This window comes from Aeromonas sp. SG16, assembly GCF_024436135.1.
Classification (GTDB): domain Bacteria; phylum Pseudomonadota; class Gammaproteobacteria; order Enterobacterales; family Aeromonadaceae; genus Aeromonas; species Aeromonas jandaei.
In genome coordinates this window covers 1-55,652 of record NZ_JANFNW010000013.1, presented here as the reverse complement: position 1 = coordinate 55,652, position 55,652 = coordinate 1, and the positions used below count along the sequence as shown (strand labels likewise).

Below are 55,652 nucleotides of genomic sequence, written 5' to 3'. Positions count from 1 at the left end.
GACCTCCAGCTCGGCGGTGAAGCAGGAGCCTTCACCCGGCTCGCTATCCACGTAGAGCTGGCCGCCCATGGCCTGTACCAGCTGACGGGAGACCGCGAGGCCGATACCGGTACCGGTAGCGTGTTTTTTGCCCTGCACCTGATAGTACATGGCGAAGATCTTCTCCTGCTGGGCGCGGGGAATGCCGACGCCGGTGTCTTCCACCTCGAAGTGGAGCGCCAGCTTGCCCGGCTCGTCGGCAGGATGGGAGAGGCAGCGCACGGTGACGCCGCCCTCATCGGTAAACTTGACCGCATTGCCCACCAGATTCCACAACACCTGACGCAGTCGGGTGCCATCCGCCATCACGAACTGCGGCATGTCGCCATCGCGATCAAAGTGCAGATAGAGCCCCTTCTGCTCTGCCTGAATGCGCGACAGCGTCTCCAGCTCATCGAGGAAGGCAGGCAGGTCGATCCGGGTTGGCGCAATTTCAAGCCGGCGCCGATCGAGTTTGTCGAGATCGATGATGTCGTTGAAGATGTTGCCGAGGGTGACCGCACTTAAGTGAATGGTCTTGAGCTGCTGGCGCTGGCTCGGGTCGAGCGGGGTATCCATCAGCATCCGGCTCAACCCCACAATGCCGTTGAGCGGGGTACGCAGCTCGTGGCTGATGGTGGAGATGAAGGTGGTCTTGTCGCGGCTCGCCTTCTCCAGCTTGTCCTGATACTGCTTGCGTTCGGTGATGTCACGGCCAAAACCGAGCAGACCGAGTCGCTTGCCGAAGCGGTCGAAGAAGGGCACCTTGCGCAGCTCGAAGTAGGCCTTGCGACCATCGGGGTACTCCAGCCACTGCTCATAGGTGAGCGGCTCGTTGCTGGCAAAGACCTGGCGGTCGGTCTCCACCACCTTGTTGGCGATCTCCTGCTTGTAGACATCGAACGGGGTAAGGCCAATCAGCTCGCTCTCTGCCTTGCCGGTCAGCTCCTCCATGGCGCGGTTGCAGCCGGAGAACTGCTCATCCTCGTTGCGGTAGTAAACCAGATCGGGGGAGCAGTCGATAAAGGAGCGCAGCAGAGCGGTGCGCTCTCCCAGATGAAGCTGGGCCTTTTCCCGCTGGAACACCTCGTTCTCCAGATCCTCGATGGCCTGCAGACGCAGACTCTCGGCCCGGTTGGTCTCGGCGATCTGGCTGTTGAGGCGGCTGATGTTCTCCTGCAGCTGGTTGTTGAGCTCCAGATCCCGCTCGCGCATATCCTGCAGCTTGCGCACCATCCGGCTCAGCCGCTGGCGGGAATCCTCCAGCTGATCCACCACGATGGAGAGAAAATAGACCGCCCAGGGGGTGACCAGCAGACCAAAAAACACCGAGCGCACGAAATCGATGACATCGATACTGCCCCGCAAAAACAGGGTGACCCCCATCTGGATGGCGACCGCCAGCACTATGATGCCGGTGGCCAGAAACATGCTGAAACGCACCAGACCCAGCTTGGTCATCAGATCGACGTAGTATTGCGCCCAGGATTTAATCTGCTTCATCTTGTTGTTTTCTCCCCGATATTCGCCGGACAGAATACCAGCACAACGCGCTTAACTCTTGTGTGATAAGCCAATAATTGGATATTCCTGTATCATATGTGACCATTGCACTCGCCCGGGCAATACCAAGGTGACATCAGCAGCACGAACATCCCGGGCTTTACACCTCAACAGTTTGATATATCAGGAGTCTTTTGATGCGCAATCTCACCTTGCTGGGCCTCGGCCTGCTTGCGAGCCACGCTGCATACGCCGATCTGGGCGAAATTCCGCGCCAGTCCGGTTGGTCCGGCTTCCTGCTGGGCGGCGTCAGCGCCACCAGCTACAAGTCCAACTTCTATGCAGGTGACGACAACCACAGTCGCATCAACGATCTGGGCTCACCGGATAGCGAGAACAAGCTGACTCCGCTGATCAACGCCGACATCCGCTACACCTTTGCCGATACCCGCACCCAGATCTTCCTCGGTAACCTCATTCAGGATGCCATCCGCTTCGACTTTACCCAGCAGTTCGGTCTGCGTCAGGAGATGGGCGACAAGGGGATCGTCGCTACCTCGCTGGTATTCAACGCCATGCCGGTCGAGCTGTGGAGCGATCCTTTTGCCACCGGCATGGATCGCAGCTCCACCGACCTGAAATCCAAAGGGGCGCGTTTCGCCTGGGACAAGATCTGGGGCAGCAACTTCAACGGCAGCATCACCGCCCGCAGCATCGACATGGATGATGAGCAGAGCGGCCAGCAGTATGACCGGGTTCATGGCACTCACTACGCATCCATGCTGGATCGCAATGGCAAGATGTATGACATGCAGCTCTCCTACAAGTGGACCTTCGCCGACGGTCAGGCTCTGGAACCTGCGCTGATCTACAAGCAAGCCAACCTCGATGGCAGTGCCGAGAGCTTCGAAAACACCGGCCTGCAACTGACCTATGCCAAGCGTGGCCCCCAGTGGTCCATCGTCAGCAACGTCTATGCCGGCAAGCGCAAGTATGACGAAGCCAACCCCATCTTCGGCCAGCGCGCCGATGCGGACGAATTCGCCATCAACGGCACCTTCTTCTGGCACAGCCTGTTCGGGGTGAAACCGCTCAGCGCGACCTTTACCCTCTCCTATGCCAACGCCAGCTCCGATATCGGCTTCTACGATACCGAAGCGAGTCGCGTCAGCACCGGCCTGCTCTACAACTTCTGACAGCAGCGAAGCCGCGATAAAAAAGGCCACCCCATGGGTGGCCTTCTCATTGCAGCCGTAAACCGGCTTCAGATACCGAGCGAGTCGAGCAGATCATCGTGGTCGTTGCTCGCGGCTGGCGCTGCTGCAGGCGCCGGTTTGGCTGCGTCTTGCTTGGCCTGAGCGATCAGGGCATCGGGATCCAGCTCCTCGTGCTCCATCCCCTCATTGTGGATGCGAATGAACTCGGTCTTGTCCATCGCCAGCTCCAGATAGAAGATGTTGTTGCGAGCGGTGAAGAAGGTGACGCGGCGGGATTCCGGGCTGTCGAGATTGGTATCGACGCTCAGCATCACCTGCTTGTTGAGGGCCAGCATCTTCGGCTGGTTCTGGGTGATGTGAGTCTGCAGATCGCGGCCCACCTTGACGGTGAAGCTGCCGACGATCTGGTTCATCAGCTCGCCCATCACGTTGCTCACCTCGTCAGAGGTGTGGGAGATGGCGAGATCCTCCTTGGAGAGCCCCATGCTCAGCATGTAGCTCTCATAGAGCTCCATGGCGGCAGCGGCGGAGAAGTTTATCACCACCAGACCGGAGAAACCGCCATCGAACAGCACGAAGCAGCCGATATCGGGTTTGAGGCAGGTCTTGCTGATCCGCTGCACCATACCGGAAAAACGTACCTGACTCATGGTCGCGGCACTCAATACGTCGGTTACCGAGTTGCACAGACTGAGCAGTACATCCTCAGTCGTCAACACGACGTCATCATCGGATCTTGTAACTATCATGTGTCCTTCCTGAACATCGAGAATGGGCTTATCTATACCATAACTCTAACAGATGGCGCGGCCAGAAGACTGAAATAGCGACACGCCTCTCAGTTGACTCCGTTATCAGCAGCCACAGGGGTGAAACCGCTCAGCTTGGCGAGCCGGGCACGCCATGTATCGGCATGCTGCGCCAAAACTTGTGGCTCATAAGGAACGACCGGATGAGCACCCCAAATGGGGCCAGGCCAGGCAGCATCGGTAGCAAAGCGGGCAACATGATGAATGTGCAGCTGCGGCACCAGATTGCCGAGCGCACCGATGTTGATCTTGTCCGGACTGAGGGCCTGCTCCATCAGCGCCGCGACGGCGCAGGACTCCTGCATCAGCTGTTGCTGCTGTTCCGGTGCCAGATGGTGGATCTCGCGCAGGTTGGCCACTCGCGGCACCAGAATCAGCCAGGGGTATTGACTGTCTTTGGCCAGCAGGACGCGGCAGAGCGGCAGATCGCCAAGCCAGCAGGTATCGGCCTGCAGGCGGGAATGCAATTCAAACATGAACACCTCGTTGAGTACGATGAAGAGGGCATCCGACAGGGATGCCCACGTTACTGCAACGGGCGGCAAACTTAAAGCTGCGGCACGGCCCAACTGATAAAGCGCTTGCGCAGGGCCGGGTCTGCCTTGAGGAACAGCTGCTGCAACTGCCCTTCCAGCTCGCTGGCAGCCACAACAGGTTGAGAGCCACCAGAAACTGCATTGATTGACGGAGCCGCAACCGCTCCCGCCGTCAGGGCCGCCTTGCCACCACTGCGGTTGTATTCAGCCAGTTTCCCGTTCCAATCCACCCCAAGCAGCATGCCGCTGGTCACCAGTGCATCCTGCTGGATGGCAAGTGCCCGGCCACTCTCCTGCAACGCCACTGCGGGCGATTTGGCATAGGCCTGCACCCCCTGCTCATCGGCCGGTACGCTCGCCACCAGTTGCAACCGCTGGTTGCTCGCCTGATAGCGCACTACCTGCGGCTCGGAGCGAACCTGCCGATCATTCTCGCTGCTGCTGCGGCTGGGGATGAGCCCCTCGAAACGCACCAGCAGTTGCTGCTCCCCATTGCTCAGGGTGGCGTGCTGCTCATCCTGCAGCGTGCCACTGCTCACCGCGAGGATGCGAAAATTCTCCGGCACGCTCACCCCGACCGCCGCCTGCACGCTGGCGGTGCCGCACAGCAACGCCAATCCCGCCCATCTCCAATGCTTGTTCATCGCTTCTCGCTTCCTGATGCCGACAATGGGCGCAGGGTAGCAGCCGAAGATGACAGAAAAATAACGCAGTCGGGCCCCATTCTGGGCGACCGGTGGGATGTGCCCTCTTACAGCAGATAACAGGGATGATCGGCAAACCACTGGGCCAGCACCTGTTTGAACAAGCGGATCTTGCGTGGCACCCGCCGCTGCTGGGCATGCAGCACATGAAGCTGGTGCAGACCGCTCTGCCACTCGTCGAGCACGGTCACCAGCTCTCCCGCCGCCAGCAGGGCATCCACCGCCACCAGCGGGCATTTGGCATAGCCCATGCCTGCCCGGGCCAGCTCAATGACGGTGCTGTATTGATTGGCCCGCACCCTGCCCTGCACCAGAATGTGGGCCTCTTCGCCCTTGCGGCTGAAGTACCACTGCTCCCAGGCCGGATTGCTCCCCATGGGCAGGCAGGATAGCCCCCCCAACTCATAGGGGGTTGCCGGTTTCCCCTCTCTGGCCACCAGCGCTGGGCTGGCCACCACCACATCCTTAAGCCGGCCAAGGGGGAGCGCGACCAGATTGTCCGGCACCTCATTGATGGCGCGCAGGGCGATGTCATTCTCCCCCTGGCTCATGTCGACCACCTGATTGGTGAAGTTGAGCTCGACCGCCACCCCGGGACAGAGCACAGCAAAGCGAGCGATCAGTTCGCTCACCATGCGATCGCCGGTGCTGATAGGGCAGGTGAAGCGCAGTCGTCCGCTATCCTCTTCGGTCAGCGCCTGAATATCCTGCTCCGCCTGCCGTGCCAGCGCGAAGATCTCGCCCGCCTGCAGATAGAGGGTCGACCCCGCCTCGGTCAGACTGAGCCGGCGGGTGGTGCGTTGCAGCAACTGGGCGTTGAGGGAGGACTCCAGCGCGCTGACGTGGCGACTCAGCATCCCCTTGCTGACCCCCAGTGCATCGGCGGCGGCAGAGAAACTACCCCGCAAAACCACCTCGTAAAAGCTGGCCAGATGGGCGATATCCATCATTAACTCCAATATGGAAACAATTGGTTTATTTTACGCGCTTTTTCTCTTTTTTTGTTGCACTAGAATCAACACATCCCAACCGAGGAGTGACAGAGATGAAGATTGTGATTGTGGGTGCGTCCGGCACCATAGGTTCTGCCGTCAGCGAATTGCTTGCCAAAGATCATCAGGTGATCCGGGTCGGCCACAGCCAGGGGGATGCCACGGTCGACATGCGCGATCCCGCCTCCATCAAGGCGCTGTTCGCCGGGCTGGGCCAATTTGATGCGCTGGTGGTGGCCAGTGGCAACGTGGCCTTCAACGCCCTGACCGAGATGACCGACGAGCAGTGGCAGGTGGGGCTTCAGAGCAAGCTGATGGGCCAGATCAACCTGACCCGTGCCGCTATCCCCCACCTGAGCGACAAAGGTTCCATCACCCTGATCAGCGGCATCCTGAGCGAAGAGCCCATCAACTGGGGGGTGAGTGCGACCACCATCAATGGCGCCGTCGAGCACTTCGTCAAAGCGGCCGCCTGTGAGCTGCCAAGGGGCCTGCGCATCAACGTGGTAAGCCCGACCGTGTTGGCGGAGTCGATGGACAAATACGCCGACTTCTTCCCCGGTTTCGTGCCGGTGCCCGCAGCCAAGGTAGCGCAGGCCTACAAGAAGTCGGTGCTGGGCATCCAGACCGGCCAGGTGTTCAAGGTCAACAGCTGATCGCCGTGCGCCGGATACAAAAAACGGGCCCCGCAATGGGGCCCGTCTGTTTCTCTGCGTCTCTTCTTCATCATCAGCAAACGTTTGTTTCCTGATGACAAAAAAGAGCGAAACCCTTAGTCGATCAGACCGTACTGCGCGCGCAGGATATCGATGACCTCCTGCTTCGGGTTGGCCGACAGTTCCAGCTTGTGGCCGATGATCTTCTCGGCGATCCCGACGTAGGTGCTGGAGATGTCCATCATCACTTCGGTCGGCAGCTTGTTGTCGCGGGCCAGGGCGAAGCGTTCCGGCATGCGGTTCTTGTTGAGCAGGATGTCCGGATCCGGGAAGTGGTTGAGCAGCCACTGACGGAAACCCTCTTTCGACTTCTCGACGATCTGGCCGTCGCGCAGGGCGGCGCCATCCCAGATGCGGGAGCTGTCGGGAGTACCCACTTCATCCATGTAGATGAGCTTTTCGTTGCCGGCGGCATCGTGGACGTAGCCAAACTCGAACTTGGTATCGACGAACACCTGATCCAGCTCGGCCAGCGCGTCGCTGATGACGTTGAAGCCCTCTTTGAGCAGCACTTCGTAGCGGTCGATATCGGCCGGCTTGCTGAAGTTGAAGCCCTTGTAGTGGCGTTCGATATCGGCACGGGAGACGTTGACGTCATCGGCTTCCGGCACGCCATCCAGTCCTTTCAGCACGCCCTTGGTGGAAGGGGTGATGAGGATCTCCGGCAGCTTCTGATCCTTCTTGAGCCCTTCCGGCAGGGTGATGCCGCAGAACTCGCGCTCGCCATCCTTGTAGGCACGCCACATGGAACCTGTGATGTACTGGCGGGCGATCGCCTCGATCATCACCGGACGGGCTTTTTGCACGATCCAGACAAAGGGGTGCGGGATGTCGAGAATGTGGCTGTCGGCCAGCCCCTTCTCCTTGAACAGCTTGAACCAGTGGCTGGAGATGGCGTTGAGCGCCGCCCCTTTGCCCGGTACGCCGTTCAGCCCGTTCACACCTTGCCAGATGCAGTCGAAGGCAGAGATCCTGTCGCTGATCACCATGATGGCGAGCGGCGCATCCGCTGGCACGTCATAACCCTTCTCGCGAATGAGACGGGCGCTATCTGCGGCGGTCAGCCAGTAGACGCTGCGCACTTTACCGGAATGGACAGGCTTATCGGTACGGATCGGCAAATCGTCATTCACCGCCAATACTTGGTCTGCAAGACTCATGGCTAATAACACTTCCTGTTTGTGGGGGGTAATAAGAGAGAAGCCGCAAGCTCCGCTCTCGTTGGGGGTAATCAATCCATGCCCTGCACGCCGGTATCCACATTGCGTGGCTCGCCAGCCGTGCAGAGATAAAAAAACAGGGGCACAAGGCCCCTGTATTTATTCTGATTTTGCTGCCTGTGCAGCCAGTCCTTTGGCAAACGCCTCGGACATGCTGATATACATCTGGGAGATAACCCCGGACGACACCGGCTTCTTGTCCTTGTCGAACAGGGTGATGGAGGTCTTGCCTCCTGCCATTTCACCCAGCTGGAAGCGGTACTTCTCCTCTTCCAGTTTGAACGGCTCGCTCCCTTTCGCCTTCCAGAACTCGGCGGACGGCGCTTCATACTCGACATCGATCCAGCCCAGCGACTGCTGGGTATCCTTGATGACGAAGCCGTAACCCGGCAGCACCTGATTGAGACGGCGCCACACCTGTTCGAAAGAGCCATCGGCAATCCAAGCGCTCAGCTCGTTGTTGTCCAGACCCAGTTCCAGCCCCATGCCCTCGTTGGACTTGTGCTGTTCGCGGGACTTGAGCTGGCTGTCGTAATAGAGAGAGAACTGGTTGAGCACCCGCACGGCATAACGCTGCGCTTCAGCCGGGCTCAGCTGGGTAGTGGTCTCGCCATCGAAGCTCTCTTCGTGATCCAGTACCCGTACCGACATGTTGACGGCATGGCGCGCAGCATCGTTGCGCACGGTGAACTGATAACGCTGACGGATTTTGAAATCGTCGTCATCTTCACCCCAGCCATCGAGGGCGACCGTGTTGTCAAACCAGCCGGTCTGCAGCACGCCGGCCTGCTGGTCCAGCTTCTCGGTGGTGACCTTGTACTTGGCCAGGAAGTTCATCAGGAACGACCAGGTGTCGCGCTCCACACTCTGGCTGGTGCTCAGGGCATAGTAGGCGATGGTCGGTTCACTGGCATTCTGGACGACCTGGCTACCCGGCACCACGGTCAGCAGCTGGGCGGGAGGACGCACGTCGATCTTGGCGCCGAGGGCACCGTCACGGCTGCTCTCGGGCAACGGCGGAATATCGAACTGGCTGTTGAATGCGGGGGCGCTCAATCCTGACGGGATCAGGAATGCACGGCCCTCGAGGCGGGCATCTTCATAACCGAAGTCGCGGTTGGCCATTTTGCGATCCTGGGGCGTGCTGCACGCGGCCAGCACGGCGGCGGTCGCAACAGTCAGCACCAGACGGGCACTATTTCCCTTTCCATTTGATTTAAACACTCGCCATCAACTCCGCAGTGGTCAGTGCTCGCGCCATCTGCTGCTCACCCTCGGGAGAGAGTTCAACCAGCGGCAGACGCAAGGTTGCTGTTGCAATCAATCCCAGCTGGGCACAGGCCCATTTCACCGGGGTAGGGCTCGGTTCGCAGAACAGAGTCTTGTGCAACGGCATCAAGAGATTGTTGATGTCGTGGGCCAGACCGGCATCACCGGCCAGCGCAGCACGACACATGTCGGCCATCTGGGCCGCTGCAATATTGGTGGTGACCGAAATGACACCATCACCGCCTTGCAGCATAAAATCACAGCCAGTGGCATCGTCGCCACTGTAGAGCGCAAAATCCGGCCCGCACAGCTCGCGCAGCAGCGGGGTGCGACTCAAATCGCCGGTTGCCTCTTTCAGGCCGATAATACCGGGCACCTTGGCCAGACGGACCACGGTCTCCGGTTTCAGATCGCAGCAGGTGCGACCGGGCACATTATAAAGAATTTGGGGCAGACCACTAGCCTCGGCGATCGCACAATAGTGGCGATAGAGACCTTCCTGAGTGGGTTTGTTGTAGTAAGGGGTCACCGAGAGACCAGCAACCACGCCGGTTTTGGCCAGACGTTTGCTAAGTTCGATGGCGTGGGCAGTATTGTTGGAGCCACTGCCTGCAATGACAGGAATGCGACCGGCAGCATATTCAACGGTCTTTTCAACGACGGCAATGTGCTCTTGCTCGCTCAGGGTCACCGACTCCCCTGTGGTACCAACCGCGACAATGGCGCTGGTTCCGGCGCTGACATGATACTCGACCAGCTTGGCCAGACTGGCCCAATCGACTTCACCTGAAGCCAGCATAGGGGTAACGAGGGCAACAATACTACCGCGCAACATGGATATTTCTCCCGATTTTCAGGGCCGTAATGGTAAAGCTGCCCCCTTTGAAAAACAAGGGAGAGAGGGGACAAGCCGTGATACCATCGGCCACAAAAAGCAATAAATGAGAGTCGGGAGAGCACCTCGCTGCGGGTCATCAACAGCCCGAAAATCGGCAATCCTGTGCGGCTTTCAAGATACATAACGGACGAGAGAAGATTTATGACTCACTATCTGGTCGTAACGGCCATCGGCACGGACAGGCCTGGCATCGTCAATGAAGTGACCCGTCACGTCAGTAGCTGTGGTTGCAACATTGTGGACAGCCGTCTTGGCATCTTCGGCAATGAATTCACCTTTATCATGCTGCTCTCGGGCGACTGGAACAGCATGATGCAACTCGAGATCAGCCTCCCCCTGCGCAGCCAGGAGTGGGATCTCATCACCATGATGAAGCGCACCGAGCGCCACCAGTCGCTCCAGTATGACGTGAGCGCCAGCGTCGGGATCCTGATCCGTGACGAGCCGGGCATCGTAAGCCAGTGCACCCAGTTCTTCAGCGAACATGGCTGGAACATTCAGGCGATGCAATCCATGACCCTGGAACAGCAGCCGTTCAACCTGCTCAAGATGAGTTTCCAGCTCAATCTGGCTAAAGAGGGAGAGGTTGAACGGTCGCAGACCGCCTTCGCCGGATTCTGTCGTGAACTGGGCGCAGAATCGTTCGAGTTTATCGTCAATCGCAAACACGCCTGAGCACTCACTCAAGGAGAACCCATGCAACCATTACAAGCTGGCAGCCCCGCCCCCGACTTCACTTTGCCCGACCAGAACGGCAATCCGCTGCAACTCTCCTCCCTGCGCGGCAAAAAAGTGCTGGTTTACTTCTATCCCAAGGCGATGACCCCCGGCTGCACTACCCAGGCCTGCAGCTTGCGCGATGTCAACGCCGAGCTGGCCGCCCTCAATGTGGTAGTGCTCGGTATCAGCCCGGATCCGGCCAAGCGCCTGAAAAAGTTCGAAGAGCGCGATCAGCTCAACTTCACCCTGCTGGCCGATGAGGATCACGCCGTCGCCGATGCCTTTGGCGTCTGGGGTCCGAAGAAGTTCATGGGCAAGGAGTATGACGGTATTCACCGCCAGAGCTTCCTGATCGACGAAGAGGGCAAGATTGCCCACCACTTCGACAAGTTCAAGACCAGCGATCACCATCAGGTCGTGCTGGATTTCCTCAAGGGGTAACCCTCCCCTGCATTATTGAAAGGCCTGCTACGCAGGCCTTTATTGTTCTGGCAAGCCATCCCTTGCCTGAAGATATTTCTCACCAACTCCCCCGCCCAGATCAAAAAATTCATTTTATATATGGGTTAACGTGACCCCAGAATCATCTTCCAGCGAGATATCCCATGAACATGAGCAACACAGAGCGTTTGATCCTGAGCAACCAGTACGAAATTCTGGCAAAACTCAATCCGGAGAAAGCGGACTTCTACCAGCGTGCCAGCACCATCATCGAGCGCGGCTACTGCCTGCAAATCCTCGAGCTGGAGAAGAGCTTCGGCCATCTGGATCTGGCGACCTGCCAGGAGGTGATCGATACCCTGGAGCTGCACCACGCGCTGGCCATCTCATGGGGTAATCTGGATGCAGCCGATCAGGGCGAGATCAACGCCAGCCGGCTGGAGTTCAACGGCTACAGCCGCAGCCAGGAGCGGGAGCTGGCCGACTATGTCTGCTTCCTGCTGGAAGTGGACAAGCGCTTCCCCGAGCTCAAGTGCCCGTGCGACGAGCTCTCCAGCGACATCGCCATGCGCGACAAGTACCAGCGGATGCTAACTGTATGGCGTCAGTGCCCACGTCAGTACAAGCTCTCCATTCAGGAGATCCGCAAAGTGCTGGCAGCCTGATGGCATGCCATCAGACAACAAAAAAGGCGCCACTGGCGCCTTTTTTACGTTTGAATCGGGTTATTCGTAGAGAAAGGATTTATCGAGCTGCTGGAAGGCGGCCTTGAGGGTATCGGCCAGCTCTTCATAGCGGGGCTGGGAGACCAGCTGACGGCGCCCCCCCTGCTCGTTCATCTTGCCGTTGATCTCCCGATACCAGCTCGCCAGCGACGGGGGCAAACGGGTGTCGGCCCGCTGACCGAGCCAGTAGTAACCCTGTAGCGGAAGACTGAGCAGAAACAGCACGGAAGTGATGACGGAAGGCCAGTAGTGCTGCTCCCCAAACTGGAACTGCAGCATCACGCTCAGCACCGCCAGTGCCGGAATCACCTTGAGAGCGAATTCGGTCGCCTTGATCACCCGATTTTCAGGAAACATCGAATTGAGCTCGGGACGGCGCGGCCAAAGCGTCATATAATGGCGGCCTTGCTGTAACTTAGTTCCAAAAATGTTCATGCTCATACTACCTCCGAGCGCTTTTTGAACGTACTAACGGCAAAACCTCGACAAAATTTGATGCAAAGTAACAAAGGTTGAGGATGACTTTGTTATTTTTCAACAATCGGGTTATCCTTTGTACGCCCATTTTTGCGTCAAAAGCATCTTGCTATTGACCTGTCAGGGACGTCTGGATTTCGGGTCTTGTATCACTATACAAGGGGCAAGCAACAGATTGCCAACCCTCATAAGGATAAGTTGAAAGTTTTTGGACGTCCGGCGTCCAACGCATCCGCCTACACAACCCAATCTGCGATAGGATTTATTCATGAGTAAGCTGGTTCTTGTTCTTAACTGTGGCAGCTCTTCCCTGAAGTTTGCTGTCATTGACGCAACCACCGGTGATGACCTGCTGTCCGGCCTGGCCGAGTGCTTCAACCTCGACGACGCCCGCATCAAGTGGAAACTGAATGGCGAGAAAGGCAGTGCCGATCTGGGCGCTGGAGCCGCTCACCAGGAAGCGCTGGACTTCATCGTCAACAAGATCCTGCCGCTCAACCCGGAACTGTCCAAGAACCTGATCGCCATCGGTCACCGCGTTGTTCACGGCGGTGAGCGCTTCACCTCTTCCGTTGTCATCTGTGACGACGTGATCGCCGGCATCGAAGCCGCCGTTCCGTACGCGCCGCTGCACAACCCGGCTCACCTGATCGGTATCCGTGAAGCCCGCCGCGTATTCCCGGCGCTGGCTGACAAGAACGTGGCCGTATTCGATACCGCGTTCCACCAGTCCATGCCGGAAGAAGCCTTCCTGTACGCTCTGCCGTACAAGCTCTACAAAGAGAACGGTATCCGTCGCTACGGCGCTCACGGCACCAGCCACTACTACATCAGCCTGGAAGCAGCCAAGCAGCTGAACAAGCCGGTTGAAGAGCTGAACATCATCAACTGCCACTTGGGCAACGGCGGCTCCGTCTGCGCCATCAAGAACGGCAAATCTGTTGATACCTCCATGGGCCTGACTCCGCTGGAAGGCTTGGTGATGGGTACCCGTTCCGGTGATCTGGATCCGGCCATCATCTTCTTCCTGCACGACAAGCTGGGCATGAGCGTGGCCGATATCAACACCATGCTGACCAAAGAGTCCGGCCTGCTGGGTCTGACCGAAGTAACCTCCGACTGCCGTTTTGTTGAAGACAACTACGACAGCAAAGAAGAAGCCAAGCGTGCTATGGACGTTTACTGCTATCGCCTGGCCAAGTACATCGGCGCCTACGCTGCCGCCATGGACGGTCGTCTGGACGCCGTTGTTTTCACCGGTGGTATCGGTGAAAACTCCGCCCCGATCCGTGAAATCACCCTGAACAAGCTGGGTCTGCTGGGCTTTGACGTCGATCACGACGCCAACCTGAAAGCTCGTTTCGGCAAGGGTGGCGAGATCACCAAGGCTGGTTCTACCAAGGCCCTGGTAATCCCGACCAACGAAGAGTGGGTTATCGCCCACGACGCGCTGGAACTGGTCGGCGCTTAATTGACGCAGTAACTCGAGGCCGCCCACCAGGGCGGCCTTTTCCTGATCCCAAAAAATGAACAAGGGGTATAAAGTGGCACGCACTATTATGCTTATCCCGGTCGGCACTGGTGTCGGCGTAACTTCCGTAAGCCTTGGCGTTGTTCGCGCCATGGAGCGTCACGGTGTCAATGTCAGCTTCTTCAAACCGGTTGCCCAGCCACGTCCGGGTGAAACCGGCGCCGAGCGCTCAACCGCCGTTATCCGCGCAGCTGCCAACATCAATCCGCCCGAGCCCTTCACCCTCTCCTACGCCGAGAACATGATCAGCTCCAGCAACACCGATATCCTGCTGGAAGAGATCGTTGCCCGCTTCGAAGAGCACGTGAAATCCAGTGGTGCCGAAGTGCTGGTTGTCGAAGGTATGGTGCCGACCGACAAGCAGCCCTTTGCCAACAAGCTGAACTACGACGTTGCCAAGGCGCTGGATGCCGACATGGTATTCGTGACCCACCCGGGCCATGACTCCAGCCAGAAGCTGAAAGAGCGCATCGAACTGGCCTGCTCCAACTTCGGTGGTGTCAACAACCCCCGCATCGTTGGTTGCGTGATCAACAAGGTTGGCGCGCCGGTTGACGAGCATGGCGTAACCCGCCCTGACCTGACCGAGATGTTCGAAGCCCATCACCACGCTTCCGACGCCGCCCACAACCTGGAAGTGCTGCAAGTGTTCGGCAAGAGCCCGCTGCGCATTCTGGGTTGCATCCCCTGGAACACCCAGCTGATCGCCCCGCGCGCCAAGGATCTCGCCAAGCATCTGGCCGCCAAGATCCTGCACAAGGGTGAGCTGGACAGCCGCCGTCTGCAGACCGTGACCTTCTGTGCCCGCTCCATCCACAACATGGTCGAGCACTTCCGTCCGGGCAGCCTGCTGGTCACCTCCGGTGACCGCTCCGACGTCATCGTTTCCGCCTGCCTCTCCGCCATGAACGGCGTCAAGCTGGGTGCCCTGCTGCTGACCGGTAACTATCATCCGGAACCGCAGGTAATGGCCCTGTGCCAACAGGCGATGGCCACCGGCCTGCCGATCATGATGACCGGCACCAACACCTGGCAGACCGCCGTCAGCCTGCAGAACTTCAACGTCGATATTCCGGAAGATGACCGCGAGCGTATCGAGCTGGTACAGGACTACGTCGCTGGCCACATCGACAAACACTGGATCGAGTCGCTGACTGTCAGCTCTACCCGTTCCCGTCGTCTGAGCCCGCCGGCATTCCGTTATCAGCTGACCGAGCTGGCCCGTCAGGCCAACAAACGTGTCGTGCTGCCGGAAGGCGACGAACCGCGCACCATCAAGGCTGCCGCCATCTGTGCCGAGCGTGGCATTGCCCGTCCGGTGCTGCTGGGTAACCCGGAAGAGATCCGTCGCGTTGCCGAACAGCAGGGTGTAGTACTGACCGATCGCGTCGAAATCATCGATCCGGCCGTTGTGCGCGAGCGCTATGTGCCGCGTCTGGTCGAGCTGCGCAAGAACAAGGGCATGACCGAAGTGGTTGCCCGCGAGCAGCTGGAAGACAACGTGGTACTGGGTACCATGATGCTGGAGCGCAATGAAGTTGACGGCCTGGTATCCGGCGCGGTGCACACCACTGCCAACACCATCCGTCCGCCGATGCAGATCATCAAGACCGCTCCGGGCTCTTCCCTGATCTCCTCCATCTTCTTCATGCTGCTGCCTGATCAGGTGCTGGTCTACGGTGACTGCGCGATCAACCCGGATCCGACTGCCGAGCAGCTGGCCGAGATCGCCATCCAGTCCGCCGACTCCGCTGCCGCGTTCGGCATCGAGCCGCGCGTCGCCATGATCTCCTACTCTACCGGTACCTCTGGCGCCGGTGCCGATGTAGAGAAAGTGCGTGAAGCGACCGAGCTGGCCAAGGCCAAGCGCCCCGATCTCATCATCGACGGCCCGCTGCAGTACGATGCGGCCATCATGGAGAACGTGGCCAAGTCCAAGGCACCGAACTCACCGGTTGCCGGTAAAGCCACCGTGTTCGTCTTCCCTGACCTGAACACCGGTAACACCACTTACAAAGCGGTGCAGCGTTCCGCTGACCTGGTCTCCATCGGCCCGATGCTGCAAGGCATGCGCAAGCCGGTCAACGACCTCTCCCGCGGCGCCCTGGTTGACGACATCGTCTACACCATCGCCCTGACCGGTATCCAGGCTGCTCAGGCTGACGAACAAGCTTAATCAGCATCCGTCTGAAAAAACCGATCACAAAGGCTGCTCACCCAAGGTGAGCAGCCTTTTTTGTTGGGAATTTTTCTGAAGGCAGCATAACCAACCGAAGATTCAGGATCAGACAGATAAAAGTGTGAGTGCTTTATGAAGCTTCACGCCCTGCCATACAATAATTTCCATTTTGTATGTGCCGATAAAAGTCTTTATATATCTTGTCGTTAGTCGAAAACAGCAATCTCTTATAGCAAAGCAACCCACTAGCAATACCTGTAAAAAATGACAGCCATCACACCTTCCAAATCTGGTTAATCATCCATACGAATCCCCCACCACAAGGAAGTGTGAAATGCGTAAAAACAGCCTGCCCATCATCATGTTGCTCTCCGCCCTCCCGTTGTTCACCCAGCCCTCACTGGCCGCAGACAAGGTCGTGCCCAAGCAGGTCACCACGGTTGCCGCCAAGCAGGAGAGCGGCAAAGTGGATATCAATACGGCAACCCTTGCCGAGCTCACCAACCTCAAGGGGATTGGCGACAAAAAGGCCCAAGCCATCGTCGACTATCGCGAAAAACAGGGGAAATTTACCTCAGTTGATCAACTGGTTGATGTAAACGGCATCGGCCCGGCCACTCTGGAAGCCAACCGTGACATGATCATCGTCAAATAACGTCCGAGCACTGCATATGCAAATGGGGCAGCCTGTGGCTGCCCCATTTTTCTTCGGGTATCATGGGCCCACTTTGTATCTCTGGATATCTCTCCATGAAAAAGACACCTCTCGTTGTTCGCAAGGCCGTGCTCCCGGTAGCCGGTCTGGGTACCCGCATGCTTCCCGCCACCAAGGCCATTCCGAAAGAGATGCTGCCGGTGGTCGACAAACCCCTGATCCAGTACGTAGTGCGCGAAGCCATCGCCGCCGGTATCAAAGAGATCGTGCTGGTCACCCACTCCAGTAAGAACTCCATCGAAAACCACTTCGACAAGAGTTTCGAACTGGAAGCGACCCTCGAGAAGCGGGTCAAGCGTCAGCTGCTGGAGGAAGTACAGCAGATCTGCCCGAAAGACGTCACCATCATGCACGTCCGTCAGGGTGAGGCCAAAGGTCTGGGCCACGCAGTGCTCTGCGCCCGCCCGCTGATCGGTGACAACCCGTTTGCCGTGCTGCTGCCGGATGTGCTGATCGATGAGGTGGCCAGCGATCCGAAAAAAGACAACCTAGCCGAAATGGTACACATGTTTGAAGAAGACCAGATCAGCCAGATCATGGTGGAAGCCGTGCCCGAGAGTGAAGTGGACAAATATGGTATCGCCGACATCAAGGGTGAAGCACTGACCGAAGGGATGTCCCTGCCGATGCAGGCGATCGTCGAAAAACCGCCGCGTGATGAAGCCCCCTCCAATCTGGCGGTAGTGGGCCGTTATGTGCTCTCTTCCAATATCTGGCCGCTGCTGGAAAAAACCCCTGCCGGCGCCGGTGACGAGATCCAGCTGACCGATGCCATCGCCATGCTAATGGAGCAGGAGCAGGTCAACGCCTACTTCATGAAGGGCAAGAGCCACGACTGCGGCAGCAAGATCGGTTATATGAAGGCGAATGTGGAGTATGCCGTGCGTCACCGCGAGCTGAACGGCGAATTCATCGGCTGGCTGAAGCAGTTCGTCAAGCAGTTGTAATAGCTGAAAATTCCGTTTTTCATAGTGGTATTCAAGGAGCATCAAATGATGCTCCTTTTTCATTTGTGCAACAAAAAATCAATCAAGAATAAATAAATCCTCAGCAAATCATAATGTTGTAATTTATTCACACATGCTCTATAAGGATTGAGGCGTGTTTCTCGCCCTTGCATAAAAAACTCAAAAAAATATAAGACACAGGTGGAAGTTCCAATGAATAACCCGTCAAAAGGGACCTTTTTAGGTCACCCTAAAGGGCTTTTTTTGCTCTTTAGTACCGAACTCTGGGAGAGATTCTCCTATTACGGCATGCGTGCCGTACTGGTGCTCTATCTGACCGACCTGACTGCCAATGGCGGCCTGGGCTGGAGTCAGGCAGACGCCCTCAAACTCTACGGTATCTATACCGGTCTGGTTTACATCACTCCGCTGATCGGCGGCTGGCTGGCTGACACCTTCCTGGGTCAACGCCGTGCCATCCTGATCGGTGCCGTGCTGATGGCCGCGGGCCAATTCACTCTGGCTCTGCCCCACGCCATGTTCCCGGATATGGTCAACAGCGTCTTCTATACCGGTCTGGCTCTGCTTATCGTGGGTAACGGCCTGTTCAAGCCGAACATCTCCACCATGGTAGGCGACCTCTATGCAGAGGGTGACCACCGTCGTGACGGTGCCTTCACCATCTTCTACATGGGTATCAACCTGGGCTCCCTGCTGGCAGGCGTGATCTGTGGTGCTGCCGCGACCGCCTACGGCTGGCAAGCTGCCTTCGTCGGTGCCGGTATCGGTATGCTGCTCTCTCTGGTGATCCAGGCGACTCTGGCCCAGCGTTTCCTCGGCGACATCGGCCGTGTGACTGCCGCCCAGCGTGCCGCCGCTCTGCGCACTACCGAGCAGAAAGCGCCGCTGACCAAGCAGGAAGTGGATCGCATCAAGGTCATTCTGGTGCTGGGTCTGTTCACCATCATCTTCTGGGCTGGTTTCGAACAGGCCGGCGGTCTGATGAACCTCTATACCCAGGAGTACACCGACCGCATGATCGGCTCTTTTGAAGTGCCGACTGCCTGGTTCCAGTCCCTGAACCCCTTCTTCATCATCACTCTGGCGCCGGTCGTTGCGGCCATCTGGATCAAGCTCGGCAAGAAAGAGCCGAACTCTCCGGTGAAATTCGCCATGGGTCTGCTGTTCCTGGCCGTTGGTTTCCTGTTCATGGTCGGTGCCGTGCTGCAGCAGGGTGGTGACAACACCGTCAAGACCTCCATGTTCTGGCTGGTTGGCGCGTACCTGTTCCACACCCTGGGTGAGCTCTGCCTCTCCCCGATCGGCCTCTCCATGGTGACCAAGCTGGCTCCGCTGCGTCTGGCCTCACTGATGATGGGTGCCTGGTTCGGCTTCGTGGCTCTGGCCAACTACGCTGCGGGCTTTATCGGCTCCTTCGTGGGTGAAGCCGGCCCCATCGCCATCTTCGGCGGTATCGCTCTGGCTGCCGTGATCAGTGCCGTGATCCTGCTGACCATGGCCAACCGTCTGGTCTACTGGATGCACGGTGCCGAAGGCCCGGCAAAATCCACTGACCATCAGGATGAAAAACTGCAGTCCGCTACCGCATAAGCAAGTTGGACAAGCAGACATAAGAGAGGGCGCCGATGGGCGCCCTCTCTTTTTATCTGACCGATATTCAACTGTGGCACCATGGCCGTCAGTGGTAACGCACCTGAACATGAAGGGCGCTGCCGCTATCGCTACAAAACTGCAGATCAAAGGGCTCGTGCCAGCTGCGCTTGTGCAGGGCATAGTGGCTGCTGCGCATCAAGCCAAGGGGCAAGCCACCCGAGCGCATCAGCCAGTGGGGAGAGGTGAGCCCTGCATTGGCAAACACCAGCCCATCCTCCTGATCAAACAGCAGTGCCGCCATGGCAAAAGAGCTGCGCAGCCCCGACTCCATCAACTGATGATTGAGGTAGTCGAGCAGCCGATGTGGCTGACTCAATAACTGGCTCTCTTTACGCTGGAACTGGCGATAAGGGACATTCATCAGCGAGCGCACCAGCGCCCCGCAGAAGGCGGCATCCGTCCCCATGATGGGCAACTCCATCACCAATACCAGTAACTTGTCCCCCACCTTGAAGGTGTCGGGAATAAAGAGCTGGCCCAGCCCCTTGAACGTAATCTGCCAGGGGCCCCACTCCTGCAATCCCGGCGGTTTCAGTCCGGCCAGCAAACGGCTGGCGGCCCGATCGTGGGCACTGAAGTACTCCATATGATCCATCAGCTCCAGCTGCTGACTGCGTGTCCCCTGACTCTTGAGGCACTGCTCTATGCTGCGCTCGACCAGCGCGTAATCTTCCAGCGGCTTGAGCAGGTAATCGCGCGCACCGGCGCGCAGGGCACCAGCCACTGCCTCCATAGTGCTCTGGGCCGAGATGACGATAACCGGGATATCGGGGTAGCGAGCAGAGAGGCAGGCGATCACTTCGTGACCATCCATATTGGGCATGTTGAGATCGCAGAGCACCACATCGGGATGGTAGAGAGCTGCGGCTGACAGACCCTCAATCCCGTCTTCGGCCTGAAATACCGTTGCCCCGTCCCGTGCGAGGTAACTCACTAGCGAGTGGCGAAAAACGGCTTCGTCCTCCACCACCAGGATCCGTAGCCCGGCTCTTAACATCTTGATAAAGCTCTTATTAGTCAATTGGTTATTTAGGTATTAAGACTAGTTCAAAAGTGAGGTATCCGCGGAAACGATGCGTCAAAAATAGACCTTGGTCAGGTTCTGAGCGACAGATTGCTCTATTAACAACCACATAGCAGCACAACCTCTCCCCACAATGTCGCTACCTCCATGCGAATTGTGCAAGCCCCTGCCATAGGGGATAATGGCCGCCACACAAGCGTATAAAGAAGACCATGACTCCAGCCGAATACAGTGCCCTCGCCCACCCCAGATTGTCCCATCCGGCCCGCAGTCTCTATACCCTGCAGCTGCGCAGACTGGTGCTGGAAAATCAGTTGGCCCGGATTAACTATCCCGAGCTGGGTCGCGCACTGGCGGTGGTTGACCCGGGCGATCCCTGCGGCTTCTCGTTTCAGGTCAACGCCCGCCAGCTCACCGAACTGTTCGATGAACTGATGGAGGCGGGCCTGCTGCAGGTCGAGGCTCAGCCCGAGAGTGAGCACTACCATCAGTGTCCGTTCCAGTTGCCGCTACTGACCCAGAAATTGCGCAGCCCGCTGCCGGAACGCCCCTTCCAGATGCATCTGCAATGGCGCCCGGACGAAGAGCTGCCCGCCCTCGCCCGTCTGTGCGGGGTGATCGATGCCAGCTATAGCGAAGAGGATCTGGGAGAATTTATCGCCTACTGGCTGGGGCGCCCCGAGGTGTTCGACTCCCAGCATCAATGGATGCTCAAGTTTATTCGCGCCCTCAAGACCCGCCGCTATACCCGTCGCAAGCCGATGGAGGTGCAGGGCTATCAGCAGGTGACGCCGGCCCCGGCAGAGTCGGGCCCCAGCAAACGGGCCCAACAGATGATTGAAGAGGCAAAGCGGCTGGCAGAGAGCCAGCAGATGCCTGCCCAGACACCGGATAATGATTGATACCATCTGCCTGCTGCAGGCAGAATCAGACCCCTGTCCCATCCCTGATCAAGCAGAAGGAGCATTCCATGACTGACCCGCAAGATCCCCTGCGCCAGGAGCTGGAAGAGATCGAAGCCAAGCGCCAGAAGATCGCCAAGGCCAAGCAGGACCACCGTGTTCACGATCCGGAATTGAGCCGCCATGTGGGTGGCCTGCTGGAGCGCATTCGTCGCCTGCAGCAAGAGACCGGCGGCGGCCAGTATGACTACGAGACCCTGCGCAAGGAGTACGACGCCAAGGCCAACGCCGAGGTGCGCGAGCTGCAGAAGGCGGCCCGTCAGGAGCGGATCCAGAAGCTGATCGCCCAGGCCGACCTCAACCCCGACTGGGTGTTCGACAAGATGGATGCTACAGATCCGGCGCTGCAATATCCCATCGAGACCGCCCGTTACTTTATCAGCGGTTTCGAGCACTGGGAGAAGAGCGGTGGCGGCTGCATGCTCATCTACGGCGACTACGGCACCGGCAAGTCAACGCTGGCTGGGGCGGTTGCGCACGAGCTGATCGAGCGTCACCAGAAATCGGTGATCTTCCAGCAGTGGGCCTCCATCGTCGATCGCCTCTTCTTCAACGTGATCCCCGATCAGGACGAGCGCAACCAGTACCGCCGCGCGCTGGAAGAGGTGGATCTGCTGATCATCGACGAGGTATCGGCCAACCGCGCCAAGATGGCGGAGAGCCAGTCCAGTTTCCTCGGCCACCTGCTGCGCCGCCGTCGCAACCTGTCAAAAAGCGTCATCATCATCACCAACCACACGCCCCAGACCCTGCATCAGGCGATCGGTGATTTCAGCTATGAGGCTATCAAGGCGTTCAATCCGGTGGATATCCACCTGAGCGGTCCAAGCCGTCGCCCCAGCATCGGCAACTACAACGGCTGATCCCCTCTCAAAAGAGTGCGAGTCACTGGCGGCTCGCACTTTCTCATCCTTGTCGACTCACAAATAGAAACAACTCTCATTTACAGCGGACAAACAAGCCACTAGGCTAGCCCCTTTTGCCAAGGGAGCTCAGCTATGCCAACCACACTGATTTTCGGAGCCAGCCGCGGGCTGGGCCGCGCCTTTACTCACCACGCCCTGAACAAGGGTCACCGGGTGGTTGCGCTGGTACGCAGCCCCGAGATGGCTACGGAACTGGAGGCGCTGGGAGTTGAGGTGATCGAGGGGGATGCGCTGGATCCGGCAGCGGTGCAGCAGGCCTGCATTGCTGCAGGGCAAGATGCCCAAGTCGTCTCTACCCTCGGCAGTTTCCGTCAGGTTGTGCCGGTGGACTATCAGGGCAACCGTCATGTGATCGATGCCATGGAGCAGGCAGGCCTGAAACGGCTGCTGCTGGTCACCTCTCTCGGCTGTGGCGACAGCTGGTCATATTTGCCGCAGCGGGCCCGCGCCGCCTTCGGCCACGAGGTGCGTCTCAAGAGTCTGGCGGAGAGCTGGCTGCAGACCAGCTCCCTCGCGTGGACCATTCTGCGCCCGGCGGGCCTGCAGGATGGCGATGCCACCGGCCGCGCCGAACTCAGTCAGGACAAGGAGGTTCACGGACTGGTGCGCCGCGCCGATGTGGCTGCCCAAGGCTTGTGCCTGTTGGCCGATACTGCTGCGGTGGGGCAAATCTACGCCATCGGCGATCCCACGCTCCAGCGCGGCTAAAGCAGCAGTAAAACTGCTCATACCCACCACGTAGCAAAACGGTCAGCCCAAGGGCTGACCGCTTTCGCTATACCGCACAAGCTATCTCACGGGCGCTTGCACCATCCCGCTAACCGGCGGTCGTTTCACTCTGCACGACTGACGGGCGAGCAACCGGCAACGACTGCTGCCGCCAACGCAGCAGCAGGCAGGCCAGCACGCCGTAGAGCAGCGCCAATCCCCACAAGTGCCACCAGTAGCGGGCAACCTGCGCAAAGTCGGCCCCCATCTGGTTGAGGCGCAGAAAACCCTTGATGGCGGGGATAGTGGGCACCCACTGAGCCAGCCAGTTGAGGGGGGCAGGGATCAGCTCGAGCGGCCAGATAAAGCCCGCCAGAAAGACCAGCGGCAGGGAGGAGATGAGCACCACTTGAGTGGGCAGATCACGCCGGGTAAAGATCGCGCCGAGCACCACGCCAAACCAGCAGGTCGCCAGCAGGAACGGCAGGGCAAACAGCCAAAGCTGCACCGGATCTGCATGACGAGCGATGTTGTAGTGATCGAAGCAGAAGCCGAGGAAGTAGCTCACCGGCAGCAAGAACAACCCCGCCAGCACCAGAGTTCTGGCCAGCAGCAACGGCAGTACAGGCGCGCTTTGCCAGTAACCATGCTCGCCGCGGCAGCTGCGCTGGTTCTGGGTCGCTCCCAGGATCCCCGCCCCCATCAGCAGCACCTGATGCAGGATCAGCACGAACACCGCCGGCACCACGTAGTTGACATAGCCCATGGTAGGGTTGAACACCGGCACCACGTTAAGGGCCACCGCATTCCAGCCCATGGCCGCTTGTGGCAGCGCCTCGCCGTGGCTCAGCAGCCGCGCCACCTTCACCTGCGCGGCGAGAGTGCCGCCGGCCTGCGCCAGCCCCTCGGCAATGGTACCGTAGACCAGAAAGTAGGAGGCATCACCGGCATAACTCAGGGTGACGCTCTGGCCCAGCATCAGATCCCGATAGAAGTGGTTGGGGATATGCAGGATCCCGCTCGCCTGCCCGGCCATCATCAGCTGCCGCGCTTCATCCAGTGAATTGGCCCGCGCCACCAGCTTCACCTGCGGCGTGGCATCAGCCATAAACTCCAGCTGGCGCGATAGCTGACTGCCATCTTCGTTGACCACCACCACCGCCTCTTCCCGCGGCAACTGATGCAGATAGGGTTGGGGGTAGAGGAAGGAGTAGAAGAACACCCCGCCAAACAGGGTCAGCATGATGGCGCGATCCGCCAGCAGGGTGCGCAACTCGAGGCGCAACAGATCGACAAATCCCAGCATCACTCAGGCTCCTTTTCGGCGACTGCCACTGCGGCTGATTGACGGGCCAGCTCGGCCTGCTGCTTGTAACGGCGCACCACCAGCAGCAAGGGGAGCAGGAACAGCAGCAAGGCCCCCAGTTGCGGCAGCGCCGATGCGAGCGGCAGACCGTAGTTGCTCTGACCAATCTGCAACTCGACATAGTGAGAGACCGGCAACAGGCTGCGCCAGAAGCGGGCGAAATCCCCCATGGCACTCACCGGAAAGGTGACTCCCATAAAGGCAAAACCGGGCGCAGTGTAAGCCCCCGCCAGCGACAGAGCGCGGGCCGGATCCCGGATGATGCCGTAGAAAAAAGCCCCCATGGTGACGCAGGCGGCCGAGGCGAGCCCCAGCCCCACCAGCAATACCAGCCAGCTACCGTGCATGGGGTAGGAGAAGCCCTTGAACAGCAGCAGCGTCCAGACAATCCCCCAGCCCCAGCCAATCAGCACGTGGGGCAGCAGGGTGCGCCAGAGACCAAACCAGACACCGCGAGTGGTCCAGTCCAGCCCCAGCCGATCGGTACGGGCCAACGCATTGAGGCCGAACAGCACCACCAGGATCTGCCACACCGCAGGCAGAATAGCGCTCAGCAGAAACTGGGCATAGCTGGAGTTGAGGTTATAGAGCGCGGTCACCTGGCTGCTGATGGGCACTGACTGCCCGAGTGCGCCGGGCAGCGCCTTGCCGTCAGCCATCGCCTCCAGCACGCCCACCTGACCGTTAAGAGTGCCTACCACCTGCGCCAGCGCAGAGTTGACCAGCTTGGCGATGAGGATGAACTGGCCGTTGTTGAACACCGTCACCTGCGGCTGGGTGCCCTGACGGGCATCACGCTCCAGATGGTTGGGGATCACCACCAGCGCATAGATATCGCCACCGCGCAGGGCGTGGGCACCTGCATCGATGGAGTCAAACTGTTGCGCGACCTTGAGCCCAGCCGAGCCATCCAGCGAGAAAGCGAGCTGGCGCGAGAGCATGCTGTGGTCGAGATCCACCAGCCCCACCTTGAGGTCGCGGGCCAGCCCTGCCGAGAAGATCCAGCAGAGGATCCCCATCAACAGCAGAGGCACCCAGCTCATCAGGGCACGACTGAACGGATCCTGCCACAGCAGCCGAAATTCACGTCCCATCAGAGTTCAACCAGCACACTCATGCCAACCCGCAGCCCCTCAACCGGTTGCAGCGGGCGAGCCTCCACCTGGAAGCTCTTCATGTCGAAGCCCTGACGGGTATCGGTGGCACGCCAGGTGGCGAAATCACCCATCACGGCCACATGGGTCACCTTGAAGCGCACCATCTGATCGCCAAGGCCCGGGATGCGGGCATCGAACTCGGTACCGACCGGGAAGCGGGGCAGCAGATCCTCGCGCACGTGGAACTGGGCCCAGGCATCGCTCATGTCGAGCAGGGTCACTACGGGGAAGCCCTGCGGCGCCAGCTCGCCGCTACGCAGCAGCACCTGACTTACCTCGCCGGAGTGGGGGCTGACGATACGGGTATCGGCCAGATAGGCCTCAACCTCGGCCACCGAACCGGCCGCCATCTTGGCCTTCTCGCGAGCAGCGATCTTGGTCTCTTCCCGCGCCCCTTCCAACGCCATCTGGTACTGCTGCCACGCCATCCCTTCGCTGTAGCGGGCGGCTTGCCAGGCGGTCCAGGCCTCATCGCGTTTTTGCAGCGGCATCACGCCGTCGCGGTGCAAGCTGGCCACCCGCTCATAGGTCTTGCCACGCAGGGCTGCAGCGGCCTTGGCTTTTTGCCACTGATCCTTGGCCGCAGCGATCTGCTGGGCTCGGGCTCCTTTCTCCGCCTCTTGCGCCAGCGCACCCGCAGCCGCTTCACCCGCCTTTGCCTGGCTCAGCTTGGCTTCAATCTCGGGGCTCGCCAGAGTAAAGACCAGCTGATCCCTGGTCAGCTGATCACCCTTTTTCACCAACACTTCGTCGATGCGCCCCGGCACCTTGGAGGAGACCGAATACTGCTGTGCTTCAATTTGCCCTTGCAGATGCACCGGCTCCGGCTGATAGGCGAGCCAGAAGCGCCAGCCCAGCCAGACCACCAGGATCACCAGCACCAGCGGCAACAACAGCGGTTTACCCTGGCTCATCTTCTTTTTGATGGGGGGATGGCTCATCACTTCACCTCGACAAACGGGCGACCCTTGGCGGTCGAAACAGAGATAGAAAAAGGCACGGACTGAAGTGCGATCATGAGTTCACCTCGATCACCTGACCGCGCTGATATTGATTGAAACTGTTCATCTGGCCGGAGAGGGCCAGCAGGCGAGCCAGCGACACCACATATTGATAAGCCGCCGCCGCGCGCTGGGTCTTGACCCCAGCCAGCTGGTTCTGGGCATCCACCACATCGAGTGACGTGGAGAGCCCCTGCCCGAAGGCCTTGTCCCGCAGCAGCACGTTCTCCTCGGCCAGCGCCTGGGTGGAAGAGAGGGATTGATACTCCTCCAGCCCCTGCGCCGCTTCACGCCAGGTCTTTTCCACCAGCAGCTTCAGATCCTCACGGGTCTTGGCCTGCAGCAGATTTACCTGCAGCTCGGCACTCTTGGCGGCCTGCACCGTCTCGGAGCGGCCATCGCGGCTCACCAGCGGCATGCTGACGCCCACCCCCACCAGCCAGTCCGGCGCGGTCTTGGAAGCTATCGAATCATCTTCATAGAGGTTGTAGTTACCGAACAGGAACACCTCGGGGGCATATTTGCCCTGCTCGACCCGGATCATCCCCTTGGCCTGCTCTTTCTTGGCACTGAGCAATTTGAGGCCGGGGTGAACTTCCAGGGTCTGTTGCACCAGCCCATCGAGGCGCGGCAGCTCACTGTTGACGAACAGGCCGCTGCCCGGCTGGGCATCTGGCAACTTCAGCATGCGGCCAAGGGCCAGTTCGGCGATCTCGAGACTGCGGCGCGCCTTCTGGGTATCGATACGGGCGCGGTCATAGGCCGACTGGGCGGAGAGGCGCTCCACCTTGGCAATTTGCCCCTGCGCTTCGAGCTTCCTGGCGTGATCCAGATGGCGGGCCAGCCCGTCCTCAATATCCTGCTTGGTCTGTACCACCTGACCTGCCAGCACCACACCGAAATAGGCCTGGGAGAGGCTCTCGAAAGTGGACTGCTCCTTGAGCACCAGCAGCTGTTGCGCCTCGCTCACCTGCGCCTGACGGATATCCTGCGCCGCATCGATGCGACCGCCGGTAAAGAGTGGCCAGAGCATCTTGACCGAGCTGGTCACGACATTCTGCTTGGTCAGCGGGGTAACGAAGTCATTGGGGGTGAGATGCGGGATCGGCAAGCCGCCCAGGAGCTGCTGCAGCGCCTTGAGCATCTCCGGATGGCTGGCGATGGGATTGAGATCCATCATATCGAGTTCCATCGGCTGATCGAGGTGGGTATAGCTGGCGCCCACATCTACCTTGGGCAGATACATGGATTTGGCAGCCTCGCGCAGCTGCTTGGCGCGATCAACCCCTGCCTGTTCGGCGGCCAGCCCCTCATCCTGCTGGATGACCCGGGTCCAGGCCTCGCTGAAACTGATGGTCTGTGCCTGCGCCGACCCCAGCACGGCACCCAGCAGACACGGCCAGAGTGATGTAATGAACCTTGACGTCATAGATCCCCAATCCGCATTGTTGCAAAAATGTTTGGAGCTTTTGCTCGCATAAGCCCGCCATCATAACGCAAACGAGGCCGACAAGTGGACAGACAATTATGCAAGGGGCTGGCCCGAATGGTACAGCACTCCCTGAGGGTCAATCTGGCCGTTTTTCAATAACTCCAGAATTTGCAAGCCTTGGCGCGACGTTTTTTTCAGAAAAAAATGGCTGACGCTCAAATACTAACCTTTTCTCCTGCCTAAAAAATGCGTAATATACGCCGCCCTAAGCCGATGGTAACCGTGGAATGCAGATAGGTCCCCACACGCTTGAAACTCCCTTGATCGTGGCTCCCATGGCCGGTGTAACTGACCGACCATTCCGTGAACTTTGTTTGCGACTGGGGGCCGGCATGGCCGTTTCCGAGATGCTGCTGGCCAACCCGGATGTCTGGGATACCCAGAAAACCCGGATGAGGATGGATCACTCTGCAGAAGGCGGTTTGCGATCGGTCCAGATTGCCGGAGCCGACCCCGAGATGATGGCGTTTGCTGCCCGCTACAACGTGGAGCAGGGCGCACAGATCGTCGACATCAACATGGGATGTCCGGCAAAAAAAGTGAATAAGAAGCTGGCAGGTTCAGCCCTGCTGCGATACCCCGATCAGGTCAAAGCAATTTGCCGGGCCGTGGTGGATGCAGTGGAGGTGCCTGTCACCTTGAAGATCCGCACAGGATGGGATCCGGATAACCGCAATGGCGTGGAGATCGCCCGAATCGCCGAAGATTGCGGTATCGCGGCCCTCGCCGTGCATGGTCGTACCCGTGCCTGCCTCTACAAGGGCGAAGCGGAGTACGACACTATCAGGGCGATTAAGCAGGCCGTATCGATTCCTGTTGTCGCCAATGGCGACATCAACAGCCCGGAAAAGGCCCGGTATGTCCTCGACTATACCGGCGTCGACGCCGTGATGATCGGCCGAGCTGCGCAAGGACGACCCTGGATTTTCCGGGAAATCCGTCATTTTCTTGAGACGGGCACCAAGCTGCCGCCTCCCGAAAGGGAAGAGGTTCGCACCCTGATGAACGAGCATGTAACCAACCTGCACCAGTTTTATGGTGCATATCTGGGAGCGCGCATAGCCCGTAAACACGTGGGCTGGTATCTGGATGAAGAAGAGACGGGCCGAGAATTCCGTAAGCACTTCAATGCCCTGGATTGTGCAGACGCACAACTTGAGGCACTCGAAGCGTATTTCGATGGATTAGGTTAACGCATAACTAAAGAGCCGACCGAATATGTTCGAACAAACCCTGACTTCTGATGCATTGGTAACAACTACTCACAATCACGCTGCCGAGCCGACCCAGCGCCCCCTGCGTGACTCTGTGCAACAGGCCCTGCGTAACTACCTGGCCCAGTTGAACGGTCAGGAAGTGATTGATCTGTACGATATGGTTCTTTCCGAAGTCGAAGCGCCGATGCTGGACGTGATCATGCAGTACACCCGCGGTAACCAGACTCGCGCCGCCGTGATGATGGGCATCAACCGTGGTACCCTGCGCAAGAAGCTCAAGCGTTACGGCATGAACTGATTGCTGGCCTGATGCCGCGCAAGCGGAACAGGGCAAAGATGAAAGGCGCCGGGTAGCAATACCCGGCGCCTTTCTTTATGCTCCCCTTCCCACTTCCCCACTACAAGCGCTATGAACCGCACGCCCCTGCTGCTGATGGTACTGGTCACCCTGCTGGCCGCCGCCGGCTGGCTCTTCTCGAAAGAGGCGATCCGCGAACTGCCGCCCGCCGCCTTTATCGGCAGCCGCTTTCTGCTGGCAGCCCTGCTTTTGCTCCCCCTGGCCTGGTTGCGCGAGCCACCGCCGACCCGAGCCCAGATGGTGCGCGCCGCCGGTTGTGGCACCCTGCTCGGCGCCAGCCTGCTACTGTGGGTCACCGCCATCAGCCAGAGCGATGCGCTCGGCAGCGGCGCCTTTATCATGAGCGTCGCCACCCTGATGGCCCCGCTGGCTGCATGGGCCGCCTTTCGGGCCAAACCCGGCCGCCACTACTGGCTCACTCTGCCCATTGCCATCGCCGGTTTGCTGCTGCTCTCCAGCAGCACCCACTGGGGCGTATCGCTATCGCTGTTCTGGTTTCTGGCGGCTGCCACCACTCTCGGCATCCAGCTTGCCGTCCATCGCCACTTCGCCCAATCCATCGCCCCCACCTGGCTCACCTGCATCCAGCTGGCGATGACCGGTCTGCTCGGCACCCTGCTCTCCCTGCTGACCGAACAGTGGCCCGAGGCTGGAGTCAGCCACGGCATCTGGGGCTGGTTTGCGGCGAGCGTCTTGATCGCCACCACATTGCGCTACTGGCTGCTCACCCATGCACTGAGCAAGATGACTACCGCTCACGCAGCCCTGATGATGCTGCTGGAGCCGGTCTGGACCCTGATCCTGAGCACCCTCTTCTATAGCGAACCCCTCGGCGGTGCCAAACTGGCCGGAGCCGGACTGGTGCTCGGCGCCCTGGTGCTTTACCAACTGCCCCTGCTGCTGCGCAGTGCACGGCTCAACACGCCCGTCTGATACGCGTCACCGCCCTGCGGGGCGGTGTCACCATCTCCCTCCTGTTTGCCTATCTTGTCCTGCCAATGCTGACGTTCTGTTAACGGCATTTAACCCTTGGTATCCATAGGGTTAAAGGGCATACCCCATGAAAAAATGCCATATGGCCAGCTTGATGAAGGTCACATTCCTCCCCCGCGACCCTCCCTATCATGCCCCCATCATCGGTCTGGACAATCCTGACGATGGCCACACATGGGAATAACAAGAGAAAAAACTATGCAGCAAACCAGCCCCCTCAAGACGGTCACGGTCAGCATATTGGCAACCGCCATGCTGATCTTTGTGGCCCAGTACCTGATAGGCAAACAGGAGATCAAGATCGGCATCGCCATCATCCCGATCCTGCCGATGCTCTTTGCCGTCATCATCGGCATGATTGTCTCCGCCAAACCGGTCAAGGAACGCATCCCCGGCTGGAAGCAGCTCTTCACCGAAAAAGAAGAGGGCTTCTGCGGCAAGATGGTGGGCTTCAGCCTGCTGATCCTGGGCACCCAGTATGCGGGGATGATCATCCCCAATCTGAAGATGATCCTGAGCGTCGGCGTGCCGCTGTTCCTGCAGGAGATTGGCAATCTGCTGCCGATCCTGATCGCCATCCCGCTGGCGGTGAAGTTCGGCTTTGGCCGTCGCGCCATCGGGGCCTGCTCCTCCATCAGCCGTGAGCCGTCCGTTGCGGTAATTCAGGGCAAGTTCGGCACCGGCTCCCAGGAGTACATCGGCGTGCTGGCCATCTACCTGTGCGGCTCCGTCATCGGTACCCTCTGGTTCAGCGTTCTGGGCAGTATCGCCCCGCTCACCGGCCTGCACCCGCTGGCGCTGGCTGCCGGTTCCGGCGTGGGATCAGGCTCCATGCTGAGTGCCGCCTCCGGTGCCCTGATCAACGGTCTCGACGAAGCACTGGCTCAGCAGGTGCTGAGTATCGCGGCTGCCTCGAATCTGCTCTCGTCTGCCCTCGGCGCCCTCTCTCTCACCTATCTGGGTCTGCCGCTCGCTGAAAAAATCTATGCCCTGACTGCCAAAGGAGAGAAAGCATGAAAAGCATCGTAATGGATATGCGGTTCGTCTTTCTGGCGATCCTGCTGGCCATGTTTACCCAGACCCTGACCACCGGCACTCCGCTCTGGCTGATGGGTGACAGCTTCGTCGCCATGTCACTGGTGGTGTTCGCTTCGCTGATTGCCAAGCGCTATCTGCCCTCCTCCCTGCCGGCATTTGCCTATGCCACCATCATCGGCATTCTCATCTGCCTGCCGGAGACCCCGGTGCGCGGCCTCTTTATCGACGCCGTCGCCAAGATCTCCTTTCTCTCCTGCTGCGTACCGCTGCTGGCCTTCGCCGGTCTCTCGGTGGGCGGTCAGCTGGAAGAGCTGAAGAAGATGTCCTGGAAAGTGATCCTGATCTTCATGATCGTCTCCACCTGCTGCTTCTTCGGCGCCTCGCTGGTGGCCCAGCTCGGCTTCTCCATTCAAGGGATCATCTGATGAACAACATCCACATTGAACCGGCCCTGCTGGCCCTGCGCGACTTCAGCCACGAAGTGCGCCACCACCTGCACACCATTCCGGAGGCCTCCGGCGTCGAGTTCAAGACCTCGGCCTACTGCCGCGAGCTGATGGCAGGCTTTGGCTACCGTCTCACCGACTACCCGGGCTTCACCGGTTTCCACGGCGATCTGGTGGTTGACCCTGTGCTGCCGACCATCGCCTTCCGTGCCGATATGGATGGCCTCGAGATGCACGACATGAGCGACGTTGCGTTCAAGTCGACCCACGAGGGGATGGCTCACAACTGCGGTCACGACTCCCATATGGCGATCGCCCTGACTGCGGCCAAGTTTCTGGCCGCCAACCGCGATCGCCTGCAGTACAACGTCCGCTTTATCTTCCAGATGGCGGAAGAGGATATGCGGGTGCCGGGCGCCGAGAAGATGGTGGAGCTGGGCTGCATGAAGGGGGTGGACGAGGTCTATGCCCTCCATAACGACGGCGCCATGGAGACCGGCACCATCAAGTTCAACCTCGGTGTCATGTCCTCCTGGGGCTCTGCCTGGACGCTGGATGTGCACGGTATCTCCGCCCACGGCTCTACCCCCCACAAGGGGCTGGATGCCATCCGCGAAGCGGTGCGGATCATCGAGGACATGGACTACATCGTCGCCAAGCGCACCAGTCCGTTCAGCCCGGCGGTGTTTGGCTGCGGCATGATCAACGGCGGCACCATCCCCAACGCCATCGCCGACCATGTGCAGGCGCGCGGCACCATCCGTGCCATGGATGCCGAGACCGACCAGATCCTGAAGCACAGCTTCAAGGAGATCGTGGCCCAGAGCGAACTGCGCGGCTTCAAGACCAAAATGGTCTATGCCGGGTATCCGGCGGTTGAGAACCACGCCGAGGCCTGCGCTCGTCTGTTGCAAGCGGCCGCCGACGTATTGCCCTCCGAGGGGATCAACGCTCAGGGTCAGCCGATGACCGGCAGCGAGGATTTCAGCTACATGGTCAACGCCTGCCGTGGCCGCAAGGGAGCCATGTTCTTCCTCGGCAGCGGCTGTCAGGCCAAGGGGATCTGCAACTACCTGCATGCAAATCCCTACTACCTCGATGACGACTGCCTGCTGGTCGGAGCCCAGATCTTTATCAATCTGGCGACCCGCAGCGCTTAATCCCGCATACCGATAAAACAACAAGAGAGGCCACGGCCTCTCTTTTTTTGTCTCTGTATTTTTGCTCTGTGTACGACAAACAACCCGCGGCTAGAGCCACGGCAACTCCACCATATTGGCGGCGGGAGGCTGGTTGATTAGGTGCAGTTGCACCGTTTCCCGGCTGATATGGGGGGCGTAGAGGTGGATAAAGTCGTACATGTAGTCGCGCAGATGGGCATGCTTGCGCAGGCAGATATGGGTGGCGCTCGAGGCGATCAGGTGGTCGATGTTGAGGCTCACCAGATCCTCCCTGTCCCCCTCGTCGAAGGCCACGCTGGCAATCACCCCGACCCCCATCCCGAGCCGGACGTAGTGCTTGATCACATCGGTGTCGGTGGCGGTCAGCACAGTTTTCGGCGAGAGGCCGTGGCGGCTGAAGGCCTTGTCCATCTTGGAGCGGCCGGTAAAGCCGAACACATAGGTGATGAGGGGATAGCGAGCCAGATCGGCCATCGACAGCGGCTGGCAGTCGATCAGCGGATGACCGTGGGGTACCACCACGCTGCGCCCCCAACGATAACAGGGGACGGCGGCCAGCTCGTCGAACAGATACATGGACTCGGTGGCGATCGCCATATCCACATCGCCGCTTTGCACCATCTGGGCCAGTTGGGCAGGTGCCCCCTGATGGAGCTGGATCGCCACATCGGGATAACGACGGCTGAACTCGGTAATCACCGCTGGCAGCTTGTAGCGAGCCTGGGTGTGGGTGGTGGCGATACGCAGCACCCCGCTGGTGGCCAGTTGCTCCCCGAGCGACAACTGGTTGATCTGCTCCACCTGCGCCACTACCCCCTTGGCCAACTCCATCACCTGCTCGCCTGCGCTGGTCAAGCCGACCAGATTTTTCCCCTTGCGGGTAAAGAGGGCGAGTCCCAGCTCATCTTCCAGCATTTTCATCTGCTTGCTGAGGGTGGGCTGGGAGGTGTAAAGCTTCTCCGCCGTCGCCGAGATGTTGAAGTTGTTCTTCACAATCTCGGTAAAGTTCTTGAGCCGGGCGATGTTCATCTGGGCAAGGGATCTCGCTGCTGCGGCCAGTGGTGCTGACCAGAAAAAGAGAGAGCGGGGCTGGCCCCGCAGCTGACTGCCGACCATACCACAGCGCGGCGCACGATAATCTGCCTCAGGTCAGAAAGCCGCGCGCTAGTCACTGGCGAGCTTGATCCCGAGTCCGACAAACAGGGTGCCGATGCCCCGGTTGAGCCAGCGACCGAGACGCTGTGACAACCGTACCTTGTGGCTGGCATAGACGGTGGTAAAGACCAGCAGGTGACACCAGATGATACCGCCCAGGTTGAAGATGCAACCGAGCAGGATAAAGGGGAGCGCCTTGTCGGAGGCATCCGGTGCGATGAACTGGGGCACGAAGGCGAGGAAAAAGAGCGCCACCTTGGGGTTGAGTACATTGGTCAGCACCCCCTGCCGGTAAATCTGACCATAGGAGAGGGCTGGCAGGGTGGCCCCTCTCTCCATTGCACCCGTAGCCTGCTGGCGCAGCAGGGAGAACCCCAGATAGATGAGGTAGATGGCGCCAGCCAGCTTGATGAGGGCAAACAGCTCGGCCGAGGCGCTAAGCAGGGCCGACAGACCGAGGGCCGCCGCCAGCACATGCACCATGACACCTGTGCCGATGCCCAACGTCGCGACCGAACCGGCACGCCACCCTTGCGAGCCGCTGCGCAACATGACCAGAAGGGAGTCCGGCCCCGGCATGATATTGAGCAGCAACCCCGAGACCATAAACAGTGCAAGATCATGAATACCGAACATCACCCCTCCCCTCGTAAAGAAAAACCAAACAAAAAGGGCTCCGCAGAGCCCTCTTTCCTTTCACTCTGCGGCAGCTGACGCATCATCAGCTGTCCCGCCAGCCATCAGGGCCGCAGCGCCTTGTCCGCCCGCGAGATGCCGCAGACACCGGAGCGCACCACTTCGATGATCTCGTTGGTCTGGGCGGCAGTCTTGATAAAGGCATCCAGCTTCTCGCTGGTGCCCACCAGCTGTACCGTGTACTGCTCGGGGGTGACGTCGACGATCTGGCCACGGAAGATATCCGCCAACCGTTTCAGCTCATCACGAGCGCCACCGGCGGCACGCGCCTTGACCAGCGCGATCTCCCGCTCGATATGCTCCCCTTCACTCAGGTCGCACACCTTGAGCACATCCACCAGCTTGTGCAGCTGCTTCTGGATCTGCTCCAGCACCCGCTCGTCACCCATAGTGACTATGGTCATGCGTGACAGGGTGGGATCCTCGGTCGGCGCTACCGTCAGGGTCTCGATGTTATAGCCGCGCTGGGAGAAGAGACCCACCACGCGGCTCAGGGCGCCGGATTCGTTCTCCAGCAGTACTGAAATGATGTGTCTCATCAGGTTCTCTCCGTCTTGCTCAGCCACATCTCATCCATGGCGCCAAACTTGATCTGCATCGGATAGACGTGCTCATCCGGGTCGACCGAGATATCCATGAACACCAGCCGATCCTTCATGGCGAAGGCTTTCTCCATGGCGCTCTCCAGCTCGGCCGGATCGCTCACCGCGATACCGACGTGGCCGTAGGCTTCCGCCAGTTTGACGAAGTCCGGCAGGGACTCCATGTAGGAGTGGCTGTGACGACCGCCGTAGAACATCTTCTGCCACTGCTTGACCATGCCCAGCGCACGGTTGTTGATGGAGATGATCTTGATGGGCACCCCGTACTGCATGCAGGTAGAGAGCTCCTGAATGTTCATCTGCACCGAGCCGTCGCCGGTGACGCAGCAGACCACCGCATCCGGGTTGGCAAACTGGGCCCCCATGGCAGCCGGAATGCCGAATCCCATAGTGCCGAGGCCACCAGAGTTGATCCACTGGCGCGGTTTAGCAAACGGGTAGTAGAGCGCGGCAAACATCTGGTGCTGGCCCACGTCAGAGGCGACGAACGCCTCACCCTGAGTCACCTTGTAGAGGGTCTCGATCACCTGCTGCGGCTTGATCTGGCTGGCCGACTTTTCGTAGGCAAGGCAGTGACGGGAGCGCCACTGGTTGATCTGGCTCCACCAGTCCGCCAGCGCCTCCTTGTCGTTATCGAACCCGCACTCGCGGATCACCTCCAGCATCTGCTCCAGCACGGTTTCCACCGAGCCGACGATGGGCACATGGGCCTGCACCGTCTTGGAGATGGAGGTGGGGTCGATATCGATATGGACCACGGTGGCATTGGGGCAGAACTTGGCCACGTTGTTGGTGACGCGGTCATCGAAGCGGGCACCCACGGCGAAGATGAGATCCGAGTTGTGCATGGTCTTGTTGGCTTCGAAGGTACCGTGCATCCCCAGCATGCCGATGGATTGCGGATGGGTGCCCGGGAAGGCGCCCAACCCCATCAGGGTGGTGGTGACCGGCAGGTTCAGCAGCTCCGCCAGCTTGATCACCAGATGATCCGCGTTGGCGTTGATGGCGCCGCCACCCACGTACATGACCGGGCGCTGGGCATCCACCAGCAGTTTGGCGGCCCGCTTGATCTGGCCCTTGTGGCCCGACTTGGTCGGGTTGTAGGAGCGCAGGGAGACCGTCTCGGGGTATTCGTAGGGGAATTTCTCTTTCGGATTCTGCACATCTTTGGGCAGATCCACCACCACCGGCCCCGGGCGGCCGCTGGCGGCAATGTAATAGGCCTTCTTGATGGCGGCCGGAATGTCGCTGGCTTTCTTGCACAGGAAGCTGTGCTTCACCACCGGACGGGAGATACCGATCATGTCGGTCTCCTGGAATGCATCCTCACCGATCATGCTGGTCGGCACTTGGCCGGAGAGGATCACCAGCGGAATGGAATCCATATAGGCGGTGGCAATACCGGTAATGCAGTTGGTTGCTCCCGGGCCGGAAGTAACCAGCACGGTTCCCACCTTGCCGGTGGAACGGGCGTAACCGTCAGCCATGTGCACCGCGGCCTGCTCGTGCCGCACCAAGACATGCTCCATCTTGCCGTTTTCGAAGAGAGCGTCATAGATGTCGAGCACCGAGCCACCAGGGTAGCCAAAGACGTGCTCAACTCCCTGATCCTCCAGCGCTCTAACCACCATCTGGGCGCCTGATAACATCTCCATGATAAAGCCCTCCAGGCTTTGCTCCGTTTAGCGAATCCCGCCGACGATGCCGTGCTTCCCGGCACGGCCCGATCCGTTTCTTGTTGTTATCTGAAGGCAGATCGGCCCAATTCAGCCCCGTCGGCAGCAGAAAAAAAGGATTTTTCCATCATTGACCCGAAAATCGGGTGAAAAACCAACTTAACCCGCCAATGAACGCTTGTCCACGGCTTTGTCGGCGGGTTCCAGTCAGACATTTCAGACAGTGCCCGGCCATAAGAGCTGCGGTAACAGAAACGGGAAGATGTCACGCCAATAGACAGAGAATTGTGCTGGCAGGTGAAAAAACGGCAATAAAAAAGCCCGCCGACAGTGGCGGGCTTTGTGGCAGCAGTGCGACCTAGTGGTCATCTTCCGGCTCGGCCAGCCAGATCTGCTGATCCGGATCGGTCTCTTCACTGACCGAGATGCTGACACCCATATCGAGCAGCTCGTGCAGGGTGAGATTGTCAGCCAGGTTCATGACTTCGCCGTTTTCATTGGTAAAGCGCATTTGCTCCATCCTCTCCTTGGTGGGATCGCCTTTCAGTCTAGTCAACCGCGCTCACTTGCGATAACCAGCAGCCAGACAAACCTTCACCACCCTCCAGCTCGCTCAGACGATCGCTCACCTCTTCGGGAAACAGCGTCCTCCCCCAGAGCCGACGTGACAGAGAGGAGACGCTCTCCTCGGCCCCTGCAGCCAGCCAGCTGGCCAGTTCTCGCGCCACATCGGGGTAGCAGACCATCCCCGGCGAGGCGCTGTCGAGCCAGCTGCGCACCAGATTGGCATCGAGGTAATCCATCAGGGTCGCCAGCCCCATCATCTCCAGAGTCTTGCCATTGGTCAGCTGCTCGAACTGGCCGCCAAGGGGCTTGACCAGCAGCTTCTTGCCGAGGCTGAGCGCCTCGGAGGCGAGCTCGAAGCCAGCGTTGGAGATGACGCCGCGACATCCTGCCAGCACATTGAGAAAAGCGATGCGCGAGGGGGGCTCAAAGCGCAGATTGCGCCACTGGCTCGGGCTGCGAATTGCGGGGTGAAAGCAGACAAAGCGCTGCTGGCCAAAGCGCGACAACAGGGCCGCGATCGCCTCGGTCTGCTCGAACGGCAGATAAACCAGGATCTCGCCGTTATCCGGCATCACCCGAACAGGATCGATCACCGGTGGCAAAATCGGTTGACCGAAGTGAAACCAGTGCAGCCCGAGCGGCTGATTGACCGGCGCAAAGTGGCGCATCAGCTGGCGACTCAAGCCATCTTCACCCCAGCGGGGGATCGGCCAGTTGAAGCTGGCCTGATGGCTGACGGTAAGGCTCGGGATACCGCAGCGACGGGCGGCGTGGGCGGTCAGCGGCTCAAAATCGCTCACCACCAAATCGTATCCGTGGCAGTCGAGCCTTTGCAGATCCTGCCAGAAGGTGAGCGGTGACGCCGCCTGCAGGGTACGCCACGGCGAGACCCGCCCCTCATGGCTGACGAAAGTGAGCCCGGCAAAAGTGCGGTACTCCCCGAACTCCTCCATATCGAAGTAGCGGTCGGCGGGTCGCCCGCTGAAGAGATAATCCACCTCGACCCCGGCCGCTCGCAGCGCCCGGGCCAAGGTGCGGCTGCGGCTGATATGGCCGTTGCCGGTGCCTTGCACGCCAAACAGTATCTTCATCCCTGACTCCAGCAAAGGGCCATCAGGGCACAGCCGCCCCCTAGCAGGGCGCCGGCCACCAGATCGCTCAGGTAGTGAACCCCGAGCAGCAGCCGGGATGCCCCCACCAGCGCCGCCCAGCCAAACAGCAGCGGCGCCCAGAGCGGAAAGCCTGTCGCCAGTATGGTGGCCATCAAGAAGGCAGCGGCAGTGTGGCCAGAGGGAAGGCTGTAACGATCGGAGGGGGTGATAAAGACCGGCAAACCGACTGGCCGTTGCCGTTTCAAGCTGTTTTTCAGCAGCAGATAGAGCGGCAACTCGATGGCAAAGGCGAGCAGCGCCAGCTTCACCAGCTCGCGTTCACTCTCCCCCTGCCACCAGAGCAGGGCCGCCAGAACCGCGTAAAGCGGGCCGTCACCGGTACGGGAGACAAGGCGACTCACCCTGGCTTGCTGCCGGTTATAGGTGTGCAGCAGACAGACCCGGCATACCTGCAGGTCCCATTGCTGGATCTTGTTCATAACCCCTCCTTCCCCGAGATCTCGTTGCAGAGTAGGGAGGCGGGATGACAGGGTGTTGAACGGGGGATAACATATTTATGAAAAAAGGGCCAAACGGCCCTTTTTAATCGATGGGTTGTGCGGTTATCAATGATTGCCGCGCAAACCGGTCTCCATCAGGCGGCAGTTGTGATCCGCCAGACGAGCCATGAACTGTTCGTCCACTTTCAGGCCAAATACCTGTTCGTAAAGATCTTTCATCACGAACGGCTGCCACATCATGCTGAGGAAGGAGATCTTCAGCATCTCGGGATCCAGATTGTCACCCAGCTCGCCGTTGGTTTTCATGGTTTCCAGCAGGGCGTCGAACTGGGGCAGTTGACGCTCCAGCAGGCGGCTCAGCACAAAATCCCGCCCCGGGCTCTTCTCGGTCGACAATGCGCTGGAGATAGCGGAGGTCAGCTCGCTGTTTGGCGCCATCACCTGATAGTAGGTGTTGAGCAGCTCGTTGAGGCTGTGGTTGCTGTGTTCATCTTGCCAGGCATGGTCAAGCGGCTCGGCGACATCACCCAGTACCGCCTTGTAAAGACCCTCTTTACTGCCGAAGTAGTAGTGGATCATCGCCAAGTTGGAGCCAGCCAGCTCCGCGATTTCGCGTGTAGTTACCTTGCTATAGGGAGTATTGAGAAAACGCTCACGGGCGGCAGCAAGCAACTTGTCACGAATGTCAGAACGTCCGACCGGACGACCTGGTCTACGTTTTTCCATTTAACACCTCAGAAAATTCAGCCAATGCTGATAAGTCGATCTGGTTGTGCAGAGATAGAGAGCACAGCAGGAATGACCAGATAATCCGTCATGGGCCGAATATGGGACAAGGAAATTTGCAATCCTTTACAATCCGATTAAATATCCCAGCAGATTTCCCCTGACTGCGCGTGTTGACACAGCATAAAAATCTCGATATTGGTAAAGGCGTTATCGACTGCAAGGACAACAACGTCATGCGTATTGCCACCCCGCTACTACTAATCTCCCTAATCGCGTTAACTCGCGCGGGATCCTTGTAGCCGGGCTAAGGCATAGCCGGAATTTACAAAAACCCGTGCACCCTGCACGGGTTTTTTTATGCCGCCGCAGGATGCACGTCACCGAACTTAGGAAGAGGGAAGTCACATGTCAGATCGGGTCATCATATTCGATACTACCTTGCGTGATGGTGAGCAGGCCCTGGCGGCCAGTTTGACAGTCAAGGAGAAGCTGCAGATTGCCCAGGCGCTGGAGCGGCTCGGTGTCGACGTCATGGAGGTAGGCTTCCCGGTCTCCTCTCCCGGCGATTTTCACTCGGTGCAGACCATCGCCCGCCATATCAAGAGCAGCCGGGTCTGCGCCCTCGCCCGCGCCCTGCCCAAGGATATCGATGCCGCCGGTGAAGCCTTGCGGGTTGCCGACGCCTTTCGCATCCATACCTTCATCTCCACCTCCTCCATCCATGTGGAGAGCAAGCTGAAAAAGAGCTTCGAGGATGTGCTGGAGATGGGCACCAGCGCCATCAAGCATGCGCTGCGCTACACCGACGATGTGGAGTTCTCCTGCGAGGATGCGGGCCGCACGCCGATTGATAACCTCTGCCGCATGGTGGAGGCCGCCATCAAGGCCGGCGCCCGCACCATCAATATCCCGGATACCGTCGGCTACACGGTGCCGACCGAGTTCTCCGGCATCATCCAGACCCTGTTCAACCGGGTGCCAAACATCGACAAGGCCATCATCTCGGTCCACTGCCACGACGATCTGGGGCTCTCGGTGGCCAACTCCATCGGCGCAGTGCAGATGGGCGCTCGCCAGATCGAGTGCACCATCAACGGCATCGGCGAGCGGGCCGGCAACTGCTCGCTGGAAGAGGTGGCGATGATCCTCAAAACCCGCGCCGACCTGCTCGGGGTGCACACCAATATCCGCCACAGCGAAATTCATCGCACCAGCACCCTCGTCAGCCAGCTCTGCAACATGCCGGTGCAGCCCAACAAGGCGATCGTCGGTGCCAACGCCTTCTCCCACAGCTCCGGCATCCATCAGGATGGCGTGCTCAAGGCGAAAAACACCTATGAAATCATCACCCCCGAGAGCATTGGCCTGACCCAGAACAACCTCAACATGACCTCCCGCTCCGGCCGCCACGTCATCAAGCACCGGATGGAGTCCATGGGCTACGCCGAGAGCAGCTACGACCTCGACCATCTCTACGCCAAGTTCCTCACCCTGGCCGACAAGAAAGGTCAGGTGTTCGACTACGACCTGGAGGCGCTCGCCTTCTTCAGCCAGATCCACGAGGAGCCGGAGCACTTCAAGCTGGAATACCTCGGGGTACAGAGCGGCAGCTCGGTAATGGCGACCGCCTCGGTCAAGCTCAAGGTGGGCGGTGAGGTGGTGAGTGAAGCCGCCACCGGCAACGGTCCGGTGGATGCGGTCTACCAGTGCATCAACCGCATCACCGGCTACGAGATCCGCATCGACAAATATGCCCTCAAGAGCAAGGGCGAAGGGGAGGATGCTCTCGGTCAGGTCGATATCGTCGCCGAGTACAAAGGGCGCAAATTCCACGGCATGGGGCTCGCCACCGACATCATCGAATCCTCAGCCCATGCCCTGCTGCATGTGATCAACAGCATCTGGCGCGCCGATCAGGTCGCCGAACAGATGGAACGCAATAACACAATCAAGACGGAGACAGTATGAGCAGTTATCGGATCGCAGTATTGCCGGGTGACGGCATTGGCCCGGAAGTGATGGCCGAGGCCGTCAAGGTGCTGGCAAAAGTACAGGCTAAATTCGGCTTCTCCCTCGACTATCAGCACTTTGATGTGGGCGGCATTGCTATCGACAACCATGGCACTCCGCTGCCGCAGAGCACCATCGCGGGTTGCGAAGCAGCCGATGCCGTGCTGTTCGGTTCGGTGGGCGGCCCGAAATGGGAGCATCTGCCCCCCAACGATCAGCCTGAGCGTGGCGCCCTGCTGCCCCTGCGCGCTCACTTCAAGCTGTTCTGCAACCTGCGTCCAGCCCGTATCTATACCGGTCTGGAACAGTTCTCACCCCTGCGCGCCGATATCTCCGATCGCGGTTTTGACATCGCCTGTGTACGTGAGCTGACCGGCGGCATCTACTTCGGCCAACCCAAGGGGCGCGAGGGAGAAGGAGCGAACGAGAAGGCGTTCGACACCGAGGTGTACCATCGCTTCGAAATCGAGCGCATCGCCAAGATAGCGTTCGAATCGGCTCGCGTGCGCCGTGGCAAGGTCACCTCCATCGACAAGGCCAACGTGCTCGCCTCCTCCATCCTGTGGCGCGAGGTGGTGACCGAAGTCGCCAAATCCTACCCAGACGTGGCGCTGAACCATATGTATATCGACAACGCCACCATGCAGCTCATCAAGGATCCGTCCCAGTTCGACGTGCTGCTCTGCTCCAACTTGTTCGGTGACATCCTCTCCGACGAGTGCGCCATGATCACCGGCTCCATGGGGCTGCTCCCCTCTGCCAGCCTCAACGAATCGGGTTTCGGCCTGTTCGAACCGGCCGGTGGCTCGGCTCCCGACATCGCAGGCAAAGGGATCGCCAACCCCATCGCCCAGATCCTCTCCGCCGCCCTGATGCTGCGCTACAGCCTGGGCCAGGAAACCGCCGCCCAGGCCATCGAGCAGGCCGTGGCCCAGACCCTGGCCGAAGGTTACTTCACCGCCGATCTGCATCAGGCCAGCGCCCGCCATCCGGTGCAGAGCACAGCTACCATGGGCGACCAGATCGCCGCCCGGATCTGAGCTGAAGAACAGATAACAAGGAAGAGAGAAGCAATGGCCAAGACCCTCTATCAGAAAGTATTCGACGCCCACGTGGTCCGGGAAGTGGAAGGGGAAACGCCCCTCATCTACATCGACCGCCATCTGGTGCATGAAGTGACCAGTCCGCAGGCATTTGACGGCCTGCGCGCCATGAATCGCCAGCTGCGCCGCCCGGATCTGACCTGGGCCACCATGGATCACAACGTCTCCACCACCACCAAGGACATCGCGGCCTCCGGCGAGATGGCCCGCATCCAGATGGAGACGCTGGCCGCCAACTGCAAGGAGTTCGGAGTTCGCCTCTACGATCTCAACCACAAATATCAGGGGATCGTCCATGTGATGGGCCCCGAGCTCGGTATCACCCTGCCCGGCACCACCATCGTCTGCGGCGACTCCCACACCGCCACTCACGGCGCCTTCGGTTCGCTGGCCTTCGGTATCGGCACCTCAGAAGTGGAACATGTGATGGCCACCCAGACCCTGAAACAGGGCCGCGCCAAGACCATGCGCATTTCGGTCAACGGCAAACTGGCCGAGGGGATCAGCGCCAAGGATGTGGTGCTGGCCATTATCGGCAAGGTCGGCCATGCCGGTGGTACCGGCTACGTGGTGGAGTTCGCAGGCGAAGCCATCGAAGGGCTCACCATGGAAGGGCGGATGACGGTGTGCAACATGGCCATCGAGCTCGGTGCCAAGGCGGGAATGATCGCCCCCGACCAGACCACCATCGACTACATACGTGGCAAGGAGTTTGCCCCCAAGGGAGAAGCTCTGGAGCAGGCCATCGCCTACTGGCAGAGCCTCAAGAGCGATGAAGGTGCCCGTTTCGATGCCGAGGTAGTGCTGGACGCCGCCGATATCGCTCCGCAGGTCACCTGGGGTACCAACCCGGGTCAGGTAATTGCCGTCAATGAGCCGATTCCGGCGCCGGAATCCTTCAGCGATCTGATGGAGCAGCAGTCCGCCCGCAAGGCGCTCGCCTACATGGACCTGCAGCCGGGCCAGAAACTCTCCGACGTCGCCATCGACAAGGTGTTCATCGGGTCGTGCACCAACAGCCGCATCGAAGACCTGCGTGCCGCAGCCGCCATCGCCCGCGGTCGCAAGGTGGCTGCTGGCGTACAGGCGCTGGTGGTGCCGGGCTCCGAGCAGGTGAAGGCACAGGCCGAAGCCGAGGGGCTGGACAAGATCTTCATCGAAGCGGGCTTTGAGTGGCGACTGCCCGGCTGCTCCATGTGTCTGGCCATGAACAACGACCGGCTGCAACCGGGGGAGCGCTGCGCCTCCACCAGCAACCGCAACTTCGAAGGGCGCCAGGGTCGCGCCGGCCGCACCCACCTGGTGAGCCCGGCCATGGCCGCTGCCGCCGCCGTCACCGGCCGCTTCGCCGACATTCGCGCACTGTAAGAGGAAACAGCGATGACAGGATTCAAACAGCATAAAGGGATCGTCGTCCCCCTCGACAGCGCCAACGTCGACACCGACGCCATCATTCCGAAGCAGTTTCTGCAGAAGGTCAACCGCATCGGTTTTGGCAAGCACCTGTTCCACGACTGGCGCTTTCTGGACGATGCCGGCCAGCAGCCCAACCACGAGTTTGTGCTCAACCAGCCGCAGTTTGCTGGCGCCAGCATCCTGCTGGCCCGCGAGAACTTCGGCTGCGGCTCGAGCCGCGAGCACGCCCCCTGGGCGCTGGCCGACTACGGCTTCAAGACCATCATTGCCCCGAGCTTTGCCGACATTTTCTACGGCAATGCCATCAACAATGGCATGGTACCGGTGCGCCTGAAGGAGGAGGAGGTCGATGCCCTGTTCCAGCTGGTGGCCGCCAAACCGGGCATCGAGATCGAAGTGGATCTGGAGGCCAATCAGGTGCGCGCCGGTGAGCTCAGTTTCGGTTTCGAGATCGACGAGTTCCGCCGTTACTGCCTGCTCAACGGGCTGGATGCCATCGGCCTGACCCTGCAGCACGAGGCCGCCATCAGCGCTTTTGAAGCGAAGCAGCCGAGCTGGATTTAACGCGCCAGTTGCAAAAAAACGAGTAGAATCAACAGGGAGCTTCGGCTCCCTCTTTTATTTCCGCCAATGCACTTCAACCAGCAGGCCAGGGATGCGGCCTCAAGACAGGATAAGGACGATGAAGAGAACGACGGCGATATTTTTACTCTGCACTTTGCTGGCGCTGCCGGTTGCAGCTGCCCAGACCTACTTCACCAACAGCCTCGGCCAGATCAATGTCGGCTGGCAAGATAGCGCTGGCAAACCCCGCCAGCTCACCTATCGGCTGGAGCAGGGCAAACTGCCGCCCCTTATCGCCTATCGTCCGGCACGAATGGAAGAAGAGGTACTGCAAACCCTGCTGCGCGGGGTACGCGAGAACTACCCCGAGGTACAGTTTACCCTCTCCCGCCCCTCCCTCGAGCTGCATCTGAAAAGTCACAATCAGGATAAAGCCAAAGAGGCCATGGCCTGGCTGGAAACGCAACGGGGCAAAGAGGAGCAGGCGTGGCTGAGCAAACACTACTTCCAGTACTTCACGCCACCGGATGGCCAGCTGGCGGTAAAGCAGGACCATGTTCGTATTGCGTTGGAGAGCCGCAGCGCGGTGGCGCCGCTGGCTGAGCAGTTGAAACAGCAGGGGAGCAGCGAGCCGGAAGCGCGCCAGAAAACCGTGGCCGAGATGCTCGCTTTTATCCAGAGCATCCCCTACAAACAGCTGGACAGTCTGAACGGACGGCAGGGCAAGGGGTTTCTCACTCCCCGTCAGGTACTGGAACAGAACCGCGGCGATTGCGACAGCAAGGTGACCCTGATGGCCGCCATGCTGGCCCAGCTCTTTCCCGAATTGAAGCAGGCCATGGTCTTTATCCCGGGCCACGCGATGCTGGCGGTCGACCTGCCAGCCAAACCGGGTGATGCCACCATCAGCTGGCAGGGACAATCCTATCTACTGCTCGAACCTACCGGTCCTGCCGCATTACCGGCTGGCCAAATAGCATCGACCAGCAAAACGCTGGTCGATGGCAAGCAGTTGAGTGTGCAACCGGTTCAGCCCAAAGGCTGAAACTCCACCGCCAGCAGCAATCCTGTCTCCTCCTCCAGCACCCGAATGATCCGGGCATGGGCTTCGAAAGGGGGAAGCAGGTTGTTGTTGGTTGCGAGGCTGATCCGGATCGGCTGGGTTGTATCAAGCTGGTGTTCCGCCACCGAGATCCCCATGCCGTTGGCACTGAGATCCCGACAGATGCCCTCCAGTACCTGATGCTGCTGATAAACGGTAACCGGAGCATTGATGACCATACGTGCAAAGGCACGTCTTTCCTTGGTACTGGTAAGCACGCGAAGATCCTCTGTTGAGTGGGAATCATCTCATGGGCAGCGCACAATTGTGCTGGTCTACCCAAAAGAACGTTAATACAATGCGGTGCGTTTCTCAAACGGGGTGCGGTTTACCGCTGAGATTATACCCGTGAACCTGATCCAGATAATGCTGGCGGAGGAATTTGAGGCACGGCGCTCATTTTTTGCGCCCTCATCCGCTGGCACCTCATAATGGAGTGCCCTTGATGAAAACCCTGCTGCTGGTCGCCACCAGCCTGCTCTCGGCTCAGGCTTTCGCCGCCGACACCCTCACCGTCTACACCTACAGCTCCTTCACTGCCGACTGGGGCCCCGGACCCAAGATCAAGCAAGCCTTCGAGAAGGAGTGCGGCTGTACCCTCAATCTGGTTCCCCTCGAAGATGGCGTCGCCATCCTCAACCGGCTGCGACTGGAGGGCAACCACAGCAAGGCCGACCTGGTGCTGGGGCTGGATGATGCACTCATCAGTGAAGCCAAGCAGAGCGGCCTGTTCGCCCCCCATCCCGCCAAGCTCGACGGCATCAAGGTGCCGGGTGGCTGGCAGGATGACACCTTTATCCCCTACGACTACGGCTACTTCGCCTTCGTCTACGACAAGAGCAAGCTCAAGACCCCGCCCAAGAGCCTGAAAGAGCTGGTGGAGCGCCCCGATCTCAAGGTTATCTATCAGGACCCCCGTACCTCGACCCCGGGACAGGGGCTGATGCTGTGGATGAAGTCTGTCTACGGTGACAAGGCTCCTGAAGCCTGGGCCACGCTTGCCAAGAAGACAGTCACCGTCACCAAGGGGTGGTCCGAGGCCTATGGCATGTTCCTCGATGGCGAAGCGGACATGGTGCTCTCCTACACAACCTCCCCCGCTTACCACCTGATTGCCGAGAACAAGCCTCAGTATCAGGCAGCGGCGTTTGAAGAGGGGCACTACCGTCAAGTGGAAGTGGCCGCCAAGCTGAAAAGTGCCAAACAGGAGAAGCTGGCTGACCAGTTCCTGCAGTTTATGGTGAGCCCCGCCTTCCAGAACGAGATCCCGACCGGCAACTGGATGTATCCGGTTATCGACACGCCGCTACCCAAGGGCTTCGAGCAGATGATCACCGTAGCCAAGCCGCTCGCCTTCAGTGCCGATGAGGTGGCCGCCAATCGCAAAGGGTGGATCCGCGAATGGCTGCAAGCCGTCGCCCAGTGAGTCAGCTCGCGCTGAAGCGACAGGAGCGCCCCCTCTGGTGGCTGCCGGGCAGTGCAGCCACACTGCTGATCCTGCTGTTGTCCCTCGGGCCACTAGCGGCCCTGCTGTGGCAGGCCGGTTCACTGGCGCCGCGCACTTTGCTGGCAGACCCCTATCTGCGCCATGTGCTGGGCTTCAGCCTCTGGCAGGCGCTGCTCTCCACCCTGCTGAGCCTGGGGCTCGCCATTCCGGTGGCCCGCGCGCTGGCACGGCGCCGCTTCATTGGCCGAACCCTGCTTATAAAGCTATTCGGTCTCTCGCTGGTACTGCCGGTCATCATCGCCATCTTCGGCATCGTGGCGGTTCATGGCAAACAGGGGTGGCTGCCGCAACTGCTGCGCAACTTGGGACTGGATCCCGGCAACTATCTCTACGGCCTGTTCGGCATTCTGCTGGCCCATGTCTTCTTCAACATGCCGCTGGCGGCACGTCTCATCCTGCAGAGCATCGAGAGCATCCCCGAATCGAGCTGGCGCCTCGCCAGCCAGCTCGGCATGCGCTCATCCCATATATTCCGGCTGCTGGAGTGGCCGCTCATTCGCGGCATATTGCCCGGGCTTGCCAGCCTCATCTTTATGCTCTGCTTCACCAGCTTCACTACCGTGCTGGCGCTGGGCGGTGGCCCCAAATCGACCACCCTGGAGGTGGCTGTCTATCAGGCGCTGCGCTTTGACTTCGATCTCGCCACCGCTGGCGGATTGGCGCTGGTGCAGCTCATCCTGACCGCCACCCTGCTGCTCCTGCAGCACAAGCTGCAGACTACGCCAGCCAGTCGGGTGACACCCCGTCGTCCCTGTCTGCGGCCGGATCGCTATCAGCCGGGCACAGCCGTGGTGGATCTCTTCTCACTCTGTATCGGCCTCGTCATCTTTCTGCCACCGCTGCTGGCCATCGTCGTCGCCGGCCTCCACCCCGGTCTGCTGACGGCGCTCACTTCCGCCAAACTGTGGCAGGCGAGCGGTCAGTCGCTGTTGATTGCATTGGCAGCCGGTGCCTTGGCCACCCTGCTCGGTGGCGCACTGCTGCTCACCAGCCGTCATCTGCGAGTACGGGCTCGCAAGCGACGGGCTGCCGCCCTGTGGGAGGCCAGCGGTTCGGTGATCCTGATGCTCCCGGCTGTGGTGCTCTCTACCGGTCTCTTCATCCTGTTTATGCCCTTTGCCGACGTGTTCGCCCTCGGCCCCTGGCTGGTGGTGCTGGTCAACGCCCTGATGGCGCTACCCTATGTGCTGCGCACCCTCTCCGCCCCCATGCAGCTGGTGGTGCGCCAGTATGACCGGCTGGCTGACAGCCTGGGGGTACGTGGCCTGCATCGCCTGCGGCTGGTAGAGTGGCCACTGCTGCGCCGTCCGTTGGCGCTGGCGATGGCGTTGTCGATGATCCTCTCGCTGGGGGATCTCGGCGCCATCGCCATGTTTGGCAGCCAGGAGCTCACCACCCTGCCCTGGCTGCTCTACCAGCAGCTCGGCAGCTACCGGCTGACCGAGGCGGCCGCCACCGCCCTGCTGCTGCTGACTCTCTGTTTCTCCCTGTTCTGGCTGGTTGAACGGGGACTTGGAGGAAAACATGCTGAACATTGATACGCTGGTGACCAGCTATCCCGACTGGCGCGTCAGCTTCAGCGCGAAGCTGCCCAAGGGGGAGATTACCGCACTGATTGGCCCAAGCGGCGCAGGCAAGTCGACCCTGCTCGGGATGATCGCCGGTTTCGTGCAGGTGGAGTCAGGCAGCCTCAGCTTCGAGGGCGAAGATCTGTTGCCGCTGGGCCCGGCCGAGCGACCAGTCACCACCCTGTTTCAGGATCACAACCTGTTCCTGCACCTGTCGGTGTTCGACAATATCGCCATCGGCTTGCACCCGGGTCTGCGCCTGAGTGCCGCCCAGCGGGCACAGGTGATCGATGCAGCCGCGCGGGTTGGCCTCGGTGAGATGCTAAGCCGCCTGCCGGAGCAGCTCTCCGGCGGCCAGCAGCAGCGGGTCGGACTGGCCCGTGCGCTGGTGCGGGGCAAACCGCTGCTGCTGCTGGATGAACCCTTCTCGGCCCTCGATCCTGCCCTGCGTCGGGAGATGTTGGCCGAAGTGGCCCGCCTCGCCTGCGAGCAGGGCATTACCGTACTGATGGTCTCCCACAATCCGGAAGATGCCCAGCTGATTGCCGATCAGGTGCTCTTTGTAGACGAGGGCCGCATCGCCCTGCAGGGAAAGCCGGATATTCTGCAAAACAGCAACCACCCGGGGCTGCTGCGCTATCTGGGTCAATAGCCCTCGGCCCAAGACTGCGCCGGGATCAAAAAGGGAGGCCGATTGGCCTCCCTTTGCATCTGGAAATATTTAGTTTAATCAGAGGTTTTCCTCGGCGAACGAAGCCAGTCGGCTGCGTACCACGCCGTTGAGGAAGATGTTGGCACTGCCGTCGAAATCCTTGAAACGCTCGACTATGTAGGTCAGACCCGAGGTCACCGGGCTCAGGTAGTTGGAGTCGATTTGGGCCAGGTTGCCAGAGCAGACGATCTTGGTGCCCTCCCCGCAACGGGTAATGATGGTCTTGATCTGGGAGGCAGTGAGGTTCTGGCACTCATCCAGCAATACGAAGGTGTTCTGGATGCTGCGCCCGCGCATGAAGTTGACCGATTTGAACTGGATATTGGCCTTCTCCATGATGTAGCTGAGCGAGCCACTCATGTTCTCATCCTGCTTGTGCAGCACCTCCAGAGTGTCGGTTACCGCTGCTAGCCAGGGCATCATTTTCTCCTCCTCGGTACCAGGCAGGAAGCCGATGCTTTCGGCAATTTCCGGGGTATTTCGAGTGACGATGACCTTCTCGTAGATCCCCTTCTCGATCACCAGCTCCAGCGCAGCAGCCATCGCCAACAAGGTTTTGCCGCAACCGGCCGGGCCGGTCAGGATCACCAGATCGATGTGCGGATCCAGCAGTGCATCCAGCGCCATCCCCTGATAGACGTTCTTGGGATGTACACCCCACGCCTTGCGGGACATCAGTCGCTCACGCCCCAGATCCTTGATACGGATCTTCTGGCCATCGTGACTGAGCACCCGGGCTGCAAAGAAATTCTCTTCATCCACCAGATACTGGTTTACGTGAACCCCCTCCAGCAGGTTGGCATCGATCACATGGATGGTGTCGCGGCCGTGGGTCTCGCTCTCGCACTCGCCGACGCGCTCCCAGAAGCTGCCGGGCACCACCTGAAAGCCCTTGGCCAGCAGGCGGATATCGTCGATCAGCTGGTCGCTGCGATAATCCTCGACGTGGGCAAGTCCGGCCCCCTTGGCCTTGAGGCGCATGTTGATGTCTTTGGTGACCAGCACCACCTGACGCTTCAATTCATGCTTTTGCAGATAGAGGGCCGCGTTGATGATGCGGTTGTCGGCCTCCTTGTCGGTGAACACCTCGGCATCCTGCGGCAGATGGTGATCGCTGAAGATGCAGATATGGCCGCTAGCCTCGCCGGCCAGCGGTACTCCTTGCGCAATCTGCTCCGGAGTCGCATCGCGGAACACATCTTCCAGCGCACGGATGGCCACCCGCGCGTCGCGGCTGACATCCTTGTGACGATCCTTGATGTTATCGAGCTCTTCCAGCACCGTCATGGGGATGAGCACATCGTGCTCTTTAAAGGAGTAGATAGCGAGGGGTTCGTGAAGCAGAACGTTGGTATCCAGGATAAACAGCTTTCGGTCCGTATTGTCCATAAGCATCCTCCTTGGCACTGAAGGGCCACGTGTGTGAATCTCGGATGTCATTGAAACCACACGGCCGTGACAGTTTTATTACCTTCAACGCTACGCCCGATTTTACCATCACGCAACAAATGACTTGCAGCACCAGAATCGTTCGAACAGAAAATCAGCAATAAAAAGACCGGCCATCGGGCCGGTCTTTTTATTTATCTAGCGGATTAACCACATTTGGAGTCGCCACAATTGAGGCAAGTCATGCAGCCATCCTTAAGCACCAGCGCCTTGGTATGGCACTTGTAGCAGAGCGCCGCATTGGCCGGGAAACCGCTGCCAGCCTGTTGCTCTTCGGCCTCCTGAGCGGCTTTCAATTCAGCCTGTTTCTCGGCCAGAAACGCCTGCTGATGCTCGTCCAGCCCCGGCGCCTTGAGCATGCCGATCTCGGTGAGATGGCTCTCGATCACGTTGCCAATTTCGGCGATCAGCGATGGAACGTACTTGCCCTTGTTCCAGTATCCGCCCTTGGGATCAAACACCGAGCGCAGCTCCTCCACCAGAAAGGTGACATCCCCACCTTTGCGGAATACGGCGGAGATAATGCGGGTCAGCGCCACGATCCACTGGTAGTGTTCCAGGCTCTTTGAGTTAATGAAAATCTCGAACGGGCGGCGGGTTTCGTGAACAGTACCCTCGTTGAGAATGATGTCGTTGATAGTGATGAACAGCGAGTGCTCGGAGACATGCTCCGGCGTCTTCAGCTTGTAGGTGGTTCCCATCAGTCGCTCCGGACGCAGCACGGTTTCATGCATGTGCACCACGTCATCCTGCGGGGCCAGCTCTTCTTGCGGCTCATCCTTGGTACGCACCTTGTAGGCGACGATTTTCTTGTCGATCTTTTTGACCATAATGTCGTTCTCAGAATTTACCGTAATAGCCTTCTTTCAAGGCATCGTAGAGGTTGGCAGCAGTGTGCAGCTCACCATCGTATTCAATCTCTTCGTTCCCCTTGACGGAGATGACGGAGCCATCCTCCAGGGTGAAATCGTACAGGGTGTTCTCCAGATCCTTCTCCTTCACCAGCACGCCCTGGAAGGCCTCCGGATTGAAGCGGAAGGTGGTGCAGCCCTTGAGGCCGGAGTCCGAGGCATACATGTAGATGTCCTTGAACTGCTCGAAAGGGAAATCAGTCGGCACGTTGGCAGTCTTTGAGATGGAGGAGTCGATCCAGCGCTGGGCCGCCGCCTGAATGTCCACATGCTGCGCCGGGGTGATGTCATCAGCAGTAATGAAGTAGTCCGGCAGCCGGCTCGCCTCATCATCGGCATATGGCATGGCGGACGGATTCACCAGCTCACGATAGGCCAGCAGCTCGAAGGAGTAGACATCCACGCTCTCCTTGCTCTTCTTGCCCGGCTTGATAACGTTGCGGCTGTAGTGGTGAGCAAAGCTCGGCTCGATGCCGTTGCTGGCGTTGTTGGCCAGTGACAGCGAGATGGTGCCGGTGGGCGCAATACTGCTGTGGTGAGTGAAACGCCCACCCACTTCGGCCAGCTCGGCGACCAGCGCAGGATCCACTTCGGCAACCTGCTGCATATAGCGGCTATAGCGCGCATGCAGCACCTTGCCCTTCACCTTGTCACCCACCTTGATGCCATCAGCCGCCATTTCGGGACGCAGGCGCAGCATCTTGCCAGTCACTTCAAACTCCTGCTCCATGATGGGGGCAGAGCCCTTCTCCTTGGCCAGACGCAGGGACTCCTGCCAGCCGGTCATCGCCAGCTCCTGGGATACCTGCTCGGTAAAGGCCACGGATGCCGCAGAGCCGTACTTGATCTGCAGCATAGTTAGGGTCGAACCAAGCCCCAGGAAGCCCATGCCGTGACGGCGCTTGGCTGTGATCTCCTCGCGCTGTTTGGCCAGCGGCAGCTGGTTGATCTCCACCACGTTGTCGAGCATGCGGGTAAAGATGGCCACGACCTTGCGAAACGCCTGCCAATCGAACGCAGCGTTTTCAGTAAAAGGGTCGCGCACAAATTTGGTCAGATTGACCGAGCCAAGCAGGCAGGCACCGTAAGGCGGCAACGGCTGCTCGCCACAGGGGTTGGTCGCGCGGATCTCTTCACAGAACCAGTTGTTGTTCATCTGGTTGACCTTGTCGATCAGGATGAAGCCGGGCTCTGCATAGTCATAGGTGGAGGTCATGATGACATTCCAGAGCTTGCGGGCTGGCAAGGTCTTGTAGACCTTACAAGCGACCTGCCCCAACTCGTTGAATACAACCCCTTCCTTGTTGGGCCAGTCGGCCCAGAGCACCTGAGCGGGATCGTCCAGCGCAATGCCATCCTGCTCCACCTCTTTAGCGGTGTAGGGGAAAATCAGCTGCCAGGGGGCATCCTCTTTCACCGCCTTGACGAAATCTTCGGTGATGAGCAGGGAGAGGTTGAACTGACGCAGGCGACCATCTTCACGCTTGGCCTGAATAAACTCGATCACATCAGGATGACGGATATCCATGGTGCCCATCTGGGCGCCACGACGGCCACCGGCTGACGAGACGGTGAAACACATCTTGTCGTAGATATCCATGAACGAGAGCGGGCCTGAGGTGTAAGCACCTGCACCGGAGACAAAAGCACCGCGTGGGCGCAGGGTCGAAAAATCATAACCGATGCCGCAGCCAGCCTTCAGGGTCAGCCCCGCCTCGTGCACCTTGCCGAGAATATCATCCATCGAATCTTCGATGGTGCCGGAAACGGTACAGTTGATGGTCGAAGTGGCAGGCTTGTGCTCAAAAGCCCCGGCGTTGGAGGTGATCCGGCCCGCCGGAATGGCACCATTGCGCAGTGCCCACAGGAAAGGCTCATACCAGGCCTCCGGTTCCAGCTCCTGCTCCGCCAACGCACGAGCAACGCGCTGGTAGGTCTCGTCGATAGTGCCATCGACAGGATGCCCATCCTTGCTCTTGAGGCGATATTTGCTATCCCAGATCTCGAGGGACGTTTCCTGCATGGGGATAAGGCGGGAGCCAAGCTCACTCTCCAGCACCGGGTTCGATTTAGCCATTTTCAATCAACCTTATGTGAATGCATCAACATCATGACAACAGCAGAAAACACAACTAATGGTGTCATCTAAAATTAATGGCACAACATATAGTACACCTGATGCCATGAGGGCGCCGATTCTAACCTAAAAAAATGCCCCGGCCAGCAGATTTCTGGGCCAGGGCACTTAACTGATTAATTTGCTAAGAGATTTAACACTCAGAGATAGATCAGGGCTTCTTGACGTAAACGGTCGGTGTTTCACCCGCCATATTCAGATAGAACTCGTAGACGCCATCAGCATCCGGTGAGAACTTCATGTCCTCATACTTGGAGCAGGGGTTGACCGGCACAGCCTCACCACCCAACACGGCAACACCATCACTCGGGCTCTTGTAGCCAAAGTTGGTACCGCAGCTCCAGCCTGAATCAGCAAACTTGAACTTGTAGGGGGCCCACTCTTTCTTGAGGGTGCCTTTCGCCATGTAGAGTTTGTCGGCTACCTTGACCACCTTGCTCGCATCGGTCGCCATCCAGTCGTTCATCTCACCGCGCAGATAGATGGACTTGCCACCAAAATCGCTATTGTCAGTAGCCTGCTCTGCTCCACTGTGGGATGCACAACCACCTAATACCAGGGTTCCCGCCGCCAGTATCATCGTTACTGTTCTTTTGAACATGTCTCTATTCCTTAATTTATTGTGATTCCTTGGTCCATCAATGTGGACGAAGGCATTAAAGCAGAGCCGGAATCACAAGAAAGGTAGAATCATCACATTCTGTACTTTTTATGCCCAGCCACCGGAGGGCAAGTCAAAAGGCGAGAGCAAGATCACTCCGGTTTTGGTACAACAAAATTGAATGGAGAAGGATTAAAAAGCGAAGTGATTGAATGGATTAGTGGAAATAGAGGCTTTTCGGGAAGGTGGCGTAATTTTCAGGCAATAAAAAACCCCGCTCGATGAGCGGGGTTCTTAAATTGGGTGCCTGGCAGTGTCCTACTCTCGCATGGCGAATGCCACACTACCATCGGCGCTACCGCGTTTCACTTCTGA

54 protein-coding genes and 1 riboswitch (1 of these 55 running past the window's edge) are annotated in these 55,652 nt (G+C 59.3%); of the genes, 27 read left to right on the top strand and 27 right to left on the bottom strand.

Going from position 1 to position 55,652, the window contains the following annotated elements; all coding sequences use genetic code 11:
• A protein-coding gene (gene arcB, locus NOM67_RS20710; protein ID WP_156852481.1) for an aerobic respiration two-component sensor histidine kinase ArcB crosses the window boundary here: on the bottom strand, positions 1–1,521 show its 5' portion. It extends 792 nt beyond the left edge of the window; only the first 1,521 of its 2,313 coding nucleotides appear in the window; its start codon is at positions 1,519–1,521; its stop codon lies off the left edge, out of view.
• 197 nt (positions 1,522–1,718) lie between these two features.
• On the opposite strand from arcB, the gene NOM67_RS20705 reads away from it, so the two are divergent.
• Positions 1,719–2,717, top strand: coding sequence for a DUF2860 family protein (locus tag NOM67_RS20705; RefSeq protein ID WP_255939899.1), 999 nt, complete (start codon positions 1,719–1,721; stop codon positions 2,715–2,717).
• Between the two features lie 68 nt (positions 2,718–2,785).
• On the opposite strand, the gene NOM67_RS20700 is transcribed toward NOM67_RS20705, so the two are convergent.
• The 4 genes from NOM67_RS20700 to NOM67_RS20685 all read right to left on the bottom strand — a co-directional run bounded on the left by NOM67_RS20700 (position 2,786) and on the right by NOM67_RS20685 (position 5,734).
• Positions 2,786–3,487, bottom strand: coding sequence for a DUF3334 family protein (locus NOM67_RS20700; protein WP_033114911.1), 702 nt, complete (start codon positions 3,485–3,487; stop codon positions 2,786–2,788).
• Positions 3,488–3,576: 89 nt separating this feature from the next.
• Complete coding sequence (locus NOM67_RS20695) at positions 3,577–4,023, bottom strand: HIT domain-containing protein (protein ID WP_203977439.1); 447 nt, start codon at positions 4,021–4,023, stop codon at positions 3,577–3,579.
• Positions 4,024–4,094: 71 nt separating this feature from the next.
• Positions 4,095–4,727, bottom strand: coding sequence for a DUF2057 domain-containing protein (locus NOM67_RS20690; RefSeq protein ID WP_255939896.1), 633 nt, complete (start codon positions 4,725–4,727; stop codon positions 4,095–4,097).
• Between the two features lie 107 nt (positions 4,728–4,834).
• Entirely contained in the window at positions 4,835–5,734 is a 900-nt protein-coding gene (locus NOM67_RS20685; protein ID WP_255939894.1) for a LysR family transcriptional regulator, read from the bottom strand.
• A 98-nt stretch (positions 5,735–5,832) separates the two neighbouring features.
• On the opposite strand from NOM67_RS20685, the gene NOM67_RS20680 reads away from it, so the two are divergent.
• Complete coding sequence (locus NOM67_RS20680; protein ID WP_255939892.1) at positions 5,833–6,435, top strand: short chain dehydrogenase; 603 nt, start codon at positions 5,833–5,835, stop codon at positions 6,433–6,435.
• A gap of 116 nt (positions 6,436–6,551) precedes the next feature.
• Here NOM67_RS20680 and NOM67_RS20675 read toward each other — a convergent pair whose 3' ends face one another.
• The 3 genes from NOM67_RS20675 to dapA form a co-directional block, all read right to left on the bottom strand.
• A complete protein-coding gene (locus NOM67_RS20675) occupies positions 6,552–7,655 on the bottom strand; it encodes a phosphoribosylaminoimidazolesuccinocarboxamide synthase (RefSeq protein WP_255939890.1) in 1,104 nt (367 codons plus the stop codon).
• A gap of 159 nt (positions 7,656–7,814) precedes the next feature.
• The gene (gene bamC / locus NOM67_RS20670) at positions 7,815–8,939 is read right to left on the bottom strand and encodes an outer membrane protein assembly factor BamC (protein WP_041210404.1); all 1,125 of its coding nucleotides are present in this window, start codon (positions 8,937–8,939) and stop codon (positions 7,815–7,817) included.
• Entirely contained in the window at positions 8,932–9,819 is an 888-nt protein-coding gene (gene dapA, locus NOM67_RS20665) for a 4-hydroxy-tetrahydrodipicolinate synthase (protein WP_255939888.1), read from the bottom strand. Before dapA ends, bamC begins: the two co-directional genes overlap by 8 nt.
• A gap of 204 nt (positions 9,820–10,023) precedes the next feature.
• Between dapA and NOM67_RS20660 the strand changes: the two genes are divergently transcribed.
• The 3 genes from NOM67_RS20660 (at position 10,024) to NOM67_RS20650 (ending at position 11,708) form a co-directional block, all read left to right on the top strand.
• Positions 10,024–10,557: a glycine cleavage system protein R gene (locus tag NOM67_RS20660; protein ID WP_041210402.1), complete on the top strand. Its 534-nt coding sequence runs from the start codon at positions 10,024–10,026 to the stop codon at positions 10,555–10,557.
• Positions 10,558–10,578: 21 nt separating this feature from the next.
• A complete protein-coding gene (gene bcp / locus NOM67_RS20655; RefSeq protein ID WP_042031799.1) occupies positions 10,579–11,043 on the top strand; it encodes a thioredoxin-dependent thiol peroxidase in 465 nt (154 codons plus the stop codon).
• Between the two features lie 164 nt (positions 11,044–11,207).
• Positions 11,208–11,708, top strand: coding sequence for a YfbU family protein (locus NOM67_RS20650; protein WP_041210400.1), 501 nt, complete (start codon positions 11,208–11,210; stop codon positions 11,706–11,708).
• Between the two features lie 60 nt (positions 11,709–11,768).
• Here the strand turns inward: NOM67_RS20650 and yfbV are convergent, their stop codons facing one another.
• Entirely contained in the window at positions 11,769–12,209 is a 441-nt protein-coding gene (yfbV, locus tag NOM67_RS20645; RefSeq protein WP_043851809.1) for a terminus macrodomain insulation protein YfbV, read from the bottom strand.
• 304 nt (positions 12,210–12,513) lie between these two features.
• Here yfbV and NOM67_RS20640 point away from each other — a divergent pair, with 304 nt between their 5' ends.
• The 5 genes from NOM67_RS20640 (at position 12,514) to NOM67_RS20620 (ending at position 19,228) form a co-directional block, all read left to right on the top strand.
• Positions 12,514–13,716: an acetate kinase gene (locus NOM67_RS20640; protein ID WP_005341129.1), complete on the top strand. Its 1,203-nt coding sequence runs from the start codon at positions 12,514–12,516 to the stop codon at positions 13,714–13,716.
• A 55-nt stretch (positions 13,717–13,771) separates the two neighbouring features.
• On the top strand, positions 13,772–15,952 hold the full coding sequence (gene pta / locus NOM67_RS20635; RefSeq protein ID WP_005339119.1) for a phosphate acetyltransferase: 2,181 nt from the start codon (positions 13,772–13,774) through the stop codon (positions 15,950–15,952).
• A 337-nt stretch (positions 15,953–16,289) separates the two neighbouring features.
• Complete coding sequence (locus NOM67_RS20630; RefSeq protein WP_255939882.1) at positions 16,290–16,610, top strand: ComEA family DNA-binding protein; 321 nt, start codon at positions 16,290–16,292, stop codon at positions 16,608–16,610.
• A 95-nt stretch (positions 16,611–16,705) separates the two neighbouring features.
• The gene (gene galU, locus NOM67_RS20625; protein WP_104015695.1) at positions 16,706–17,617 is read left to right on the top strand and encodes a UTP--glucose-1-phosphate uridylyltransferase GalU; all 912 of its coding nucleotides are present in this window, start codon (positions 16,706–16,708) and stop codon (positions 17,615–17,617) included.
• Between the two features lie 213 nt (positions 17,618–17,830).
• Positions 17,831–19,228: a peptide MFS transporter gene (locus tag NOM67_RS20620; RefSeq protein WP_042031806.1), complete on the top strand. Its 1,398-nt coding sequence runs from the start codon at positions 17,831–17,833 to the stop codon at positions 19,226–19,228.
• 88 nt (positions 19,229–19,316) lie between these two features.
• On the opposite strand, the gene NOM67_RS20615 is transcribed toward NOM67_RS20620, so the two are convergent.
• On the bottom strand, positions 19,317–20,288 hold the full coding sequence (locus tag NOM67_RS20615; protein ID WP_041210394.1) for a response regulator: 972 nt from the start codon (positions 20,286–20,288) through the stop codon (positions 19,317–19,319).
• Between the two features lie 239 nt (positions 20,289–20,527).
• Here NOM67_RS20615 and NOM67_RS20610 point away from each other — a divergent pair, with 239 nt between their 5' ends.
• From NOM67_RS20610 to NOM67_RS20600, 3 genes are all read left to right on the top strand, one after another.
• Positions 20,528–21,217 (top strand): DnaT-like ssDNA-binding domain-containing protein, encoded by a 690-nt coding sequence (locus NOM67_RS20610; protein WP_255939877.1) that lies wholly within the window; start codon positions 20,528–20,530, stop codon positions 21,215–21,217.
• A 68-nt stretch (positions 21,218–21,285) separates the two neighbouring features.
• Positions 21,286–22,140: a DnaA ATPase domain-containing protein gene (locus NOM67_RS20605; RefSeq protein WP_041210392.1), complete on the top strand. Its 855-nt coding sequence runs from the start codon at positions 21,286–21,288 to the stop codon at positions 22,138–22,140.
• 135 nt (positions 22,141–22,275) lie between these two features.
• Positions 22,276–22,911 (top strand): SDR family oxidoreductase, encoded by a 636-nt coding sequence (locus NOM67_RS20600; RefSeq protein WP_156852487.1) that lies wholly within the window; start codon positions 22,276–22,278, stop codon positions 22,909–22,911.
• 109 nt (positions 22,912–23,020) lie between these two features.
• Here NOM67_RS20600 and NOM67_RS20595 read toward each other — a convergent pair whose 3' ends face one another.
• From NOM67_RS20595 to NOM67_RS20580, 4 genes are all read right to left on the bottom strand, one after another.
• Complete coding sequence (locus NOM67_RS20595) at positions 23,021–24,217, bottom strand: ABC transporter permease (protein WP_255939851.1); 1,197 nt, start codon at positions 24,215–24,217, stop codon at positions 23,021–23,023.
• Positions 24,217–25,371, bottom strand: a complete 1,155-nt coding sequence (locus tag NOM67_RS20590) for an ABC transporter permease (RefSeq protein WP_043851817.1) — start codon at positions 25,369–25,371, stop codon at positions 24,217–24,219. The genes NOM67_RS20595 and NOM67_RS20590 overlap by 1 nt, the downstream gene beginning before the upstream one ends.
• Complete coding sequence (locus tag NOM67_RS20585) at positions 25,371–26,375, bottom strand: HlyD family secretion protein (RefSeq protein ID WP_255939848.1); 1,005 nt, start codon at positions 26,373–26,375, stop codon at positions 25,371–25,373. Before NOM67_RS20585 ends, NOM67_RS20590 begins: the two co-directional genes overlap by 1 nt.
• Before the next feature lie 73 nt (positions 26,376–26,448).
• A complete protein-coding gene (locus tag NOM67_RS20580) occupies positions 26,449–27,864 on the bottom strand; it encodes a TolC family protein (RefSeq protein ID WP_255939846.1) in 1,416 nt (471 codons plus the stop codon).
• 290 nt (positions 27,865–28,154) lie between these two features.
• Between NOM67_RS20580 and dusB the strand changes: the two genes are divergently transcribed.
• From dusB to NOM67_RS20550, 6 genes are all read left to right on the top strand, one after another.
• A complete protein-coding gene (gene dusB / locus NOM67_RS20575) occupies positions 28,155–29,120 on the top strand; it encodes a tRNA dihydrouridine synthase DusB (RefSeq protein ID WP_033114933.1) in 966 nt (321 codons plus the stop codon).
• 25 nt (positions 29,121–29,145) lie between these two features.
• A complete protein-coding gene (fis, locus tag NOM67_RS20570; protein ID WP_005309538.1) occupies positions 29,146–29,442 on the top strand; it encodes a DNA-binding transcriptional regulator Fis in 297 nt (98 codons plus the stop codon).
• A gap of 111 nt (positions 29,443–29,553) precedes the next feature.
• Positions 29,554–30,435 carry a DMT family transporter gene (locus NOM67_RS20565; RefSeq protein WP_255939843.1) on the top strand — a complete coding sequence of 294 codons (882 nt, stop codon included), beginning with the start codon at positions 29,554–29,556 and terminating at the stop codon, positions 30,433–30,435.
• 258 nt (positions 30,436–30,693) lie between these two features.
• Positions 30,694–31,512 carry a DUF3100 domain-containing protein gene (locus NOM67_RS20560; RefSeq protein WP_104015728.1) on the top strand — a complete coding sequence of 273 codons (819 nt, stop codon included), beginning with the start codon at positions 30,694–30,696 and terminating at the stop codon, positions 31,510–31,512.
• Positions 31,509–31,958 carry a hypothetical protein gene (locus NOM67_RS20555; RefSeq protein WP_005349183.1) on the top strand — a complete coding sequence of 150 codons (450 nt, stop codon included), beginning with the start codon at positions 31,509–31,511 and terminating at the stop codon, positions 31,956–31,958. Before NOM67_RS20560 ends, NOM67_RS20555 begins: the two co-directional genes overlap by 4 nt.
• Complete coding sequence (locus NOM67_RS20550) at positions 31,958–33,139, top strand: M20 family metallopeptidase (protein WP_255939839.1); 1,182 nt, start codon at positions 31,958–31,960, stop codon at positions 33,137–33,139. Before NOM67_RS20555 ends, NOM67_RS20550 begins: the two co-directional genes overlap by 1 nt.
• 90 nt (positions 33,140–33,229) lie before the next feature.
• Here NOM67_RS20550 and NOM67_RS20545 read toward each other — a convergent pair whose 3' ends face one another.
• The 8 genes from NOM67_RS20545 to NOM67_RS20510 all read right to left on the bottom strand — a co-directional run bounded on the left by NOM67_RS20545 (position 33,230) and on the right by NOM67_RS20510 (position 40,194).
• Complete coding sequence (locus tag NOM67_RS20545) at positions 33,230–34,189, bottom strand: LysR substrate-binding domain-containing protein (RefSeq protein ID WP_274160122.1); 960 nt, start codon at positions 34,187–34,189, stop codon at positions 33,230–33,232.
• A gap of 135 nt (positions 34,190–34,324) precedes the next feature.
• Positions 34,325–34,951: a LysE family translocator gene (locus NOM67_RS20540; protein ID WP_255939835.1), complete on the bottom strand. Its 627-nt coding sequence runs from the start codon at positions 34,949–34,951 to the stop codon at positions 34,325–34,327.
• Between the two features lie 104 nt (positions 34,952–35,055).
• On the bottom strand, positions 35,056–35,550 hold the full coding sequence (ilvN, locus tag NOM67_RS20535; RefSeq protein ID WP_005311605.1) for an acetolactate synthase small subunit: 495 nt from the start codon (positions 35,548–35,550) through the stop codon (positions 35,056–35,058).
• On the bottom strand, positions 35,550–37,268 hold the full coding sequence (locus NOM67_RS20530) for an acetolactate synthase 3 large subunit (RefSeq protein ID WP_042031822.1): 1,719 nt from the start codon (positions 37,266–37,268) through the stop codon (positions 35,550–35,552). The genes ilvN and NOM67_RS20530 overlap by 1 nt, the downstream gene beginning before the upstream one ends.
• A 379-nt stretch (positions 37,269–37,647) precedes the next feature.
• On the bottom strand, positions 37,648–37,800 hold the full coding sequence (locus NOM67_RS20525; protein ID WP_104015791.1) for a hypothetical protein: 153 nt from the start codon (positions 37,798–37,800) through the stop codon (positions 37,648–37,650).
• 37 nt (positions 37,801–37,837) lie between these two features.
• Positions 37,838–38,947: an MJ1255/VC2487 family glycosyltransferase gene (locus tag NOM67_RS20520; RefSeq protein ID WP_255939832.1), complete on the bottom strand. Its 1,110-nt coding sequence runs from the start codon at positions 38,945–38,947 to the stop codon at positions 37,838–37,840.
• Entirely contained in the window at positions 38,944–39,447 is a 504-nt protein-coding gene (locus NOM67_RS20515) for a phosphatase PAP2 family protein (RefSeq protein WP_042031824.1), read from the bottom strand. Before NOM67_RS20515 ends, NOM67_RS20520 begins: the two co-directional genes overlap by 4 nt.
• A 126-nt stretch (positions 39,448–39,573) precedes the next feature.
• Positions 39,574–40,194: a TetR/AcrR family transcriptional regulator gene (locus NOM67_RS20510; protein WP_033114941.1), complete on the bottom strand. Its 621-nt coding sequence runs from the start codon at positions 40,192–40,194 to the stop codon at positions 39,574–39,576.
• A 408-nt stretch (positions 40,195–40,602) separates the two neighbouring features.
• Here NOM67_RS20510 and leuA point away from each other — a divergent pair, with 408 nt between their 5' ends.
• The 5 genes from leuA (at position 40,603) to NOM67_RS20485 (ending at position 46,335) form a co-directional block, all read left to right on the top strand.
• Positions 40,603–42,165 carry a 2-isopropylmalate synthase gene (gene leuA / locus NOM67_RS20505; protein ID WP_255939829.1) on the top strand — a complete coding sequence of 521 codons (1,563 nt, stop codon included), beginning with the start codon at positions 40,603–40,605 and terminating at the stop codon, positions 42,163–42,165.
• Positions 42,162–43,247: a 3-isopropylmalate dehydrogenase gene (gene leuB, locus NOM67_RS20500; RefSeq protein WP_255939819.1), complete on the top strand. Its 1,086-nt coding sequence runs from the start codon at positions 42,162–42,164 to the stop codon at positions 43,245–43,247. The genes leuA and leuB overlap by 4 nt, the downstream gene beginning before the upstream one ends.
• Positions 43,248–43,280: 33 nt before the next feature.
• Entirely contained in the window at positions 43,281–44,678 is a 1,398-nt protein-coding gene (gene leuC, locus NOM67_RS20495; RefSeq protein ID WP_042031828.1) for a 3-isopropylmalate dehydratase large subunit, read from the top strand.
• Positions 44,679–44,690: 12 nt separating this feature from the next.
• Positions 44,691–45,290 carry a 3-isopropylmalate dehydratase small subunit gene (gene leuD / locus NOM67_RS20490; protein WP_156852499.1) on the top strand — a complete coding sequence of 200 codons (600 nt, stop codon included), beginning with the start codon at positions 44,691–44,693 and terminating at the stop codon, positions 45,288–45,290.
• 118 nt (positions 45,291–45,408) lie between these two features.
• Complete coding sequence (locus NOM67_RS20485; RefSeq protein WP_156852500.1) at positions 45,409–46,335, top strand: transglutaminase domain-containing protein; 927 nt, start codon at positions 45,409–45,411, stop codon at positions 46,333–46,335.
• On the opposite strand, the gene NOM67_RS20480 is transcribed toward NOM67_RS20485, so the two are convergent.
• Positions 46,320–46,610 (bottom strand): PilZ domain-containing protein, encoded by a 291-nt coding sequence (locus NOM67_RS20480; RefSeq protein ID WP_041210374.1) that lies wholly within the window; start codon positions 46,608–46,610, stop codon positions 46,320–46,322. The two genes, NOM67_RS20485 and NOM67_RS20480, sit on opposite strands and share 16 nt — an antisense overlap.
• A gap of 89 nt (positions 46,611–46,699) precedes the next feature.
• A riboswitch (TPP riboswitch) is annotated at positions 46,700–46,790 on the top strand.
• 47 nt (positions 46,791–46,837) lie between these two features.
• Here NOM67_RS20480 and thiB point away from each other — a divergent pair.
• The 3 genes from thiB to thiQ are packed head-to-tail and all read left to right on the top strand — an operon-like array spanning position 46,838 to position 50,119.
• Positions 46,838–47,818, top strand: a complete 981-nt coding sequence (thiB, locus tag NOM67_RS20475) for a thiamine ABC transporter substrate binding subunit (protein ID WP_156852501.1) — start codon at positions 46,838–46,840, stop codon at positions 47,816–47,818.
• The gene (gene thiP / locus NOM67_RS20470) at positions 47,794–49,437 is read left to right on the top strand and encodes a thiamine/thiamine pyrophosphate ABC transporter permease (protein ID WP_156852502.1); all 1,644 of its coding nucleotides are present in this window, start codon (positions 47,794–47,796) and stop codon (positions 49,435–49,437) included. Before thiB ends, thiP begins: the two co-directional genes overlap by 25 nt.
• Positions 49,424–50,119 carry a thiamine ABC transporter ATP-binding protein gene (gene thiQ / locus NOM67_RS20465; RefSeq protein WP_156852503.1) on the top strand — a complete coding sequence of 232 codons (696 nt, stop codon included), beginning with the start codon at positions 49,424–49,426 and terminating at the stop codon, positions 50,117–50,119. The genes thiP and thiQ overlap by 14 nt, the downstream gene beginning before the upstream one ends.
• 78 nt (positions 50,120–50,197) lie before the next feature.
• Here thiQ and NOM67_RS20460 read toward each other — a convergent pair whose 3' ends face one another.
• The 4 genes from NOM67_RS20460 to NOM67_RS20445 all read right to left on the bottom strand — a co-directional run bounded on the left by NOM67_RS20460 (position 50,198) and on the right by NOM67_RS20445 (position 55,277).
• Complete coding sequence (locus NOM67_RS20460) at positions 50,198–51,568, bottom strand: PhoH family protein (protein ID WP_041210371.1); 1,371 nt, start codon at positions 51,566–51,568, stop codon at positions 50,198–50,200.
• 206 nt (positions 51,569–51,774) lie between these two features.
• Positions 51,775–52,458 (bottom strand): NrdJb, encoded by a 684-nt coding sequence (locus NOM67_RS20455; RefSeq protein WP_041210370.1) that lies wholly within the window; start codon positions 52,456–52,458, stop codon positions 51,775–51,777.
• Between the two features lie 10 nt (positions 52,459–52,468).
• Entirely contained in the window at positions 52,469–54,616 is a 2,148-nt protein-coding gene (locus tag NOM67_RS20450; RefSeq protein WP_156852504.1) for an adenosylcobalamin-dependent ribonucleoside-diphosphate reductase, read from the bottom strand.
• Positions 54,617–54,827: 211 nt separating this feature from the next.
• Positions 54,828–55,277 (bottom strand): pullulanase, encoded by a 450-nt coding sequence (locus NOM67_RS20445; protein WP_156852505.1) that lies wholly within the window; start codon positions 55,275–55,277, stop codon positions 54,828–54,830.
• Positions 55,278–55,652 lie beyond the last annotated feature (375 nt).

What these genes read in the sequence shown, in the direction of transcription:
- NOM67_RS20590 (WP_043851817.1), bottom strand. Translation starts at nt 25,371, where the DNA reads ATGGGACGTGAATTTCGGCTGCTGTGGCAGGATCCGTTCAGTCGTGCC.
- NOM67_RS20450 (WP_156852504.1), bottom strand. Translation starts at nt 54,616, where the DNA reads ATGGCTAAATCGAACCCGGTGCTGGAGAGTGAGCTTGGCTCCCGCCTT.
- NOM67_RS20485 (WP_156852500.1), top strand. Translation starts at nt 45,409, where the DNA reads ATGAAGAGAACGACGGCGATATTTTTACTCTGCACTTTGCTGGCGCTG.
- dapA (WP_255939888.1), bottom strand. Translation starts at nt 9,819, where the DNA reads ATGTTGCGCGGTAGTATTGTTGCCCTCGTTACCCCTATGCTGGCTTCA.
- NOM67_RS20530 (WP_042031822.1), bottom strand. Translation starts at nt 37,268, where the DNA reads ATGGAGATGTTATCAGGCGCCCAGATGGTGGTTAGAGCGCTGGAGGAT.
- NOM67_RS20630 (WP_255939882.1), top strand. Translation starts at nt 16,290, where the DNA reads ATGCGTAAAAACAGCCTGCCCATCATCATGTTGCTCTCCGCCCTCCCG.
- NOM67_RS20520 (WP_255939832.1), bottom strand. Translation starts at nt 38,947, where the DNA reads ATGAAGATACTGTTTGGCGTGCAAGGCACCGGCAACGGCCATATCAGC.
- thiP (WP_156852502.1), top strand. Translation starts at nt 47,794, where the DNA reads ATGGCTGCAAGCCGTCGCCCAGTGAGTCAGCTCGCGCTGAAGCGACAG.
- bcp (WP_042031799.1), top strand. Translation starts at nt 10,579, where the DNA reads ATGCAACCATTACAAGCTGGCAGCCCCGCCCCCGACTTCACTTTGCCC.
- thiQ (WP_156852503.1), top strand. Translation starts at nt 49,424, where the DNA reads ATGCTGAACATTGATACGCTGGTGACCAGCTATCCCGACTGGCGCGTC.
- ilvN (WP_005311605.1), bottom strand. Translation starts at nt 35,550, where the DNA reads ATGAGACACATCATTTCAGTACTGCTGGAGAACGAATCCGGCGCCCTG.
- NOM67_RS20695 (WP_203977439.1), bottom strand. Translation starts at nt 4,023, where the DNA reads ATGTTTGAATTGCATTCCCGCCTGCAGGCCGATACCTGCTGGCTTGGC.
- NOM67_RS20525 (WP_104015791.1), bottom strand. Translation starts at nt 37,800, where the DNA reads ATGCGCTTTACCAATGAAAACGGCGAAGTCATGAACCTGGCTGACAAT.
- NOM67_RS20685 (WP_255939894.1), bottom strand. Translation starts at nt 5,734, where the DNA reads ATGGATATCGCCCATCTGGCCAGCTTTTACGAGGTGGTTTTGCGGGGT.
- NOM67_RS20705 (WP_255939899.1), top strand. Translation starts at nt 1,719, where the DNA reads ATGCGCAATCTCACCTTGCTGGGCCTCGGCCTGCTTGCGAGCCACGCT.
- NOM67_RS20660 (WP_041210402.1), top strand. Translation starts at nt 10,024, where the DNA reads ATGACTCACTATCTGGTCGTAACGGCCATCGGCACGGACAGGCCTGGC.
- NOM67_RS20460 (WP_041210371.1), bottom strand. Translation starts at nt 51,568, where the DNA reads ATGGACAATACGGACCGAAAGCTGTTTATCCTGGATACCAACGTTCTG.
- leuD (WP_156852499.1), top strand. Translation starts at nt 44,691, where the DNA reads ATGACAGGATTCAAACAGCATAAAGGGATCGTCGTCCCCCTCGACAGC.
- NOM67_RS20510 (WP_033114941.1), bottom strand. Translation starts at nt 40,194, where the DNA reads ATGGAAAAACGTAGACCAGGTCGTCCGGTCGGACGTTCTGACATTCGT.
- NOM67_RS20615 (WP_041210394.1), bottom strand. Translation starts at nt 20,288, where the DNA reads ATGTTAAGAGCCGGGCTACGGATCCTGGTGGTGGAGGACGAAGCCGTT.
- NOM67_RS20545 (WP_274160122.1), bottom strand. Translation starts at nt 34,189, where the DNA reads ATGAACATCGCCCGGCTCAAGAACTTTACCGAGATTGTGAAGAACAAC.
- NOM67_RS20445 (WP_156852505.1), bottom strand. Translation starts at nt 55,277, where the DNA reads ATGTTCAAAAGAACAGTAACGATGATACTGGCGGCGGGAACCCTGGTA.
- NOM67_RS20600 (WP_156852487.1), top strand. Translation starts at nt 22,276, where the DNA reads ATGCCAACCACACTGATTTTCGGAGCCAGCCGCGGGCTGGGCCGCGCC.
- NOM67_RS20675 (WP_255939890.1), bottom strand. Translation starts at nt 7,655, where the DNA reads ATGAGTCTTGCAGACCAAGTATTGGCGGTGAATGACGATTTGCCGATC.
- pta (WP_005339119.1), top strand. Translation starts at nt 13,772, where the DNA reads ATGAACAAGGGGTATAAAGTGGCACGCACTATTATGCTTATCCCGGTC.
- NOM67_RS20680 (WP_255939892.1), top strand. Translation starts at nt 5,833, where the DNA reads ATGAAGATTGTGATTGTGGGTGCGTCCGGCACCATAGGTTCTGCCGTC.
- leuC (WP_042031828.1), top strand. Translation starts at nt 43,281, where the DNA reads ATGGCCAAGACCCTCTATCAGAAAGTATTCGACGCCCACGTGGTCCGG.
- NOM67_RS20455 (WP_041210370.1), bottom strand. Translation starts at nt 52,458, where the DNA reads ATGGTCAAAAAGATCGACAAGAAAATCGTCGCCTACAAGGTGCGTACC.
- NOM67_RS20690 (WP_255939896.1), bottom strand. Translation starts at nt 4,727, where the DNA reads ATGAACAAGCATTGGAGATGGGCGGGATTGGCGTTGCTGTGCGGCACC.
- NOM67_RS20700 (WP_033114911.1), bottom strand. Translation starts at nt 3,487, where the DNA reads ATGATAGTTACAAGATCCGATGATGACGTCGTGTTGACGACTGAGGAT.
- NOM67_RS20580 (WP_255939846.1), bottom strand. Translation starts at nt 27,864, where the DNA reads ATGACGTCAAGGTTCATTACATCACTCTGGCCGTGTCTGCTGGGTGCC.
- NOM67_RS20585 (WP_255939848.1), bottom strand. Translation starts at nt 26,375, where the DNA reads ATGAGCCATCCCCCCATCAAAAAGAAGATGAGCCAGGGTAAACCGCTG.
- NOM67_RS20650 (WP_041210400.1), top strand. Translation starts at nt 11,208, where the DNA reads ATGAACATGAGCAACACAGAGCGTTTGATCCTGAGCAACCAGTACGAA.
- NOM67_RS20550 (WP_255939839.1), top strand. Translation starts at nt 31,958, where the DNA reads ATGAACAACATCCACATTGAACCGGCCCTGCTGGCCCTGCGCGACTTC.
- galU (WP_104015695.1), top strand. Translation starts at nt 16,706, where the DNA reads ATGAAAAAGACACCTCTCGTTGTTCGCAAGGCCGTGCTCCCGGTAGCC.
- NOM67_RS20610 (WP_255939877.1), top strand. Translation starts at nt 20,528, where the DNA reads ATGACTCCAGCCGAATACAGTGCCCTCGCCCACCCCAGATTGTCCCAT.
- dusB (WP_033114933.1), top strand. Translation starts at nt 28,155, where the DNA reads ATGCAGATAGGTCCCCACACGCTTGAAACTCCCTTGATCGTGGCTCCC.
- NOM67_RS20605 (WP_041210392.1), top strand. Translation starts at nt 21,286, where the DNA reads ATGACTGACCCGCAAGATCCCCTGCGCCAGGAGCTGGAAGAGATCGAA.
- NOM67_RS20565 (WP_255939843.1), top strand. Translation starts at nt 29,554, where the DNA reads ATGAACCGCACGCCCCTGCTGCTGATGGTACTGGTCACCCTGCTGGCC.
- yfbV (WP_043851809.1), bottom strand. Translation starts at nt 12,209, where the DNA reads ATGAGCATGAACATTTTTGGAACTAAGTTACAGCAAGGCCGCCATTAT.
- thiB (WP_156852501.1), top strand. Translation starts at nt 46,838, where the DNA reads ATGAAAACCCTGCTGCTGGTCGCCACCAGCCTGCTCTCGGCTCAGGCT.
- NOM67_RS20540 (WP_255939835.1), bottom strand. Translation starts at nt 34,951, where the DNA reads ATGTTCGGTATTCATGATCTTGCACTGTTTATGGTCTCGGGGTTGCTG.
- NOM67_RS20595 (WP_255939851.1), bottom strand. Translation starts at nt 24,217, where the DNA reads ATGCTGGGATTTGTCGATCTGTTGCGCCTCGAGTTGCGCACCCTGCTG.
- NOM67_RS20640 (WP_005341129.1), top strand. Translation starts at nt 12,514, where the DNA reads ATGAGTAAGCTGGTTCTTGTTCTTAACTGTGGCAGCTCTTCCCTGAAG.
- NOM67_RS20515 (WP_042031824.1), bottom strand. Translation starts at nt 39,447, where the DNA reads ATGAACAAGATCCAGCAATGGGACCTGCAGGTATGCCGGGTCTGTCTG.
- NOM67_RS20560 (WP_104015728.1), top strand. Translation starts at nt 30,694, where the DNA reads ATGCAGCAAACCAGCCCCCTCAAGACGGTCACGGTCAGCATATTGGCA.
- leuA (WP_255939829.1), top strand. Translation starts at nt 40,603, where the DNA reads ATGTCAGATCGGGTCATCATATTCGATACTACCTTGCGTGATGGTGAG.
- leuB (WP_255939819.1), top strand. Translation starts at nt 42,162, where the DNA reads ATGAGCAGTTATCGGATCGCAGTATTGCCGGGTGACGGCATTGGCCCG.
- fis (WP_005309538.1), top strand. Translation starts at nt 29,146, where the DNA reads ATGTTCGAACAAACCCTGACTTCTGATGCATTGGTAACAACTACTCAC.
- NOM67_RS20555 (WP_005349183.1), top strand. Translation starts at nt 31,509, where the DNA reads ATGAAAAGCATCGTAATGGATATGCGGTTCGTCTTTCTGGCGATCCTG.
- NOM67_RS20620 (WP_042031806.1), top strand. Translation starts at nt 17,831, where the DNA reads ATGAATAACCCGTCAAAAGGGACCTTTTTAGGTCACCCTAAAGGGCTT.